At 67.5% G+C, this 56,108-nt stretch carries 53 protein-coding genes (2 of these 53 cut by a window edge); 31 read left to right on the plus strand and 22 right to left on the minus strand.

From position 1 onward, the window contains the following. The 7 genes from NWE53_RS25595 to NWE53_RS25625 form a co-directional block, all read left to right on the plus strand. Window positions 1–335, plus strand: partial view of an ABC transporter permease gene (locus NWE53_RS25595; protein WP_265052107.1) — the final stretch only. 439 nt of this gene lie to the left of the window's left edge; the window shows 335 of its 774 coding nt (coding positions 440–774); the start codon falls outside the window, past its left edge; its stop codon occupies window positions 333–335. Next, window positions 332–1,111, plus strand: a complete 780-nt coding sequence (locus NWE53_RS25600) for an ABC transporter ATP-binding protein (protein WP_265052108.1) — start codon at window positions 332–334, stop codon at window positions 1,109–1,111. The genes NWE53_RS25595 and NWE53_RS25600 overlap by 4 nt, the downstream gene beginning before the upstream one ends. 114 nt (window positions 1,112–1,225) lie before the next feature. Beyond that, the gene (locus NWE53_RS25605) at window positions 1,226–2,023 is read left to right on the plus strand and encodes a FadR/GntR family transcriptional regulator (protein ID WP_265052109.1); all 798 of its coding nucleotides are present in this window, start codon (window positions 1,226–1,228) and stop codon (window positions 2,021–2,023) included. After that, on the plus strand, window positions 2,020–2,991 hold the full coding sequence (locus NWE53_RS25610; RefSeq protein WP_265052110.1) for a sialic acid TRAP transporter substrate-binding protein SiaP: 972 nt from the start codon (window positions 2,020–2,022) through the stop codon (window positions 2,989–2,991). The genes NWE53_RS25605 and NWE53_RS25610 overlap by 4 nt, the downstream gene beginning before the upstream one ends. A gap of 96 nt (window positions 2,992–3,087) precedes the next feature. Then, window positions 3,088–3,672 carry a TRAP transporter small permease gene (locus NWE53_RS25615; protein ID WP_265052111.1) on the plus strand — a complete coding sequence of 195 codons (585 nt, stop codon included), beginning with the start codon at window positions 3,088–3,090 and terminating at the stop codon, window positions 3,670–3,672. A 3-nt stretch (window positions 3,673–3,675) separates the two neighbouring features. Next, window positions 3,676–5,082: a TRAP transporter large permease gene (locus tag NWE53_RS25620; RefSeq protein WP_265052112.1), complete on the plus strand. Its 1,407-nt coding sequence runs from the start codon at window positions 3,676–3,678 to the stop codon at window positions 5,080–5,082. Window positions 5,083–5,343: 261 nt separating this feature from the next. Beyond that, window positions 5,344–6,558 (plus strand): SAM-dependent methyltransferase, encoded by a 1,215-nt coding sequence (locus NWE53_RS25625; RefSeq protein ID WP_265052113.1) that lies wholly within the window; start codon window positions 5,344–5,346, stop codon window positions 6,556–6,558. 153 nt (window positions 6,559–6,711) lie between these two features. Here NWE53_RS25625 and NWE53_RS25630 read toward each other — a convergent pair whose 3' ends face one another. Further along, the gene (locus NWE53_RS25630) at window positions 6,712–7,851 is read right to left on the minus strand and encodes a citrate/2-methylcitrate synthase (protein WP_265052114.1); all 1,140 of its coding nucleotides are present in this window, start codon (window positions 7,849–7,851) and stop codon (window positions 6,712–6,714) included. Window positions 7,852–7,937: 86 nt separating this feature from the next. Here NWE53_RS25630 and NWE53_RS25635 point away from each other — a divergent pair, with 86 nt between their 5' ends. After that, window positions 7,938–9,017, plus strand: coding sequence for a citrate synthase/methylcitrate synthase (locus NWE53_RS25635; protein ID WP_265052115.1), 1,080 nt, complete (start codon window positions 7,938–7,940; stop codon window positions 9,015–9,017). A gap of 115 nt (window positions 9,018–9,132) precedes the next feature. Here NWE53_RS25635 and NWE53_RS25640 read toward each other — a convergent pair whose 3' ends face one another. From NWE53_RS25640 to hutI, 5 genes are all read right to left on the minus strand, one after another. Then, on the minus strand, window positions 9,133–9,693 hold the full coding sequence (locus NWE53_RS25640; protein ID WP_265052116.1) for a HutD/Ves family protein: 561 nt from the start codon (window positions 9,691–9,693) through the stop codon (window positions 9,133–9,135). A 187-nt stretch (window positions 9,694–9,880) separates the two neighbouring features. After that, window positions 9,881–11,548 carry a urocanate hydratase gene (gene hutU, locus NWE53_RS25645; protein WP_265052117.1) on the minus strand — a complete coding sequence of 556 codons (1,668 nt, stop codon included), beginning with the start codon at window positions 11,546–11,548 and terminating at the stop codon, window positions 9,881–9,883. Beyond that, window positions 11,545–12,354 carry an N-formylglutamate deformylase gene (gene hutG, locus NWE53_RS25650; protein WP_265052118.1) on the minus strand — a complete coding sequence of 270 codons (810 nt, stop codon included), beginning with the start codon at window positions 12,352–12,354 and terminating at the stop codon, window positions 11,545–11,547. Before hutG ends, hutU begins: the two co-directional genes overlap by 4 nt. After that, complete coding sequence (hutH, locus tag NWE53_RS25655; RefSeq protein ID WP_265052119.1) at window positions 12,351–13,883, minus strand: histidine ammonia-lyase; 1,533 nt, start codon at window positions 13,881–13,883, stop codon at window positions 12,351–12,353. Before hutH ends, hutG begins: the two co-directional genes overlap by 4 nt. Beyond that, entirely contained in the window at window positions 13,880–15,046 is a 1,167-nt protein-coding gene (hutI, locus tag NWE53_RS25660; RefSeq protein ID WP_265055025.1) for an imidazolonepropionase, read from the minus strand. Before hutI ends, hutH begins: the two co-directional genes overlap by 4 nt. Window positions 15,047–15,216: 170 nt before the next feature. Between hutI and NWE53_RS25665 the strand changes: the two genes are divergently transcribed. Further along, window positions 15,217–16,584, plus strand: coding sequence for a formimidoylglutamate deiminase (locus NWE53_RS25665; protein WP_265052120.1), 1,368 nt, complete (start codon window positions 15,217–15,219; stop codon window positions 16,582–16,584). Window positions 16,585–16,592: 8 nt separating this feature from the next. Further along, complete coding sequence (hutC, locus tag NWE53_RS25670; protein ID WP_265052121.1) at window positions 16,593–17,342, plus strand: histidine utilization repressor; 750 nt, start codon at window positions 16,593–16,595, stop codon at window positions 17,340–17,342. Between the two features lie 84 nt (window positions 17,343–17,426). Here the strand turns inward: hutC and NWE53_RS25675 are convergent, their stop codons facing one another. Next, window positions 17,427–17,687, minus strand: a complete 261-nt coding sequence (locus tag NWE53_RS25675) for a glycine zipper domain-containing protein (protein WP_265052122.1) — start codon at window positions 17,685–17,687, stop codon at window positions 17,427–17,429. A 245-nt stretch (window positions 17,688–17,932) separates the two neighbouring features. Between NWE53_RS25675 and NWE53_RS25680 the strand changes: the two genes are divergently transcribed. The 4 genes from NWE53_RS25680 to NWE53_RS25695 all read left to right on the plus strand — a co-directional run bounded on the left by NWE53_RS25680 (window position 17,933) and on the right by NWE53_RS25695 (window position 21,116). Continuing rightward, the gene (locus NWE53_RS25680) at window positions 17,933–18,313 is read left to right on the plus strand and encodes a PRC-barrel domain-containing protein (RefSeq protein ID WP_320109537.1); all 381 of its coding nucleotides are present in this window, start codon (window positions 17,933–17,935) and stop codon (window positions 18,311–18,313) included. A 263-nt stretch (window positions 18,314–18,576) separates the two neighbouring features. Further along, window positions 18,577–19,464, plus strand: a complete 888-nt coding sequence (locus NWE53_RS25685; protein WP_265052123.1) for a transglutaminase-like domain-containing protein — start codon at window positions 18,577–18,579, stop codon at window positions 19,462–19,464. Between the two features lie 46 nt (window positions 19,465–19,510). Then, complete coding sequence (locus NWE53_RS25690; protein ID WP_265052124.1) at window positions 19,511–20,431, plus strand: diacylglycerol/lipid kinase family protein; 921 nt, start codon at window positions 19,511–19,513, stop codon at window positions 20,429–20,431. Next, complete coding sequence (locus tag NWE53_RS25695) at window positions 20,424–21,116, plus strand: phosphatase PAP2 family protein (RefSeq protein WP_265052125.1); 693 nt, start codon at window positions 20,424–20,426, stop codon at window positions 21,114–21,116. The genes NWE53_RS25690 and NWE53_RS25695 overlap by 8 nt, the downstream gene beginning before the upstream one ends. A gap of 18 nt (window positions 21,117–21,134) precedes the next feature. On the opposite strand, the gene NWE53_RS25700 is transcribed toward NWE53_RS25695, so the two are convergent. Continuing rightward, window positions 21,135–21,623 (minus strand): pyridoxamine 5'-phosphate oxidase family protein, encoded by a 489-nt coding sequence (locus NWE53_RS25700; protein WP_265052126.1) that lies wholly within the window; start codon window positions 21,621–21,623, stop codon window positions 21,135–21,137. Window positions 21,624–21,766: 143 nt separating this feature from the next. Between NWE53_RS25700 and NWE53_RS25705 the strand changes: the two genes are divergently transcribed. From NWE53_RS25705 to NWE53_RS25715, 3 genes are all read left to right on the plus strand, one after another. Beyond that, window positions 21,767–21,919, plus strand: coding sequence for a hypothetical protein (locus NWE53_RS25705; RefSeq protein ID WP_265052127.1), 153 nt, complete (start codon window positions 21,767–21,769; stop codon window positions 21,917–21,919). A gap of 126 nt (window positions 21,920–22,045) precedes the next feature. Then, window positions 22,046–23,491, plus strand: coding sequence for an aldehyde dehydrogenase family protein (locus NWE53_RS25710; protein ID WP_265052128.1), 1,446 nt, complete (start codon window positions 22,046–22,048; stop codon window positions 23,489–23,491). A 62-nt stretch (window positions 23,492–23,553) separates the two neighbouring features. Beyond that, window positions 23,554–23,886: a four-helix bundle copper-binding protein gene (locus NWE53_RS25715; protein ID WP_265052129.1), complete on the plus strand. Its 333-nt coding sequence runs from the start codon at window positions 23,554–23,556 to the stop codon at window positions 23,884–23,886. A gap of 24 nt (window positions 23,887–23,910) precedes the next feature. Here the strand turns inward: NWE53_RS25715 and NWE53_RS25720 are convergent, their stop codons facing one another. After that, window positions 23,911–24,924, minus strand: a complete 1,014-nt coding sequence (locus NWE53_RS25720; protein ID WP_265052130.1) for a zinc-binding alcohol dehydrogenase family protein — start codon at window positions 24,922–24,924, stop codon at window positions 23,911–23,913. A gap of 99 nt (window positions 24,925–25,023) precedes the next feature. On the opposite strand from NWE53_RS25720, the gene NWE53_RS25725 reads away from it, so the two are divergent. Continuing rightward, window positions 25,024–25,386: a winged helix-turn-helix transcriptional regulator gene (locus tag NWE53_RS25725; protein WP_265052131.1), complete on the plus strand. Its 363-nt coding sequence runs from the start codon at window positions 25,024–25,026 to the stop codon at window positions 25,384–25,386. A 4-nt stretch (window positions 25,387–25,390) separates the two neighbouring features. Here the strand turns inward: NWE53_RS25725 and NWE53_RS25730 are convergent, their stop codons facing one another. From NWE53_RS25730 to NWE53_RS25740, 3 genes are all read right to left on the minus strand, one after another. After that, entirely contained in the window at window positions 25,391–26,269 is an 879-nt protein-coding gene (locus tag NWE53_RS25730; RefSeq protein WP_265052132.1) for a transglutaminase family protein, read from the minus strand. Further along, window positions 26,266–28,791, minus strand: coding sequence for a circularly permuted type 2 ATP-grasp protein (locus tag NWE53_RS25735; RefSeq protein WP_265052133.1), 2,526 nt, complete (start codon window positions 28,789–28,791; stop codon window positions 26,266–26,268). Before NWE53_RS25735 ends, NWE53_RS25730 begins: the two co-directional genes overlap by 4 nt. Before the next feature lie 86 nt (window positions 28,792–28,877). Beyond that, window positions 28,878–32,264, minus strand: a complete 3,387-nt coding sequence (locus NWE53_RS25740; protein WP_265052134.1) for a transglutaminase family protein — start codon at window positions 32,262–32,264, stop codon at window positions 28,878–28,880. A 245-nt stretch (window positions 32,265–32,509) separates the two neighbouring features. Here NWE53_RS25740 and NWE53_RS25745 point away from each other — a divergent pair, with 245 nt between their 5' ends. The 8 genes from NWE53_RS25745 (at window position 32,510) to eda (ending at window position 41,074) form a co-directional block, all read left to right on the plus strand. Continuing rightward, window positions 32,510–34,102 carry an ABC transporter substrate-binding protein gene (locus NWE53_RS25745; RefSeq protein ID WP_265052135.1) on the plus strand — a complete coding sequence of 531 codons (1,593 nt, stop codon included), beginning with the start codon at window positions 32,510–32,512 and terminating at the stop codon, window positions 34,100–34,102. A gap of 140 nt (window positions 34,103–34,242) precedes the next feature. Beyond that, a complete protein-coding gene (locus NWE53_RS25750) occupies window positions 34,243–35,307 on the plus strand; it encodes an ABC transporter permease (protein WP_265052136.1) in 1,065 nt (354 codons plus the stop codon). Window positions 35,308–35,317: 10 nt separating this feature from the next. Next, a complete protein-coding gene (nikC, locus tag NWE53_RS25755) occupies window positions 35,318–36,226 on the plus strand; it encodes a nickel transporter permease (protein ID WP_265052137.1) in 909 nt (302 codons plus the stop codon). A gap of 4 nt (window positions 36,227–36,230) precedes the next feature. Then, on the plus strand, window positions 36,231–37,103 hold the full coding sequence (locus tag NWE53_RS25760) for an ABC transporter ATP-binding protein (RefSeq protein WP_442864908.1): 873 nt from the start codon (window positions 36,231–36,233) through the stop codon (window positions 37,101–37,103). 172 nt (window positions 37,104–37,275) lie between these two features. Next, window positions 37,276–38,031, plus strand: coding sequence for an ABC transporter ATP-binding protein (locus NWE53_RS25765; protein WP_265052138.1), 756 nt, complete (start codon window positions 37,276–37,278; stop codon window positions 38,029–38,031). A 170-nt stretch (window positions 38,032–38,201) separates the two neighbouring features. Further along, complete coding sequence (gene zwf / locus NWE53_RS25770) at window positions 38,202–39,704, plus strand: glucose-6-phosphate dehydrogenase (RefSeq protein ID WP_265052139.1); 1,503 nt, start codon at window positions 38,202–38,204, stop codon at window positions 39,702–39,704. Then, entirely contained in the window at window positions 39,704–40,390 is a 687-nt protein-coding gene (gene pgl / locus NWE53_RS25775; protein WP_265052140.1) for a 6-phosphogluconolactonase, read from the plus strand. Before zwf ends, pgl begins: the two co-directional genes overlap by 1 nt. 39 nt (window positions 40,391–40,429) lie before the next feature. Beyond that, complete coding sequence (eda, locus tag NWE53_RS25780) at window positions 40,430–41,074, plus strand: bifunctional 4-hydroxy-2-oxoglutarate aldolase/2-dehydro-3-deoxy-phosphogluconate aldolase (RefSeq protein WP_265052141.1); 645 nt, start codon at window positions 40,430–40,432, stop codon at window positions 41,072–41,074. A 134-nt stretch (window positions 41,075–41,208) separates the two neighbouring features. Here eda and NWE53_RS25785 read toward each other — a convergent pair whose 3' ends face one another. Both NWE53_RS25785 and NWE53_RS25790 read right to left on the minus strand, forming a co-directional pair. After that, complete coding sequence (locus tag NWE53_RS25785) at window positions 41,209–42,315, minus strand: NAD(P)/FAD-dependent oxidoreductase (RefSeq protein WP_265052142.1); 1,107 nt, start codon at window positions 42,313–42,315, stop codon at window positions 41,209–41,211. 9 nt (window positions 42,316–42,324) lie between these two features. Continuing rightward, window positions 42,325–43,497, minus strand: a complete 1,173-nt coding sequence (locus tag NWE53_RS25790) for a M20 aminoacylase family protein (RefSeq protein WP_265052143.1) — start codon at window positions 43,495–43,497, stop codon at window positions 42,325–42,327. Between the two features lie 354 nt (window positions 43,498–43,851). Here NWE53_RS25790 and NWE53_RS25795 point away from each other — a divergent pair, with 354 nt between their 5' ends. Continuing rightward, entirely contained in the window at window positions 43,852–44,259 is a 408-nt protein-coding gene (locus NWE53_RS25795) for a peptidoglycan L,D-endopeptidase MepK (RefSeq protein ID WP_331489861.1), read from the plus strand. A 9-nt stretch (window positions 44,260–44,268) separates the two neighbouring features. Here the strand turns inward: NWE53_RS25795 and NWE53_RS25800 are convergent, their stop codons facing one another. Beyond that, on the minus strand, window positions 44,269–45,237 hold the full coding sequence (locus NWE53_RS25800) for a threonine ammonia-lyase (RefSeq protein ID WP_265052144.1): 969 nt from the start codon (window positions 45,235–45,237) through the stop codon (window positions 44,269–44,271). Window positions 45,238–45,418: 181 nt separating this feature from the next. On the opposite strand from NWE53_RS25800, the gene argE reads away from it, so the two are divergent. Next, window positions 45,419–46,561 (plus strand): acetylornithine deacetylase, encoded by a 1,143-nt coding sequence (gene argE / locus NWE53_RS25805; RefSeq protein ID WP_320109538.1) that lies wholly within the window; start codon window positions 45,419–45,421, stop codon window positions 46,559–46,561. 8 nt (window positions 46,562–46,569) lie between these two features. Here the strand turns inward: argE and NWE53_RS25810 are convergent, their stop codons facing one another. After that, a complete protein-coding gene (locus NWE53_RS25810) occupies window positions 46,570–47,826 on the minus strand; it encodes a peptide ABC transporter permease (protein ID WP_265052146.1) in 1,257 nt (418 codons plus the stop codon). A gap of 188 nt (window positions 47,827–48,014) precedes the next feature. On the opposite strand from NWE53_RS25810, the gene NWE53_RS25815 reads away from it, so the two are divergent. Together NWE53_RS25815 and mobA are read left to right on the plus strand one after the other, a co-directional pair. Then, complete coding sequence (locus NWE53_RS25815) at window positions 48,015–48,530, plus strand: DUF2478 domain-containing protein (RefSeq protein WP_265052147.1); 516 nt, start codon at window positions 48,015–48,017, stop codon at window positions 48,528–48,530. 34 nt (window positions 48,531–48,564) lie between these two features. Continuing rightward, the gene (gene mobA / locus NWE53_RS25820; RefSeq protein ID WP_265052148.1) at window positions 48,565–49,191 is read left to right on the plus strand and encodes a molybdenum cofactor guanylyltransferase MobA; all 627 of its coding nucleotides are present in this window, start codon (window positions 48,565–48,567) and stop codon (window positions 49,189–49,191) included. Window positions 49,192–49,206: 15 nt separating this feature from the next. Here the strand turns inward: mobA and NWE53_RS25825 are convergent, their stop codons facing one another. From NWE53_RS25825 to NWE53_RS25835, 3 genes are all read right to left on the minus strand, one after another. Beyond that, window positions 49,207–49,608 (minus strand): SRPBCC family protein, encoded by a 402-nt coding sequence (locus NWE53_RS25825; protein WP_265052149.1) that lies wholly within the window; start codon window positions 49,606–49,608, stop codon window positions 49,207–49,209. Between the two features lie 245 nt (window positions 49,609–49,853). Continuing rightward, on the minus strand, window positions 49,854–50,969 hold the full coding sequence (locus NWE53_RS25830; protein ID WP_265052150.1) for an Mrp/NBP35 family ATP-binding protein: 1,116 nt from the start codon (window positions 50,967–50,969) through the stop codon (window positions 49,854–49,856). 109 nt (window positions 50,970–51,078) lie between these two features. After that, the gene (locus NWE53_RS25835; protein WP_265052151.1) at window positions 51,079–51,306 is read right to left on the minus strand and encodes a sulfurtransferase TusA family protein; all 228 of its coding nucleotides are present in this window, start codon (window positions 51,304–51,306) and stop codon (window positions 51,079–51,081) included. A 182-nt stretch (window positions 51,307–51,488) separates the two neighbouring features. On the opposite strand from NWE53_RS25835, the gene NWE53_RS25840 reads away from it, so the two are divergent. Continuing rightward, window positions 51,489–52,733, plus strand: coding sequence for a molybdopterin molybdotransferase MoeA (locus tag NWE53_RS25840; RefSeq protein ID WP_265052152.1), 1,245 nt, complete (start codon window positions 51,489–51,491; stop codon window positions 52,731–52,733). Window positions 52,734–52,902: 169 nt separating this feature from the next. Here NWE53_RS25840 and NWE53_RS25845 read toward each other — a convergent pair whose 3' ends face one another. The 3 genes from NWE53_RS25845 to NWE53_RS25855 form a co-directional block, all read right to left on the minus strand. Next, entirely contained in the window at window positions 52,903–53,673 is a 771-nt protein-coding gene (locus tag NWE53_RS25845) for a TIGR02186 family protein (RefSeq protein ID WP_265052153.1), read from the minus strand. Beyond that, the gene (locus tag NWE53_RS25850; RefSeq protein ID WP_265052154.1) at window positions 53,670–54,599 is read right to left on the minus strand and encodes a sulfite exporter TauE/SafE family protein; all 930 of its coding nucleotides are present in this window, start codon (window positions 54,597–54,599) and stop codon (window positions 53,670–53,672) included. The genes NWE53_RS25845 and NWE53_RS25850 overlap by 4 nt, the downstream gene beginning before the upstream one ends. A gap of 178 nt (window positions 54,600–54,777) precedes the next feature. Further along, on the minus strand, window positions 54,778–56,108 hold the 3' end of the coding sequence (locus NWE53_RS25855) for a hypothetical protein (protein WP_265052155.1). 2,047 nt of this gene lie beyond the right edge of the window; the window shows 1,331 of its 3,378 coding nt (coding positions 2,048–3,378); the start codon falls outside the window, past its right edge; the stop codon is at window positions 54,778–54,780.

Raw genomic sequence — 56,108 nt, forward strand, 5'->3', positions numbered from 1 at the left:
TCTCGGTCGGCTCGATCCGGCGCGATCTCGTAGATGCCGCCTATACGCTGGGCGCGACCGACAGCTCGGTGGTGCGCCGCGTGATGTTGCCGAAGGCGGCGCCCGAGATCGCCGAAATCTTCCGCCTCGTGCTCGGCTGGGCCTGGACCTATGTCATCGTCGCCGAGCTGATCGGCTCCTCGTCGGGCATCGGCCACATGATCACCGACAGCCAGGCGCTGCTGAACACCGGGCAGATCATCTTCGGCATCATCGTGATCGGCCTGATCGGGCTGGTCTCGGATTTCCTCTTCAAGGCGGTCAACCAGCGCCTCTTTCCATGGGCGCGCGCATGAGCAAGCTAGTCATCGAGAACGTCGGCAAGGTCTTCCCGGGCCAGCGCGGCGGCGAGCCGACGCGCGCGCTGATGCCGACCTCGCTCACCGTCGCGGACAACGATTTCATCACCATCCTCGGCCCCTCCGGCTGCGGCAAGTCGACCTTACTGCGCATCATCGGCGGGCTGGAGACGGCGAGCGAGGGGCGCATCATGCTGGACGGCGCCCCGGTCTTGGGGCCCGGCGCCGATCGCGGCTTCGTCTTCCAAAGCTACACGCTCTTCCCCTGGCTCACCGTGCAGCAGAACATCGCCTTCGGCCTGCGCGAGAAGGGCGTTTCCGAAACGCAGCGGCTGAAGATCGCTCGCGACTGGGCGGCGCGCGTCGGGCTTTCCGGCTTCGTCGACCATTTCCCGAAGCAGCTTTCGGGCGGCATGCAGCAGCGCACGGCGATTGCCCGTGCGCTCGCCAACGACCCCAAGATCCTGCTGCTCGACGAGCCCTTCGGCGCGCTCGACAACCAGACGCGTGCGCTGATGCAGGAGATGCTGCTCGGCATCTGGGAACGCGAGCAGAAGACGGTGCTCTTCGTCACCCATGACATCGAGGAGGCGATCTTCGTCGGCTCCCGCGTCGTGGTGATGAGCGCGCGTCCGGGGCGGATCAAGGCCGACATCCCGGTCAACCTGCCGCATCCGCGGCCCTACACGATCAAGACCACGCCGGAATTCGTCTCCCTCAAGGAACGGCTGGTCGAGGAAATCCGGGCCGAGGTCATCGCCGCCGACCACTAAGCCGGTTGACAGATTGTCGCACCTTTGTTTCCCTCGCCTGAATTGGCCTGACCACATGGCCAAAACGACCCCGGCACGAACCGGGGTCATCGAGAGGGAACCGGGGAGCCGTCCGTGCCGATCGAGGCCGTCGAGACGTCACGCCTGTATCGTCAGATAGCCGACCAGCTTCGCCATCTCATCGAGAGCGGCGAGTTCCCGGTCGGTAGCCGGTTGCCGTCCGAGCGCGAGCTTGCCGACAAGCTCGGCGTCTCGCGCCCGTCGGTCCGCGAGGCGCTGATCGCGCTGGAGGTCGAGGGCCGCGTCCGCATTCGCATGGGCTCGGGCGTCTATGTCGTCGATCCGCCGGTTCAGGCCATCGCCCGGCTCTGGAGCGACCGGGCTCCCGAAGGCCCGTTCGAGGTTCTGAAGGCGCGCGAGCTGATCGAGAGCGCGATCTGCTCGGACGCCGTGGGCCTTGTCGAGCCCGCCGATATCGCGGCTCTCGACATGGTCCTGGAGCAGATGGCCGCATCGGGACTAAGCAGCGACGATCTCGTCGCACTCGACCGCTCCTTCCACGTCGCGCTGGCCGGCATTCTCCGCAACGGCGTGCTGGTCCGTTGCGTCGGCGATCTCTTCGACCAGCGCATCAGCCCGTACTTCCGGCAGCTTGCCCGCTATTTCGAAGGCCCCGACTCGTGGCGCCGCGCGGTGGCCGAGCACCGGGCGATCCGCGATGCTTTGGCGCGCGGCGACGGGGCGGCGGCGCGCGAGGCGATGCGCCGGCATCTGCAGAACTCACAGGAACGCTTTTCGCAGAGCTTCGGCGATGCAGGAAAGAGCAACGGGCCGGCCGGCGCCAAGGCCGGCCCGAACCAGAAGAACGGGCGCATGACGGGATCGAAACGCAAACAGGGAGAAGCCCGATGAAGACCTATCTCACCGTTGCCGCGCTCGCCGCCGGCCTCGGCCTGCTGGGCGCGCCCGCGCAAGCGCAGACCAAACTGAAATGGGCCCATGTCTACGAGACGTCGGAGCCGTTCCACACCGAGTCCGTCTGGGCGGCCGACGAGTTCAAGAAGCGCACCAACGGCAAATACGAGATCACGGTCTATCCCGCCTCGCAGCTCGGCAAGGAGACCGACATCAACCAGGGCCTGACGCTCGGCACCGTCGACATCATCATTTCCGGATCGAGCTTCGCGGCACGCGCCTATCCGCCGATCGGCGTGACCTACTACCCCTTCACCTTCCGCAATCCCGAGCATCTCCTCGCCTACACCAAGACCGACATCTTCAAGGAGATGGCGAAGGGCTATCAGGAGAAGAGCGGGCACCAGATCGTCGCTGTCAGCTATTACGGCACGCGCCACACCACCTCGAACAAGCCGATCAAGGCCTGCGCCGACATGAAGGGGCTCAAGATCCGCGTGCCCGACGTGCCGGCCTATCTCGCCATGCCGCGCGCCTGCGGCGCCAACACCGCGCCGATCGCATTCGCCGAGGTCTATCTCGCGCTCCAGAACGGCACGGTCGAGGCGCAGGAGAACCCGCTGACGACCATCGAGGCCAAGAAGTTCTACGAGGTGCAGAAGCACATCGTCCTGACCGGCCACATCGTCGACCACCTCAACACGGTCGTCGCCAAGCAGCTCTGGGACAAGCTCTCGCCGGAGGATCGCAAGATCTTCACGGACGTCGCGCAGGAGGCGGCCGAGCGCACGACCAAGAAGATCCAGGCCGATGAGGTGAAGCTGGTCCAGCTCTTCAAGGACAAGGGCCTGACGGTGACAGAGATCGACAAGGCCGACTTCCTCGCCAACGTCCAGAAGAACGTCACCTTCGAGCAGTTCGGCTACCGCAAGGCCGATTGGGATCGCATCCAGGCGATCAAGTAAGGCGGCTGCCGCCCAGCTCCGCGGCTCGGCTGGCGACTGCCGGGCCGTCTCTCACCCTTGTCGATCCGACGCGCCTGACGTGCCGAGAGGTTCCCCGTGACAAGCGCCAGCCAGCCGGAAGTCCATACTCAGGTGACGATCGAGGAGATCGCTCACGTCTTCGACGAGCCGCCTCCGCCGGCCGATCTTTCGGGCTACGGGGTTGAGGATTGGGCGACGCTCGCCGTCTTCTGGCTGATGGTCACTTGCGTCGTGGCGCAGTTTTTCACGCGCTACGTCCTCAACAACAGCCTGGCCTGGACGGAGGAGATCGCGATCTACGCCCTGATCGTCGTCGTCTTCCTCGGCTCCTCGCTCTGCGTACGCGCTTCGCGCCATATCCAGGTCGATTTCCTCTATCGCTACGTGCCGAAACCGGTTGGCCGTGCCTTGGCGACGGCGGTCGATGCCATCCGCATCGGCTTCCTCGGCTACGCCACCTGGCTGGTCTGGAAATACGCCTCCCTCATCCCGGACGAGATGATGACCACGGTCGATCTGCCGAAATCGATCGTCTTCTATTCCGTGCTCGCCGCCTTCGCGCTGATGACGCTGCGAGCCCTGCAGGTCGCCTGGCAGAACTGGCGCCGCGGCTACTCCGTCCTCGAAAACCCCGCCGCTTTCGACGGATCGGAGGCCTGATCCATGCTGATCCTCGTCGGAACCTTCCTCACCCTGATGATCTTCGGCGTTCCCGTCGCCATCTCGATGGCGGTCGCCTCGCTCACCTACATCATCGCGACCGGCACCGTGCCGGACGTCATCATGGCCCAGCGCATGATCGCCGGTGTCGAGAGCTTCCCGTTGCTGGCGGTGCCGTTCTTCATCCTCGCCGGCAACCTGATGAACATCGCCGGCGTGACCGGCCGGATCTACGCCTTCGCCGTGGCGCTGGTCGGCTGGATGCGCGGCGGCCTCGCCCAGGTGAACATCATCGGCTCGGTGATCTTCTCCGGCATGTCGGGCACCGCGATCGCCGATGCGGCCGGCATCGGCACCATCGAGATCAAGGCGATGAAGGACCACGGCTATCCGATGGACGTCGCGGTCGGCGTCACCGCCGCTTCCGCGACGCTGGGTCCGATCATCCCGCCTTCGCTGCCCTTCGTCATCTACGGCATGATGGCCAATACCTCGATCGGCGCGCTCTTCCTCGGCGGCGTGATCCCCGGCGGGGTGATGACGCTGTTCATGATGGCGACGGTCACGATCTTCGCCCGACTGCGCAACTGGGGCTCGGATTCGCCGTTTTCGCTGAAGCAGATCGGCAATGCCGGGCTCGAAGTGCTCGTCGTTATGGGCTTCCCGATCCTCGCCTATCTCCTCGTCTGGGCGGGGCTCTCGGAGAACGTCGCGATCGGGCTCGCGCTCGCCGCCCTGCTCGCGCTCGACTACTACTTCGACTTCTCGGCGGTGATGGCGCTGATGACGCCGGTGATCCTGATCGGCGGCATGACCCTGGGCTGGTTCACGCCGACGGAGGCCGCCGCCGCAGCCGTGATCTGGTCGCTCTTCCTTGGCCTCGTGCGCTATCGCTCGATGACCATGCGCTCGCTCGCCAAGGCGACCTTCGACACCATCGAGACGACCGCCTCGGTGCTCTTCATCGTCACGGCCGCCTCGATTTTCGCCTGGCTGCTCACGGTCTCGAACACGGCACAGATCCTCTCCGACGCGATCCTCGGCCTGACCCAGAACAAATGGGTCTTCCTGATCCTGGTGAATCTGCTGCTGCTCTTCATCGGCTGCTTCCTCGACACCATCGCGGCGATCACCATCGTCGTGCCGATCCTGCTGCCGATCGCGCTCAAGCTCGGCGTCGATCCGATCCATTTCGGGCTGATCATGACGCTGAACCTGATGATCGGCCTGCTCCACCCGCCGCTCGGCATGGTGCTGTTCGTGCTCTCGCGGGTGGCCAAGCTATCCGTCGAGCAGACGACGATGGCGATCTTGCCATGGCTGATACCGCTGTTTGCGGCCCTCATAGCAATCACCTTCATCCCGGAGCTGACGCTCTGGCTGCCGCGGACGATGGGCATGCTTCGCTAGCGCATTTTCGAGCGAAGTGACCATCGGTTGCGTGAAGAAAATGTGATAAAACAATAGGATAGGGCGTTTCCGTCAGAGAAGTGCGGAAATGCTCTAGGATCGGGAAACGCATGGCGTCGACCTGACGCCGATGCAGAACTGATATACCTCGCCTGTGCGGTCATGCCGCAGGCGAGGGGCTGCCTTGCACGAAGGCCTCGTTACGAACACATAGAGGCTTGCCATCTTTTGGCGAAAGGGGCGCTGCCGAAGGTGGGGCCAATGCATTCGCTGATTGCCAGGATGTTGTCTCGGCTCGCGATCGAGCCACGTATCGATGTTGTTTTTCCCGATGGCACGCTGCAGTCGATCGGGCAGGGCGCCGCACCACGATTGCGCATGCGGATCGTGGATGCGCCGACTGAACTGAAACTTGCGCTCAATCCCGAACTCGCTTTGGGCGAGGCCGTGATGGACGGGCGCGTCGTGGTCGAGCAAGGCTCGCTCTACGATCTGCTCGACGCGTTGGTTGCGGCCATGCACAAGGCCCGCCCGCAGGGCTGGGGCAAGGTGCTGACGGGCTTGCGCACCGCGGTGCGGCGCTTCCATCAGCACAACACGCCCGCGCTGGCGAAGCGCAACGTCGCGCATCACTACGACCTGAAGAGCGATTTCTTCCGGCTCTTCCTCGACCAGGACATGCAGTATTCCTGCGCCTATTTCGAGCGGCCCGGCGTCACGCTGGCCGAGGCGCAGCTCGCCAAGAAGCGCCACATCATAGCGAAGCTCGATGTGCAGCCGGGCCAGCGCGTGCTCGACATCGGCTGCGGCTGGGGCGGCATGGCCTTGTCGGTCGCCGGCGAGACCGGCGCCGCGGTCACTGGCATCACTCTGTCCGAAGAACAGCTCGCCATCGCCAAGCAGCGGGGCGCGGATTCCGGCCTGCCGGTGGAATTCCGTCTGCAGGATTATCGCCACTTGGCCGAGCCCTTCGACCGTATCGTCTCGGTCGGCATGTTCGAGCATGTCGGCGTCGGCTATTATCGCGACTACTTCCGCAAGATCCGCGAATTGCTGAGCGATGACGGCGTGGCGCTGATCCACACCATCGGCCGCTCGTCGCCGCCCGGCGCCACCAACCCCTTCATCGCCAAATATATTTTCCCCGGAGGCTACATCCCCGCCATGTCGGAGGTTTCGGCGGCGATCGAGAAGGAAGGGCTTGTGATCACCGATGTCGAGGTGCTGCGCATCCATTACGCCGAAACGCTGAAGGCCTGGCGCGAGAACTTCCTCGCCCGGCGCAATGAGGCGGTGGCGATGTATGACGAGCGCTTTGCCCGCATGTGGGAGTTCTATCTCGCTGCTTGCGAGGCGAGCTTCCGGCATGACGATCTCGTCGTCTTCCAGTTCCAGCTGGCGAAGAAGCTCGACGGCTTGCCGATCACGCGCGGATATATCGCGGAGCGAGAGGGCGCGCTCGGCAGGGTGGCGTAGAGCGCACGGTACTCGTGTTGAAACGCGGGTCATCCCGGACGCAGCGAAGCGGAGATCCGGGATCCATGCCTGAACCTTCCTCGGAAGCGTTCCGGAATGGATCCCGGGTCAAGCTCGGGATGACCCCGTAGCTGCGCAGAAAATGAATGGGCTTCAAGCCGGCTCCGGACCGACATAACGGGCGCGGGGGCGGATCAGCCGCCCCGTCTCGTTCTGCTCCAATGCATGGGCGATCCAGCCCGTGCAGCGCGCGGCGGCGAAGATCTGGAAGGGAACGTCGGCCGAGAGCCTCAACGTGGTGGCGATCGCCGTCAGCACGAAGTCGATATTGGGCTCCTCGCCGGTGAGTGCGGTAACGGCGCGGCGAGCCTCTTCATAGGCCGGAGGCAGCGTGAACACGGCGAGCAACCCTCGCGCTCGCGGGTCGCCGTCCGGATAGAGCGGATGGCCGAAACCGGGCAGCGGCATGCCGGCCGCGAGGCGGGCGGAAATCGCGGGCTCGGCGCCCTCGCTCGCGATCTCCCGCATCAGCCCGAGCACGCGCGGCGTCATGCCGCCATGCAGCGGTCCCGACAGCGTCGCGAGCCCGGCCAGAACGCAGGCTGCGAGGGATGCGCGGGTCGAGGCGGCGACGCGCACCGCGAAGGTCGAGGCGTTGAGTTCGTGGTCGGCGAGCAGCACCAGCGCCCGGCGGATCAGGTCGGCGCCAGCCGCATCGCATCCCCAGGCCTGCGCCAACCGGTGATGGATGGGACCCTGTCCAGGCCGTCCGGCGATGGCATCGACCAGCGCGTCGAGCACCGAGGCCGCTTCGAGATAAAGCGCCTTCTTCGCGCGCCCCGCCATGGCGGTGTCACCTGCGGCCCGCGCCGCGATCACGCCGAAGATCCGCTGCAGGGCAGGGGCCTCCGGGACGAGCGTGAACAGCGGTGGAAAGCGCTGCGAGCCGCAATCCCACAGCAGCCGCGCGACATCCTCCAGCTTAGCCGTCTGCGCGAGCTGTTCGGCATCCTGCCCGCGATACCAGAGCTTGCCGCGCTGGATCGTGGCGATGGAGGACGCCAGGATCGGCTCGCCGAAGGCGATCGCATCCTCCGCGATCGCGGCAGGCTTGCGCCCGCGCGCCTTGCGGTGCTCCAGCCGCGCCACATCCTCGGCCCGGTAGAGCCGGCGGCGCGAATCGTCCGCGTCGCCGCGCGCCTCGATCAGCCCGCGGCTGACATAGGCATAGAGCGTCTGCGGCTTCAGCCCGAGCCGCGCCATCACCTGTTGCGCCGTCAACCAGTCGGTCATCGAAATACATTGATTATATTGTTCAAGATTGATCCTAGCGATGAAGCTCCCAATCCTCAAGCCATCGTTTTGTAGGAGAGATCGCCATGTCCGATGGCCTTGAAGACGTCGTTGCCGCCCACACCGTGCTCTCGGAGGTCGATGGAGCAGCGGGCCGGCTGGTGGTGCGCGGCCACAGCCTGGATGAGCTGGCGAGCCACACCTCCTTCGAGGATATGGCCGCGCTGATGCTCGACGGCTTCGTGCCGGACCTGCCCGCCATGAAGGACCTGCCGGCGGCGCTGGGCGCGGCCCGGCAGGAATTGTTCGAGATGGTGGTCCGGAAGGCGGCCGTGCCCGTTACGCTCGGCCCGGTCGAGATGATCCGGGCGATGACTGCGCTGATTCCCGATGGCGAGGATGCCGGCACGGTGCTGCGGCTTCTGGCTGCGCCCGCCGTCTTCACCGCCGCGTCCCTGCGCCTACGGCAGGGGCTCGTGCCAGTCGCGCCCGATCCGTCCCTGTCGCAGGCGGCCGATACGCTGCGCATGCTGACGGGCACGGCGCCGACGAAGCAGCAGGCCGCCGCGCTCGATACCTATCTTGTCACGGTCGCTGATCACGGCCTCAACGCCTCGACCTTCGCCGCTCGCGTCGTTGCCTCGACCCGCGCGGGGCTCGTCTCGGCCGTGCTCGCTGGCGTGAGTGCGCTGAAGGGCCCGCTCCATGGCGGCGCGCCCGGCCCGGTGATCGAGATGCTCGATGCGATCGGCACGCCCGCCAATGCTCGGACCTGGCTGGAAACGGCGCTCGATCGCGGTGACCGGCTGATGGGCTTCGGCCACCGCATCTACCGTGTGCGCGATCCGCGCGCCGATGCGCTGAAGGGCGCGATCCGCCGGCTCGGTGCCGATAGCGGGCGTCTCGCGCTGGCCGAGGCCGTCGAGCAGGCGGCGCTCGCCATCCTGCGCGAGCGCAAACCGAACCGGACGCTCGAGACCAATGTCGAGTTCTACACGGCGCTGCTGCTGGAAGCGCTCGGCTTCACGCCGGACTCCTTCACCTGCGTCTTCGCGCTCGGTCGCACGATGGGCTGGCTCGCCCATGCCAAGGAGCAGATCGCCGGCGGTAAGCTGATCCGCCCGCAATCGGTCTATGTCGGCCCGCAGCCGCGGCAGGCGGCGTGAGGTGAGGGAAGGGCGTCATGCTCGGGCTTGACCTGAGTATCTCTTGAACCAGTGCCTTCTCCGGCAAGAGGTTCTCGGGTCGGAGCCGCGCTCCGCCCGAGAATGACGGCATAGGTCAGGCCCGCGAAAGGCGGATGGCGAAGAGTTCGCCGCCGCTTTCGGCGCGCAACGAGACGGTTGTGGGTGCCGGGAGGACCGCGCTGTCCCCGGCAGCCAAAGCCGAGCCGTTCACTTGCCAAACGTCGCGGCGCGCGACCAGAACCAGCAATCCACGCTCGTTCGCGATCTCGTGCGATCCGCCGGGCAGGCGCTCGACTTTGTGGCTCCACGCCCCGCGCCGGCTCATCACGTTGAGATCGTCGATCGGCCCATCGACCAGCACGCCATCGACGGCTCGGTCGGCAGCGAAGAAGAAGGGCTCGGTCCCCTTGTCGAGCGCGACCGTCTCGCCATCGCCGAAGGCGAGATGGATGCCGTTGCCGGTCAGCAGCGACAAGGTCCGGTCGATACCGGGGAAGGACGAGAACGGCCCGTCTGTGCCCACATGCGCCATCGAGATGCGCCAGTCGAAATCGCTGAGGGGGGCTCCCTCGGGAAAAACCGCGATTTCTGTGGTGGTGCCGCCGCCGTTCTTCCACGGCATGACCTTGCAGTCGGCGGCGCGGATGATGCGCATGTTGCTTGTTCTCCGCTCGGAACCACAGCGTCATTCCGGGGATGGCGAAGCCATGAGCCTGGAACCCAGAACCGATACCCTACCCGAAAAAGCCGGTAGGTAGGCCGAGCTCACGGGAAAACCGGTCTCGGTTCTGGGTTCCGGGTTCGGCGCTGATGCGCCGCCCCTGAATGACAGCGAGGCTGGCTCAGCCCAGAATCCCCGGCAGGTTCAGCCCCTTCTCGCGGGCGCAATCCAGCGCGATGTCGTAGCCGGCATCGGCATGGCGCATCACGCCGGTCGCGGGGTCGTTCCACAGCACACGCCCGAGGCGGGCGGCGGCATCGTCCGTGCCATCCGCGCAGATGACGACGCCCGAATGCTGCGAGAAGCCCATGCCGACGCCGCCGCCATGGTGCAGCGAGACCCAGGTCGCGCCCGACGCCGTGTTGAGCAGGGCGTTGAGCAGCGGCCAATCGGAGACGGCATCCGAACCGTCCTTCATCGCTTCCGTCTCGCGGTTCGGCGAGGCGACCGAGCCGGAGTCGAGATGGTCGCGGCCGATCACGACCGGGGCCTTGAGCTCGCCGTTCCGGACCATCTCGTTGAAGGCGAGACCCAGCCGGTGGCGGTCGCCGAGGCCGACCCAGCAGATGCGCGCCGGCACACCCTGGAAGGCGATGCGCTCGCGCGCCATGTCGAGCCAGTTGTGCAGATGCGTGTTGCCGGGGGTCAGCTCCTTCACCTTGGCGTCGGTCTTGTAGATGTCCTCCGGATCGCCCGACAGCGCGGCCCAGCGGAAGGGGCCGACGCCACGGCAGAACAGCGGGCGGATATAGGCCGGCACGAAGCCGGGGAAGGCGAAGGCGTTCTCCAGCCCCTCCTCCTTGGCGACCTGGCGGATATTGTTGCCATAGTCGAAGGTCGGGATGCCCATGTCCTGGAAGGCGATCATCGCCTCGACATGCTCACGCATCGAGGCGCGCGCCGCCTTCTCGACCGCCTTGGGGTTGCCCTCGCGCCGCTGCTTCCACTCGCCCATGGTCCAGCCCTTCGGCAGGTAGCCGTTGACGGGGTCGTGGGCCGATGTCTGGTCGGTGACCATGTCGGGCCGGATGCCGCGGCGAACCATCTCGGGCAGGATCTCGGCGCAGTTGCCGAGCAGTCCGACTGACTTCGCCTCGCCGGCCTTGGTCCAACGGGCGATCATCTCGAGCGCCTCGTCGAGCGTCCCAGCCTTTTCGTCGAGGTAGCGGGTGCGCAGGCGGAAATCGATCGAGTCCGGGTTGCACTCGACGGCGAGGCAGGAGGCGCCGGCCATCACCGCCGCCAGCGGCTGCGCGCCGCCCATGCCGCCGAGCCCGCCGGTCAGCACCCATTTGCCCTTGAGGCTGCCATTGTAGTGCTGGCGCCCCGCCTCGACGAAGGTCTCGTAGGTGCCCTGCACGATGCCCTGCGTCCCGATATAGATCCAGGAACCGGCCGTCATCTGGCCGTACATCGCGAGCCCCTTCTTATCGAGCTCGTTGAAATGGTCCCAGTTCGCCCAATGCGGCACGAGGTTGGAATTGGCGATCAGCACGCGCGGCGCATCCTTGTGCGTGCGGAAGACGCCGACCGGCTTGCCGGACTGGACGAGCAGCGTCTCGTCCGCTTCGAGCTGGCGCAGCGTCGCGACGATGCGGTCGAAATCCTCCCAGCTGCGCGCGGCCCGGCCGATACCGCCATAAACGACGAGCTCATGCGGGTTCTCGGCGACGTCGGGGTCGAGATTGTTCATCAGCATGCGCAGCGGCGCTTCGGTCAGCCAGCTCTTGGCAGTGAGGTCGGTGCCGGTCGCGGCGCGGATGGTGCGGGTGTTGTCGAGGCGGGTCATGAGCGGCTCCGTTCGAGGGCAGCGGCCGCGCCGAGGGCGGCTTCGATGGTGGCGGATAAGGCGGTCTGAAGCAGGGCGGCCTTCGGCGCGTCGAAGGTCCAGGGAGCGGCCTCTTCGGTGAGATAGGCCGAGAGCGCGATTTCCATCTGCAGCGCGTGCACGCGGCTATGCGGGCGCCCGTAATGGCGCGTGATCCAGCCGCCCTTGAAGCGGCCGTTGACGATCTGCGTGAAGGGGTGGCCCGCCATGGCGGCGACGGCTGCCGCCTCGACCGAATGGGCGGCGCTCTCGCCGGAATTGGTGCCGAGGTTCAGCGTCGGCAGCGTGCCCTCGAACAGGCGCGAAATCTCCGACTTGATCGAGTGGCAGTCCCAGAGCAGGCAGTACCCGTGCTCGGCCTTCACCCGGTCGATCTCGGCAGCGAGCGCCTGATGATAGGGCTGGAAATAGGCAGCCTTGCGCCGCTCGATCTCGGCGGCGTCCGGTGTCATCAGCCAGATCGGCGCGCCGTCGAAGGTCGTGCCCGGCACGAGCTCGGTCGTCGCCTGCCCCGGATAGAGCGAGACGCCGGCGGGGTCGCGGTTGAGGTCGATCACGAAGCGCGAGAGCTGCGCTTCGACGACGGTGGGCGCGAAACGATCTGCGAAGCCGTAGAGCTGGCGCATATGCCAGTCAGTGTCCTCGACCTGCCGGCCGCGCTCGTTCAGCGCCGCTCCGACCTCCGGCGGCAGCGCCGTGCCGGGATGCGGCATGGAGAGGATGAGCGGGGAGGAGCCTCGCGTGACCGCGACAACGTCCGCACTCACGCCCCGAACTCCGCGAAGCTGTCGAGGCCGGCCGCCTTGCCGACGGCGCCTGAGAGAACGAACTCGGTTGCCGCAGCGAGGTCTGGCGCAAGGTAGCGATCCTCGGTCAGCGGGGCGATCTTCTCGCGTAGCAGCGTCAGCACCGGCTCCAGTCGTGCGCTGGTCTTGAGCGGCCGGTGGTGTTCGATCGCTTCCGCAGCCGCCATCAGCTCGACGCCGATGATGCTCGCGGCATTGCGAGCCATGTCGATCAGGCGGAAGGCGCCATGCGTTGCCATCGAGACGTGGTCTTCCTGGTTGGCGGAGGTCGGGATGGTGTCGACCGAAGCCGGATAGGCCTTCTGCTTGTTCTCGGAGGCTAGGGCCGCGGCCGTGACCTGCGCGATCATGAAGCCGGAATTCAATCCGGCGTCGCGGGCGAGGAAGGGCGGCAGCCCGCTCATGACGGGGTCGACCAGCAGCGCCATGCGCCGCTCGGAGAGGTTGCCGATTTCGCAGACGCCCATCGCCAACATGTCGGCGGCGAAGGCGACAGGCTCGGCGTGGAAATTGCCGCCCGAGACGATTTCTCCCGGCCCGAGCACCAGCGGGTTGTCGGTGACGGCGTTGGCCTCGATCCCGAGCGTCGCCGCGACGCTCCCCAGCAGGCCGTGAACCGCGCCCATCACCTGTGGCTGGCAGCGCAGCGAGTAGGGATCCTGCACCTTGCTGTCGCCATGGCGGTGGCTCTCGCGGATCGCGCTGCCGGCAATGAGCTCGAGCAGGATCCTGGCGACCTTGATCTGGCCCGGCTGGCCGCGCAGGCTCTGGATGCGCGGATCGAACGGTGTGTCCGAGCCCTTCAGCGCATCGACCGAAAGTGCGCCGGCCACCAGCGCCGCGTCGAAGACGCGGGTGATGGCGGCAAGGCCGGTCAGCGCGAGTGTCGTCGAAACCTGCGTGCCGTTGATGAGCGCGAGCCCTTCCTTGGCGCCGAGCGTCAGCGGCGCCAGGCCGGCGCGCTTCAGCGCCTCGGCGGCGGGCAGCGTCTCGCCCTTCAGCCTGACCTCGCCGACGCCCATCAGGGCTGCGGTCATATGGGCGAGCGGGGCGAGGTCGCCGGAGGCGCCGACCGAGCCCTTGGCGGGGATGACCGGCAGGGCATCGGCCTTGAGCGCGGCGACCAGCGCCTCGACCACGACCGGCCGCACGCCGGAGGCGCCGCGCGCCAGGCTCGCCGCCTTCATTGCCAGCAGCAGGCGCACGACGCCGTCGGGCAAGGCGGGGCCGGTGCCGACTGCGTGCGAGAGAATGAGGTTGCGCTGGAGCGTGGCGAGGTCGGCATCTGCGATGCGAACGCTGGCGAGCTTGCCGAAGCCGGTGTTGACGCCATAGGTCACGGTGCCGGCCGCGACGATCTCCTCGACGATCTTCTGTCCCGACGCGATGGAGGCGGCGCTGTCTCCGGCGAGCGAAGCGACGGCGCCGTCGAGGATGGCACGCCAGTCGGTGAGGCCGGCGGCGCCGGGGATCAGGGAAAGCGTCGTCATTGTCCGTTCCAGATGCGGGTGTGAAGCGGGTTGAAACCGATGCGGTAGGCGAGCTCGGCCGGGCGTTCGATGTCCCAGATCGCGAGGTCGCAGCGCTTGCCGGCCTCCAGCGTGCCGATTTCGTCCTGCAGGCCGAGCGCCTTGGCGGCGTGGCGGGTCAGGCCGGCTAGCGCTTCCTCCGGCGTCATGCGGAAGAGGGTGCAGGCCATGTTCAGCACGAGCAGCGGCGAGGTCAGCGGCGAGGAACCGGGATTGGCATCGGTCGCGAGCGCGATGGCGACGCCGTGCTTCCGCAGCAGCGCGATCGGCGGCACTTGCGTCTCGCGCAGGAAATAGAAGGCGCCGGGCAACACGACCGCGACCGTGCCGGCCTTGGCCATCGCTTCGACCCCGGCCTCGTCGAGATATTCGAGATGGTCGGCGGAGAGCGCACCCATCTCGGCGGCGAGCTTGGCGCCGTTGAGGTTGGAGAGCTGCTCGGCATGGACCTTGATCGCGAGGCCCTTGGCCTTGGCGGCGGCGAAGACCTGGCGGGTTTCGTCGGGCGAGAAGGCGATGCCCTCGCAGAAGGCGTCGACCGCATCGGCCAGCCCCTCGGCTGCGACGGCATCGAGCATCGGCCCGGCAACGAGCGCGGTGTAGTTGCCCGAGCGGCCTTTGTACTCCGGCGGCACGGCGTGGGCGCCGAGGAATGTCGTGCGCACCGTCACCGGCCGCTCGCGGCCGATCCGGCGTGCGACACGAAGCTGCTTCAGCTCGGCGGCCTGCTCCAGCCCGTAACCGGATTTGATCTCGACGGTGGTGATGCCCTCGGCGATCAGCGCGGCAAGGCGCCGGTCGGCCGATGCGAAAAGCTCGTCCTCGCTCGCATTGCGGGTCGCGGTGACCGTGGAGAGGATGCCGCCGCCGGCGCGTGCGATCTCCTCATAGGTCGCGCCCTGCAGGCGCAGTTCGAACTCATGCGCGCGGTCGCCGCCATAGACGAGATGGGTGTGGCAATCGATCAGCCCGGGCGTGATCCAGCGTCCCGCGCAATCGATCGTCTCGGCCGCCGCGAAGGCCGGCGCCTCCGAGCGCGGGCCGGCATGGACGATGCGCCCGTCGCTGGCTGCGATCACGCCATCCTCGATGGCGCCGTAGGGTGCGCCGGCCGTGGGTGACATCGTCGCCAGCCACGCATTCGTCCAGAGCTTGTCGCAAGCCAGCGTTTCGCCCGGCGCCTTCGCCACGTCGCATCCTCCCCGCTATCCTTCGATTTCGAATATGCTATCTAATTGCATATGCAAATGGCAAGTGCTTAATTGCATATGCAATTAATCCATGGAGCGATGGCGTGACCAAAACCCTGCATCTGGCCGAGGCGCTTCTGCCACAAGGCTTTGCCAGCAATGTGAAAATCACCATCGAAGGCGGCGTCATCACGGCCGTCGAGCCTGGCGCCGCGCCGGTGGATGCAGGGCATAGCTTCGCCGCAATGGCGCTGCCGGGCATGCCGAACCTCCACAGCCACGCCTTCCAGCGCGGCATGGCGGGCCTGTCCGAGCAGCGCGGCGCGCCGGAGGATTCCTTCTGGACCTGGCGCGAGGTGATGTATCGCTTCCTCGACCGGCTCGATCCCGATGACGTGCAGGCCATCGCCGCGCAGGCTTTCGTCGAGATGCTCGAAGGCGGCTTCACGGCACTCGCCGAATTCCACTACCTCCACCACGACAAGGATGGGCGCCCTTACGCTAACATCGCGGCGATGGGGCAGGCGGTCGCCGCAGCCGCCGCTGAAACCGGGCTCGGCCTTACCCTGCTGCCGGTGCTCTATCGCTTCGGCAATTTCGGTGAGGCGCCTTCGGTCCACGGCCAGCGCCGCTTCGTCAACGATCGCGAGTCTTACCAGCGCCTGCTGGAGGGCAGCGCGGCGGCTATTCGGGATCTGCCGGATGCGCGGCTCGGCGTCGCGCCGCATTCGCTGCGCGCGGTCGCGCTCGACGATCTCGGCTGGGTTTCCTCGCTCCGGCCAGGCGAGCCGGTGCATATCCACATCGCCGAGCAGATGCGCGAGGTCGACGACAGCGTGAAGATCATGGGCAAGCGCCCAGTCGAACTGCTGATCGACACGATCCCGCTCGACCGCCGCTGGTGCCTGATCCACGCCACCCATCTGACCGATGCCGAGCGCGACGGCATTGCTCGCAGCGGTGCGGTGGCCGGCCTGTGCCCGATCACCGAATCGAGCCTCGGCGACGGAATCTTTGACGGTGTCCGCTACCGCGATGCGGGCGGTGCGTTCGGGGTCGGCAGCGATTCCAACATCCAGATCGATGCCGGTGCGGAATTGCGGCAGCTCGAATATTCGCAGCGCCTGCGTGATCGCCGCCGCGCGCTCTACGCCGAGGAGGGCGCCTCGACGGGTGTCGCGCTCTGGCAGGCGGCGTGCGCCGGCGGCGCGCAGGCCTGCGGCCGCGCGATCGGCGCGATCGCACAGGGCTGCCGTGCCGACTTCATCACGCTCGATGTCGATCACCCCGCCATCGTCGGGAAGTCTGGCGCGGAGGCGCTCGACAGCGCGATCTTCGCCGCCAACGCCCTGCCTTTGCGCGATGTCGTCGTCGGTGGCAGGAGGGTAGTGACCGAGGGTCGGCATACCGCCCGCGATTCGGTGCGTGCGCGCTTTGCCGGCGTGATGCGGCGCCTGCTCGCGGCAGCTTAGGAAGCACGATGACCGAGACCCGGCTCGACGCGGTGAAACTGGACGGCGCCGGGCCGGTCTACGACCAGATCCGGCGCGCGATCCGCGATCTCGTGCTCAGCGGGGAATGGCCACCCGGCACCAGCGTGCCGCCCGAACATGCCCTGATGGAACAGCTCGGCGCCTCGCGGATGACCGTGCACCGCGCTTTGGTGCAGCTGGCGCGCGAGGGGCTCATCGTGCGTCGGCGCCGCTCGGGAACCATCGTCGCGAGCCCTCCGGCGAGCCACGCCATGCTCGACATCCTCTCGATCCCGGAGGAGGTGAGCCAGCTTGGCCAGGCCTATGCCTACGACGTGCTCTCGCGTGAAGATGGGCGTCCTTCGTCCGAGGTCGCGGAGCGGTTCGGGTTGAAGCGTTCCGACAAGGTAGCTCACCTCGTCGTGCTGCATCGCGCCGGCGGAAAACCGCATGTGCTGGAGGAGCGCATCATCCACGCCGCCGGCATCCCGGGAGTGGCCGAGGAAGACTTCGCCGAAACGCCGCCCGGCGACTGGCTGCTCCGGCACAGCCTCTGGTCGCAGGCGGAGCATGCGATCAGCGCCGTCGGAGCGGGGCCCGAGGAGGCGGCCTTGCTGGATGTCACGGTCGGCGAACCCTGCCTGCTGGTCGAGCGTCGCACCTGGAACCAGGCGCAGCCGGTCACCGCCGTGCGCCTGCTCTATCCGGGCTTCCGCCATCGTTTCGTCGGGCGTTTCGGCCCCTATGGACAGGTCTGAGACGCTCGCAGCAGCAGACCCTCCTCGAAAGAAAAAAGGCCCGCCGGATTGGCGAGCCTTCCCTTCAGGCGATCGGGAAATAGTTCAGCACTCGTAAGCGAAGCGCCGGCCCCACTCGTCGCGGCCGTAGCAGGTCTGACGCGTCGCCGCGCCGCCAATGAGCGCACCGCTCGCGCCGCCGATGGCCGCGCCTGCCAGGGCGCCGCCCGCCCGGCCCGTCGCTGCGCCGCCGATGATGGCGCCTGCGCCTGCGCCGATCAGAGCACCAGTGCCCGCATTCTGTTCACGCGGGGTGCAGGCGCCGATGGCGGCGGCGAGACCCACGATGACCATGAACTTTTTCATGCTGCCTGTTCCTCTTCTTCACAAAACGGCGATCGAACTTCGGAACCCCAAACCCGTCACGCGGGCAAAGGTTCCCGGCGCGCGCGGGGACCGCGCCCGTAAGAGCTAAGAGCAGGACGTTCGCTGCAGGAGGATTGCACAGAAACTCGCCGAAAAATGCCGGAACCTTTCGCATCGGCGAGACGTTGAGAAGGCAAGTTTCAGCGCTGCAGCGATGTGCGCTCCGACCACTTGGAGGAACCGACATGACGATGTCCACCACGTCCACCACGACGTCCAATCCGCTGATTGCCGGCGCCCGCGTCGCAGGCACCGACGTCTACAATGCGGGTGGCGACCATCTCGGCGAAATCTACGACGTGATGCTCGACAAGCAGACCGGCAAGGTCGCCTACGCCATCATGTCCTTTGGCGGCTTTCTCGGGCTTGGCGAAAAGTACCATCCGATCCCGTGGAGCGTTCTCGACTATGACCCGCAGCGCGGCGGCTACGTCGTGCCTCTCACCAAGGAAAAGCTCGAAGCCGCCCCGATGTACGACAGCGAGGGCGAGCCCGACTGGGAGGACAAGGCTTACGGCAAGCGTGTCCACGACTATTACGGCACGATGCCCTACTGGATGATGTAGCGGCTGCCAGACGCAGGTCGCGGCGGTTGCTATCCCCCCAGCCGAACCGCCGTGGCGGCGGGATGCGGGCCGAAAGGCCCGCATCTTCTTTTTTGACGGGGCCTTTTATCGGCCGTGAAGGCGACCCGGCGTCGCGTTTTTTCGCCTGAACCTGGGAACCCGAGCCCGCCCCAGCGCGTCTTTTGCGTGGGGGAATTCGAGACCCGATGAGCTGCTGTGACGCTGTCGCGATGTAGCCGTCCCTCACATCAGGAGAGACCGAGATGCGCATCCGTTATGGCTATCGGATCGAGTTGGTTTGCGCTCATGAGATGCCGTTGGTGACGCTGCTGGACGTTCATCCGTCGCGGCGCCACGATCTGACCATGCCCGACGAGATGCGGGTGAGCGCGCTCGCCGATCAGTCGCTTCCGATCACTGTCACTCAGCATCTCGACGCCTTCGGCAATATCTGCCGGCGCATGGTCGCGCCGCCCGGCGGCATCCGCTTGGAGTCGGAAGGCGTCATGCATGATTCCGGCGAGGTGGATCCCGTCAATCCGGCCGCGCGCGAAGTGCAGCCCTCGCGCCTGCCCGATGATGTGCTCGTCTATCTGCTTGGCAGCCGCTACTGCGAAACCGACAAGCTCTTCGGGCAGGCCTGGTCCCTGTTCGGCCAGGTCCAGCCGGGCTGGCAGCGCGTGCAGGCGATCGTGGACTTCGTCCATAATCACCTGACTTTCGGCTATCATTTCGCCCGCAACACGCGCACGGCGGCCGAGGCGTTCGAGGAGCGGATCGGCGTCTGCCGAGATTTCGCCCATCTTGCGGTCGCGCTCTGCCGCTGCATGAACATCCCGGCGCGCTACTGCAACGGCTATCTCGGCGATATCGGCGTGCCGCCCGATCCGGCGCCGATGGACTTCAACGCCTGGTTCGAGGTCTTCCTTGGCGGGCGCTGGTACACCTTCGACGCCCGCCACAACGAGCCGCGCATCGGCCGCATCGTCATCGCGCGCGGCCGCGACGCGACAGACGTGGCGATGATCAGCTCCTTCGGCAGCCACACGCTGCAGCGTTTCGAGGTGATCACCGAAGAGGTCCAGGAAACGCCGATGCCGTTGAGGCGTCCAATGCCGGCGCAGTTCGACGCCCACCCGGCGGCGGCATAGGGCTGCCCTTGTGTCCGCGGGGCAGGCGCCTATCTTCGCCTGCACCATGCGTCACACCGTTGTCGTCAACGCTCGCGCCGGAGCGGTCCTGGAGGCCGGGGCGGATGCTTTTGCGGCGCGTCTTCAGGCGGCCTTCGCCGCTCATAGCTGCCATGCGGAGGTCAAGCTGGTCTCGCCGCGCGAGATCGGTAGCGCACTGTCCCTCGCGATCGAGAAGGACCAGTCGATACCGGTCCTCGCCGGTGGCGACGGCACGATCAACGGTGCCTTGCCCATTCTGATTCAGGCGGATCGCCCTGTCGGCATTCTTCCGATGGGGACCGTCAACGTGCTCGGCCGCGATCTCGGCCTGTTCGGCTCGCTGGAGCAGCAGGTCGAGGCGCTCTGCCATGGCGAGCCCGTGGCGATGGATGTGGGCCGGGTCAACGACCGGCTCTTCCATTCGATCTCCGGCATGGGGTTCTTCAGTCTCATGGCCCGCGAGCGCGAATATGCGCGCCGCCGCTTCCCGTTCAGCCGGGCCGCCGCCTTCGGTGTGGCCGCGACACGCTCGATCCTGTTCACCCGCCCGATCACGGTCGAGATCGCCGTCGGCGAGGAGAGCCACGTCGTCGAGGCCGATGCGGTGCTGGTCACCGTCAACCGCTTCGACGGGTCCGAGTGGCGGCGCGATAAGCTCGATGGCGGTATCTTCGAGGTTCATGTACTGAATGCCGGTGGCCTCTATTCGCGCAGCAAGGCGGCTTTGTCCGTCGCCTCCGGTCGCTGGCGCTCCTCGCAGAATCTGAGCTCGTTCACGGGCAACGCCGTGACGCTCGCCCGCCGCGACAAGCGGCGCGGGCACATCACCTTCGACGGCGAAGTGGAGCGCAAGGTCGGCCCGTTGGCCTATGGCTTGCTACCCCGGGCGTTGACCGTCATTGCTGCGCGGCCGACCAGCCTCCGGAGTGAAAGCCACTATGTCTGAGCCTGCGCACGCCTTGTCCTGGGCATCGTCGTCCTGGTGGCAGCCGCGCGTCCTCGTGCCGGTCGCGGCGGCGTTGGCGTTTCTCGGTCTCGCCGCCTTCATCGCGTCGGACCGCAGCTTCGCCTTCGACACCAGGTTGATCATGCTGTTCCGCGATCCGGCCAATCCGGCAATGCCGATCGGCCCGGCCTGGTTCCAGGAAGCTGTACGGGACATGACCGCGCTCGGCAGCTTCGTCGGCCTGTTCTTCATGGCGACGACGGCGACGCTGGCGCTCTGGCTGTGCGGCTTCCGCCACCTCGCTATCGGCCTTGTCGTCAGCCTGCTCGCGGCCCTGCTGGCCAGCAACGGCCTGAAGATCGCGATCGGGCGCGAGCGCCCCGATGTCGTCACCCACGCTGCGCTGACCTTCACCGCCAGCTTCCCGAGCGGGCACGCCTTTCTTTCGGCGGTGACGCTGCTCAGCATCGCAGGCTTCGTCGGCCTCGCCTCGCGCCGCGAGGACATCAAGCGCCTGTGCATCGTTTTGGCGTGGGTGATGATCGTGCTGATCGGCCTGAGCCGGATCTATCTCGGCGTTCACTGGCCGACAGATGTCATCGGCGGCTGGTGCCTCGGCATCGCCTGGTCGAGCATCGCGATCGCCTGGCTCGGCCGCAAGATGGCGGCCTCCGACCCGGCCTGACCCCCCCCGCGGTCGGGTTCAGCGCATGTCGATGGTTGCGTTGACGCCGAGATCGGGCGTACGGCCCAGGATTTTCGCCGTCGCCAGCTTGAAGGCGACCAGCACGCTGCTCGAAGGGCCGTCCCAGATCTCGGCCGAGATCGGCGTCAGCGCCAGCAGCGTAGCGTCGGGGTCGTCCGGGCCGTTGGGGAACCAGGCGCTGGCCATCGGCGTCCAGAGCTGGCGCAGCGTCTCCCGGCTGGGCACCTCGGAGGCCGAGCACGAGATCGCGGCATAGAAGTTCCGGTCCTCGTGGCTGATCGCGATCGAGACGGAGGGCGAGCGGAGCGCTGCCCCGACGATGCCGGTGTGGCGGTGGCTGATGAAGAGCAGCCGATGGTGATCGCGGTCGAGATGCCCCGACATCGGCCGCGTCTTGATGTCGTTCTCGGCCAGCAGCGAGACCATGTAGACGGGATGCGCGGCCAGCGCCGTCCAGATTCTCTCTTGCAGTTCGGTCTCGGCCATCGCTCCCTCCAGCGCGCGATTATTCCACGGCCCGCGCCGAATGGGAACGCCGGCGGCGTAGCAACGTTCCCCTTCGCGGAACATTGTCCTGCGGCCGACGTTTGGAGGGCGCTGCCGCTCGGCCGCTTCTTCAAGGAAACTTCATGCTCGCTTCGCGCAATCTGCTGGTCGTCCTCGTCGTCGTCCTTGTCGCCGCCCTCGCCGTGACCGGCTATTCGCTCTACCAGGAAAAGAAGCAGCCTGACGGCGTGGAGATCTCGGTCGGCAAGAACGGGTTGTCGATCAAGGAGAAGTAGGGCGCACAGCCTTTTTGCCCGCCCCGGCGATGCGGCCAGCGGGTGGGCGCTTGACGGGGCGGCATTGGCCTTCACGGCTCAAAGGCGCTAACACCCTGCCACGAGCCAGTTTCGTGGGAGAACGAGATGAACGCGCCCTTCAAGAACCTCATCGCCGGCGAATGGGCCGGTGCATCCAACGCCTCGCGCAACATCAACCCCTCCGACACCAACGACGTCGTCGGCGAGTATGCCCAGGGCTCGGTCGAGGACCTGAACAATGCGGTGGCCGCTGCAAAGGCAGCTTTCCCGTCCTGGAGCCGCACGACCCCGCAGGAACGCTACGAGATCCTGAAGAAGGCCTCGGACGAGATACTCGCCCGCAAGGACGAGCTCGGCCGCCTGCTCTCGCGCGAGGAGGGCAAGACCCTTGCCGAGGGCATCGGTGAAGCCACCCGCGCCGGCCAGGTCTTCGCCTTCTTCGCCGGCGAATGCCTGCGGCTCGGCGGCGAGGCCGTGCCCTCGGTGCGTCCCGGCGTCGGCGTCGAAATTACGCGTGAGCCGGTCGGCATCGTCGGCATGATCACGCCCTGGAACTTCCCGATCGCGATCCCGGCCTGGAAGATCGCGCCGGCTCTCGCCTGGGGCAACTGCGTCGTCATCAAGCCGGCCGATCTGGTGCCGGGCTCGGCCTGGGCGCTGGTCGACATCATCCAGCGTGCCGGCCTGCCGAAGGGCGCGCTCAACCTCGTCATGGGGCGCGGCTCGGTCGTCGGCCAGGCGCTGCTCGAGCACAAGGACGTGCAGGCGATCTCCTTCACCGGCTCTGTCGCGACCGGCCGCAAGGTCGCCGCTGCCTGCATCGCCGGAAACCCGATGAAGAAAGTCCAGCTCGAGATGGGCGGCAAGAACCCGCTTGTCGTGCTCGATGACGCCGATCTCAAGACGGCGGTGGAAGTCGCGGTCAACGGCGCCTTCTTCTCCACCGGCCAGCGCTGCACCGCCTCCTCGCGCCTGATCGTGCAGGCTGGCATCCATGACAAGTTCGTCGAGGCCTGCATCGAGCGGCTGAAGGGCGTCGTCGTCGACGATGCGTTGAAGAGCGGCACCCATATCGGCCCGGTCGTCGACCAGAGCCAGCTCGACCAGGACCTGAAATACATCCAGATCGCCAAGGACGAGGGCGGCAAGCTGGTCTTCGGCGGCGAACTCCTGAAGCGCGACACCCCCGGCTTCTATCTGCAGCCGGCGCTGTTCACCGAGACCACCAACGCCATGCGCATCTCGCGCGAGGAGGTCTTCGGCCCTGTCGCCAACATCGTTCGCGTCAAGGATTACGAGGAAGCGCTCAGCCTCGCCAACGACACCGAGTTCGGCCTTTCCTCGGGCATCTGCACGACCTCGTTGAAGTATGCGACACACTTCAAGCGCAACAGCGAGGCGGGCATGGTGATGGTCAACCTGCCGACCGCGGGCGTCGATTACCATGTGCCGTTCGGCGGCCGGAAGGGCTCCAGCTACGGCTCGCGCGAGCAGGGCGCCTACGCCAAGGAGTTCTACACCACGGTCAAGACGGCCTACACGCTGGCCTGAGCGCCGGAACAGGGGGCTGTCGCGGCAGTTGATCGGGAACCCTTCCCGATCGGAGCCGCGACATGCACCACCTCGACCCGAAGACGCGCAACGCCGCCGACCTCGCGCTCGACTGCTACAAGCACTGCCACAGCATGGCGACGACGCATTGTCTCGCCGTCGGCGGCGCCCATGCCGAGCGCGGGCATCTCACATTGATGCTGGCCTGCGTCGAAATCTGCCGCACCACGGCGCATCTGCTGCTGATGGACTCGGTCCATGGCCGCCATCTGGCGAGCGAATGCGTGGAGGTCTGCGGGGCCTGCGCCGCCGACTGCGAGCGCGTCGGCGGCATGGACTCCTGTGTCGCGGCCTGCCGGTCTTGTGCCAGTGCCTGCGCTGCCCTGATCGCGTGACGGTCGGTCGCGCGGCCGGCTCTCTCAGAAACCTTCCAGCACGATCTTGCCCTTGGCGCGATTGCTCTCGATCAGCGCGTGCGCCCGCTTGAGATTGGCGGCGTTGATCGGGCCGAAATGCTCGGCGAGCGTGGTCCGGATCGTGCCGTCATCGACGAGGCGCGACACCTCTGCCAGCAGCTTGCCCTGCTCGTCCATATCCGCAGTCTTGAACAGCGAGCGGGTGAACATCAGCTCCCAGTGCAGTGACAGGCTCTTGCGCTTCAGCGAGTTGGCGTCGAGCGCCTTCGGATCGTCGATCAGGCCGAGCCGTCCCTGCGGTGCCAGCAGTTCGACGATTCCGGCGAGATGCGCGTCGGTATGCGTCGTCGAGAAGACGAAAGCCGGCGCCCCGATGCCGAGCGCTGCGATCTGCGCCGGCAGCGGCTTCGTGTGGTCGATCACATGATGCGCGCCGAGCTGCTGTGCCCAGCTCTGTGTCTCAGGACGTGACGCGGTCGCGATCACCGTGACGTCGGTGAGCTTGCGCGCGAGCTGGATCGCGGCCGAGCCGACGCCACCGGCTCCGCCGATGATCAGGAGCGCATGGCCCGCGCCCGGCACCGGCTTGCGGATGTCGAGCCGGTCGAACAGCATTTCCCAGGCGGTGATGGCGGTGAGCGGCAGCGCCGCGGCCTCCGCGAAGCTCAGTGTCTTCGGCTTGGGGCCGACGATGCGTTCGTCGACGAGGTGGAATTCGGCATTCGAGCCGGGCCGGTCGATCGCGCCGGCATAGAACACGGCGTCGCCCGGCTTGAAACCGGTCACCTGCGGGCCTAATGCCTTGACGATACCAGCCGCATCCCAGCCGAGCACATTCACCGCTCCCTCTGCCGGCTGGCTGCGGACCCGCATCTTGGTGTCGACCGGATTGACCGAGACCGCCTTGACCTCGACCAGCAGGTCGCGCCCGCCGGCCACCGGCTCGGGCAGGTCGAGATCGATCAGGCTGGTCTCGGCGATGATGGGCTGCGATTGGCGGTATCCGACGGCGCGCATGGCGTCTCTCCTGCGTTGCGATAGCGGCGAAATGCGCATAACCATCGACGGGCGCAAGAACGCACAATTTCAGCCTATAGTGTCGAAAAGGATACCGTCATGCCGCCCCGTTTCCAGGAGCCTTATCGCTCCGCCGGCTGCCCGGTCGAGGCGGCGCTCGGCCTGATTGGCGGCAAATGGAAGGGCATCGCGCTCTATCACCTGATGGGCGGAACACTTCGCTTCAACGAGATACGGCGGCGCATTCCCGGCGTGACACAGCGCATGCTGACGACGCAATTGCGCGAGCTCGAAGCGGACGGGCTGATCGTACGGGTCGTCTATCCCGAGGTGCCGCCGCGCGTCGAATACAGCCTTTTCGCCAAAGGGCGCACGCTAGAGCCGGTCATCATGGGGTTGAAGATCTGGGGCGAGGCTCATGCCCGGACGCCGCAGGCGGCCTCGGCGGACAAGGCCGCCTGAGCGCTCAGCCGACCGGGATCACATCCACTGCGATGCCGATCTTCTGCGAACCGGGGCCGATCACGACGCCGTCGAGCGGAGCCACATCGGCATAGTCCCGGCCGATGGCGGTGACGATATGGTCGTCCGCGACGATCAGGTCGTTGGTCGGGTCGAGTCCGATCCAGCCGGTTTCCGGGCCGCACCAGAGCATCACCCAGGCATGGCTGGCATCGGAGCCTTCCAGCCGCTTTTCCCCGGGCGGCGGGATGGTGCGGATATAGCCGCTGACATAGGCGGCAGGCAGGCCCAGACCCCGCAGGCCGCCGATCATGATATGGGCGAAGTCCTGGCAGACGCCGTGCCGCTGGGCGAAGGCCTCGGCGATGGGCGTGGTGACCTCGGTCGCCTCCGGATCATAGGTGAAGTCGCGCCGGATCCGCGCCATCAGCTCGCAGGCGGCTTCGAGCACCGGCCGCTTTCCGCCGAAGCTTTCATCGGCATAGGCGATCACCGCCTGAACCTGGGGTACGAGCCGGCTCGGATAAAGATGATGGGCCGGCGAAACCGGAGCGAGGCTGCTAGACGCCAGCGCCAGCCTGGCGACCTCTTCCCAGCCGCGCGTCAGGCCGGCATGCGGTGGTGTCGGCCGCTGAACCTCGATCCGGGCACGCATCTCCACCTTCAATTCCCGGTGGGGCTTGGTGATGGTGACAGCCGTCATCCGGTTGCCGAAGAAGCAGATGCCGTCGTTGCGCTCCGCCGGCCTGGGCGAGATCGAGAGCTCGGCCTTGCGCACGATCTGGCCGCCGCCGTCATGCGGCAGCAGCCGCATGATGCAGCGAGCGAAGGGCACCTGCCGGCTGTAGCCATAGGTGGTGACGTGGCGGAGATCGTAGATCACGCGATGCCCGTCATCCGCGAGCCCTCGGGCCCGCTGTTCTGCAGGAAATAGCGGTCGGCGATGGCGCTGGAGAGACCCATCAGCAGTTGCTCGAACAGCAGGATGCTGGTCCGGTCGAGGCGCCCCGCCTCGGTGGTGCGGCAATCGGCGGCGAGGCGCAGCACCAGCCGGCGCGGCGCTTCCAGCATGCCGTCATCGGCGAGCGTCGGCAGGTCGGCGATCTCGGCGTCGAGCCGCTCGACCTGGAACGCGACAGAGCGCGGATTATAGGGGTCGAGCATCACCAGATCGAGCACCGGCTGCAGGCTGGCGCCGAGCAGGTAGCGCGAGCGGTAGGTGATCTGCGAATCCGTCAGGTCGAGCAGGGCGTCGAGGCTGTCGCCCGACGCATGGCTGTCGGCGAACTGCCGGGCGAAGCGGCAGGTCGCGACGCCGCGCTCCAGACGCCGGCCGATGTCGAGGAAGCGCCAGCCGGGACCGCGCACCATGTTCTCCTGGCTGAGGCCGGAGAAGGCGGCGAGCGTCTTCAGCGCCCGATCGGCGATCTCGTAGGTCTCGCCTTCGCTCGGCTTGCGCCCTTCCTCGGGAAGGAGCTGGCGCTGCAGATCGCCGAACAGCCGCCAGGCATCGACCGAGAGCCGTTCCCGGATCACCGAGGCCGTGCGCCTCGCCTCGCGCACCGAGGCTGCGGCGGAACCATAGTCGTCGAGGCTGTAGAGCGCCGCATAGGCCTGGGCGGCCGGATTCCTCTGGCCCTGTCCGCCGGCTGCCGCGCCCCAGGCGACGAGCATGCTCCCGAGCTGCCGCACCGTATCGTTGCGCCCGGGCGCCGGGTCCGCGTCGATCAGCCTGCCGAGCAGCGCGCGCACCAGGCGCAGGACCGCTTCGCCGCGCTCCAGATAGCGCCCGAGCCAGAACAGATTGTCGGCGGCGCGGCTCGGCAGCGTGCCGGTGAAGCGGCGGATGCTGATGCGATCGGGCGTCGGCAGCAGGCTGATCTGCGCGACGGGCTCCTCCGAGGTGATCCAGACATCGCTGGAACGCACGCCGTTGCGCATGCTGACGGCGCGCGCATCGGGCTCGTCGGAGATGCGGCAGAAGCCGCCAGGCATCACCTTCCAGCCTTCCGGCGTCGCGGCGGCGAAGACGCGCAGCGTCATCGGGTGGGGTTCGAGCCGGCCGTTCTGGAAGACCGGCATGGTCGAGAGCCGCACCACCTCCTGCCCGACATAGTCCATGCCGCGCTCCTCGATGCGCTGGCGCAGCGCGTCGCGCTCGGCCGCCGCCAGATCGCCGGCCAGGATCGGGGCCGTGTCGAACCCGCCGCCGGCGCTGCGGAAGGCGGGCGCGACGCTCATTTCACCGAGCCGGTCGAGCACGGCCTGCCGCTCCTGCGGCTGGCCGCACCACCAGGTCGCGACATTCGGCAGGATCAGCTCCTCGCCGGTGAGCTGCTCGGCGATGGCCGGCATGAACCCCATCAGGGCGCGGGCCTCGACGACGCCGGAACCGAGCCCGTTGGCGACATGGACATGGCCCTGCCTGACAGCCTCGACGAGCCCGGCCACGCCGAGCGCCGAGCGGGCATTGAGTTCGAGTGGATCGGCGAAATCGCCGTCGATCCGCCGCCAGATCACGTCGGCCCGCTTCAGCCCCGCGATGGTGCGCACATGCACGCGCCCCTCGCGCATCAGCAGGTCGCCGCCCTCGACCAGCAGGAAACCGAGATAGCGCGCGAGATAGGCCTGCTCGAAATAGCTTTCGTTGAGCGGGCCGGGTGTGAGCAGGCAGATGCGCGGCTCGACCCGCTTCGAGCGCGCGACGAGCCCGGCCCGTAAACCCTGGAAGAAGGCCGCCAGCCGTTCGATGTTCATGCTGCGGAACATGTCAGGGAAGGCGCGGGCAAGCGCCAGCCGGTTCTCCAGCGCATAGCCGGCGCCCGAAGGCGCCTGCGTCCGGTCCTGCAGCACCCACCAGCGCCCGTCGGGGCCGCGTCCAAGATCGGCGGCGTAAATCTGAAGCGCGCCGCCCCCCGGCGCACCGTGGAGCGGGCGTAGGTAGTCGGGGCTGCCGGTGACGATGGCGGCAGGCAACAGGCCGTTCGCGATCAGCTCGCCCGGTCCGTAGATGTCGTCGAGCAGCGTCGACAGCAGTTGCGCGCGCTGCGTCACGCCCGCCGCGATCACCTGCCATTCCGCTTCGGGGATGACGAGCGGCACATGCGAAAGCGGCCATGAGCGCTCGCCGGAGCCCGGGTCGTTCGCGTCGATGTCGCCGTGGACGCGGTAGGAGACGCCGGTGTCGCGGACATGCCGGTCCGCCAGCCCGAAACGCTGCGAGAGCTCGGCCGGCGTCAGCGCGCACCATTCCGCCAGGAACGGCTCCCAATGCGGGCGAACGGTGCCGGCTGCATCGACGAACTCGTCAAAGGCGCCGGGGAAGGGGCGATAGCCGGCGAGCAGCGCGGCGCGCCGCTCGGCTCTGCTGCGTCCCCCCGACCGGGTGCGGCTCTGCACAGCCATCCGCTTGGTCTAACCCCCGCTAGCGCGCTTTCCGTCCGGCAGGAAACCGCCGAACGATAAAGCTCGCGCCAATGAAAAAGCCTGCTCTAGCGCCTCAGATCCAGCGTGAGCGGGAATTCGGCGCTGCTTTCCTCCGACGGAATCGCCAGAGCGCCGGGACTATGACCGATCGCCTCGAACCGTGCGAGCCGTCTCGCCTCCGCTTCGTAGGAATTCACAGGCGGTGTCTCGTAATTGCGACCGCCCGGATGGGCGACATGATAGACGCAGCCACCCAGCGAGCGGCCCACCCAGCTGTCGACGATGTCGAAGGTCAGCGGCGCGTGCACGGGGATCGTCGGATGCAGGCCCGAGGCCGGCTGCCAGGCCTTGAAGCGCACGGCCGCGATCGCTTCGCCCGACGAGCCGGTCTCGGTCATCGGCAGGCGCCGCCCGTTGCAGGTGATCAGATGGCGGCCGAGCACGAAGCCCTTTGCCTTGACCTGAAGGCGTTCCACCGAGCTATCGACATAGCGCACCGTGCCGCCGATCGCGCCCTCCTCGCCCATGACGTGCCAGGGCTCGAGCGCCTGCCGGATCTCGATCTCGACCCCGCCATGCGCGACCTTGCCGAAGAAGGGGAAGCGGAATTCGGCCTGTGCCTCGAACCAAACCGGATCGAAGGCGTAGCCGGCGCGCTTGAGATCGGCGAGCACATCCTGGAAATCCCGCCAGACCATCTCGGGCAGCATGAAGCGGTCGTGCAGGGCCGTGCCCCAGCGCACCAGCTTGCCCTCCTGCGGCTCGCGCCAGAACCAGGCGACCAGCGCCCGCAGCAGCAATTGCTGGGCGAGCGACATGCGCGAATCCGGCGGCATCTCGAAGCCGCGGAACTCGATCAGCCCGAGCCGCCCCGTCGGCCCGTCCGGCGAATAGAGCTTGTCGATGCAGATCTCGGTGCGGTGCGTGTTGCCGGAGACGTCGACGAGAAGATTGCGGAAGAGCCGGTCGACCAGCCAGAGCGGGATCGGCGTCTCGCCCGCCTTCGGAACCTGCGCCATCGCGAGCTCCAGCTCGTAGAGCTGGTCCTGCCGGGCCTCGTCGATGCGCGGAGCCTGGCTGGTCGGGCCGATGAACAGGCCCGAGAACAGATAGGACAGCGAGGGGTGCCGGTTCCAGTAGAGCACGATGCTCTTCAGGAGGTCCGGCCGGCGCAGGAAGGGCGAATCGGCAGGCGTCACGCCGCCGAGCACGACATGGTTGCCGCCGCCGGTGCCGGTATGGCGCCCGTCGACCATGAACTTCTCGGCGCAGAGCCGCGAAAGCCGCGCCTCCTCATAGACGCCCTGCGTGATCGCGACGGCGTCGCGCCAGTCCGTCGCCGGGTGGATGTTGACCTCGATCACGCCGGGGTCGGGCGTGACCTTGATGACATTGAGGCGCGGGTCGAAGGGCGGGGCATAGCCCTCGATATGGACGGGCTGGCCCAATTCCTCGGCAACCGCCTCCACCGAGGCGACGAGATCGAGATAATCCTCCAACTGCTCGACCGGCGGCAGGAAGACGCACACCACATTGTCGCGGATCTCGAGGCTGAGCGCGGTACGGACATGCTCGCCGCCGATCTCCTGCTCGCGCCGATCCTGCGCGGAGCCGTTTGCGGTCTCGACGGCGCGCACCATCTGCGGATGCGGGGCGAAGCTCGTCGGCGCGGCCGGCGCCGGCGGGCTTCCGGCGCCCGCGGCGGGTGCAGGCCCGGATGATCCCGCCGGGGCGAGGGGCTGCCGCGGCTCCATTGGGTCCTGCGGATGGATATGCGGATACTCGGCCTTGGGCACCACCGGAAGCGAGCCGAGCGGCAGCCGGTAGCCGACGGGGGAATCGCCCGGCACGAGGAACAGCTTGCCGCGGCGCAGCCGCCACTTCTCGGAGCGCCAGCGCCGGTCGCTCGCCGCCGCCTGCCAGCGCTGCACCGGGATGACATAGCCACGCGGATTGCCGAGGCCGAGCTGGAAGACCTGCGCCATCCGCGCCCGCTCCTCCGGATCGGCCAGGCGCGGATCGAGCGGGTCGACATTGTCCGGGAGCTGCGCCTCCTTCAGCAACCAGTGGCCGGTGTCCTCATAGGCCGGCAGCACATAGTCGGCGCCGAGGCCGAGCTTGTCCGATAGGCCCTTGGCCAAGGCCTCGGCGTCATGCGTGGTGGCTTTGGTCTCGAGTTCGCGATCGCCGCCCGTCTGTGCGCCCGGCTCGCGGGCGATGAGATCGGCATTGCGCCAGATCGGCTCACCATCGCGGCGCCAGTACAGGGCGAAGGCCCAGCGCGGCAGGCTCTCGCCCGGATACCACTTGCCCTGGCCGTAATGCAGCATGCCGCCCGGCGCGAAGCGCTGGCGCAGGCGCCGGATCAGCGTGTCCGCCCGCTGGCGCTTGGTCGGTCCGACGGCGTCGATGTTCCACTCTTCGCCGGTCTGGTCGTCGATCGAGACGAAGGTCGGTTCGCCGCCCATGGTGAGGCGGACATCCTGCGCCTGAAGATCGGCCTCGACCCGCTCGCCGAGCCGGTCGAGCTCGGTCCAGGATTCGTCCGAGAAGGGCAGGGTGATGCGCGGCACCTCGTGCACGCGCTCGACGCTCATGTGGAAGTCGAAGGTGGTCTCGGCATAGCTCGCCACGCCGCTGACAGGCGCGGCGCCGCGATAATGCGCGGTGGCCGCCAGCGGCAGATGGCCTTCGCCGGTGAGAAGCCCGGATGTCGGATCGAGCCCGACCCAGCCGGCACCGGGAATATAAACCTCCGCCCAGGCATGCAGGTCGGTGAAGTCCTTGTCTGTTCCGCGCGGCCCTTCCAGCGGATCGATGTCGGCCTTCATCTGGATCAGGTAGCCGGAGACGAAACGGGTGGCGAGGCCGAGATTCCTGAGCGCCTGCACCAGCAGCCAGCTCGTATCGCGGCAGGAGCCGGAGCGGATCGACAGCGTGTGCTCCGGTTCCTGCACGCCCGGCTCCATGCGGATGCCATAGGCGATCAGGCGCTGCAGCCGCGCATTGAGATCAACGACGAAGTTGACCGTGTTGACGGGCTCCGTCGGCAGTTCGGCCAGGAAAGCTTCGAGCAGCGGACCGACCGGCTCCGTGACGAGATAGGGGGCAAGCTCCTCGCGCAGTTCCTGCGTGTAGGTGAAGGGGAAGGTCTCGGCGTCGGTTTCGACGAAGAAATCGAACGGGTTGATGATCGACAGCTCGGTGACGACGTCGACCTCGATGCGGAACTCGTTGACCGGCTCGGGAAAGACGAAGCGCGCCAGCCAGTTGCCCGCGGGGTCCTGCTGCCAGTTCACGAAATGCTGCGCGGGCGACACCTTCAGCGAATAGCTCTGGATCGCGGCGCGGCAATGCGGCGCCGGCCGCAGGCGGATGATCTGCGGCCCCAGCGTGACCGGCCGGTCGTAGCGGTAATGCGTAACGTGGTTCAGCGCGGCGATGATGGCCAAGGCTCGGCTCTCCTGGACGCTGGCAAGGGCGGAAACCGCCGACGAAGACAGGTTAGCGAGCCGGCAGACGCGCGCAAAGCGCCGTTATGGAGATGGGGTCGGCGGCGCGGGCAGTACCTGCCCAAGAGATGTGCACAATGGCGTGCGCATGATCCGCCGATGGCTGGACAGTCGCGGCGGAGTGGTCCCAGATAGCGCGCAATGGGCTGTTTGGCAGCCCGCAGATACGAACAACGGGGAATTCGATGCGTCACGTAGCCAAGTTGATGGCCGTTTCGGCCTTTACCGCGCTGATGACGACGACGGCGGCCTTCGCGCAGACGCCGAAGGACACGGTCGTCATGGCCAAGCAGATCGACGACATCATCACGTTGGACCCGGCCGAGGCCTTCGAGTTCTCCGGCGTCGAGGTTGGTGCCAACGCCTATGACAAGCTCATCGGCGTCGATATCGCCAACAACAACGCGCTCGTCCCGGAACTGGCCGAGAGCTGGACCGTCACCCCCGACAACCTGACCTACACCTTCAAGCTGCGCAAAGGCGTCAAGTTTCACTCCGGGAACCCGCTGACCGCCGCCGATGTCGTCTATTCCTTCCAGCGCGCCGTAACCTTGAACAAGTCGCCAGGCTTCATCCTGCGCCAGTTCGGTTTCGTTGCCGAAAACGTGCTCGACAAGGTCAAGGCGCTCGACGAGAACACCGTCCAGATCACCGTCTCCAAGCCTTTCGCTCCGACCTTCTTCTACAACTGCCTGACCTCGGGCGTCGCCTCGATCGTCGATACCAAGCTGGTCAAGGCCAACGAGAAGGACGGCGACTGGGGCAATGGCTGGCTGAAGCTCAATTCGGCCGGCTCCGGCGCCTACAAGGTCCGCAGTTACCGGCCGAACGAGCAATACACGCTCGACGCCAATGAGAGCTGGTACAAGGGCGCGCCGAAGAGCAAGCGCGTCGTCGTCCGCCATGTCGCCGAGCCCGCATCGCAGCGCCTGCTGCTGGAGAAGGGTGACATCGACATTGCCCGCAACCTCTCCAAGGACCAGCTCGCGGCGGTCAAGAGCAATGACGCCATCAAGATCGTCCAGGGCGACAAGGGCTACATCCTCTATCTCGGCCTTAACCAGAAGAACCCGAACCTCGCCAAGCCCGAGGTGCGCGAGGCGCTGAAGCTGCTGGTCGATTACGGCTCGATCGAGAAGAACATCGTCGAGGGCACCTATAAGGGCCACGAATCCTTCCTGCCGCAGGGCTTCCTCGGGGCGATCTCGGACAAGCCGTACAAGCTCGACGTCGCCAAGGCGAAGGAACTCCTGGCCAAGGCCGGTCTCGCCAACGGCTTCACCGTCACCATGGATACCCGCTCCGTGGCGCCGATCACCGACATCGCCCAAGCGATCCAGGCGACCTGGGCCCAGGCTGGCGTCAAGCTCGAGATCATCCCGGGCGACGGCAAGCAGACCCTGACCAAGTACCGCGCGCGCACCCATGACATCTATATCGGCCAGTGGGGTCCGGACTATCTCGACCCGCACACCAATGCCGAGACCTTCGCCATCAACGAGGACAACGGCGAGGAGGCGAAGTCGAAGACGCTGGCCTGGCGCAATGCCTGGGACATCCCGGACATGACCAAGGTCACGCAGGGCGCGGTGCTGGAATCCGACGCCGCCAAGCGCACGACCACCTATGAGGCGCTGCAGCGCGACCACCAGAAGGTCTCGCCCTTCGTCATCATGTTCCAGCAGATCGAGGTCTCGGCCGAGCGCAAGAACGTGAACGGCTGGGTCATCGGACCGAGCTCGGACACCAACTTCTACGCGACCATCGTCAAGAACTGAGTCCTGTCAGGGGTGGGAGACCCGCTGCGGCGCCAAAGCCGCGGCGGGCGCCTTCGCCATGCCCTGTCCCGGCCCGCTCCTGCTTCGCGCCCCGTCGCTGCCCGAAGCGCCCTGGCAACCACAAGAAACGGAGGCGGGTCATGACGGCCGTGACGCAAACTCCCGTCCGCAAATCATCGGCCGCCGGCGCGCTGCGCCGTTGGGCTCGTGTGCTCTCCCGCGAGCTGACGACCGTGGCCATCACCATGTTCGGCCTGCTGCTCGTCACCTTCTTCATCGCCCGCGTCATCCCGATCGACCCGGTGCTCGCCGTCGTCGGCGACAATGCCCGCCCCGAGACCTATGAGGCGGCACGCATCGATCTCGGCCTCGACAAGCCGCTCTGGCAGCAATTCGCCATCTATATCGGCAAGGTCTTCACCGGGAACCTCGGCACCTCCGTGCTGACCTCGAATCCGGTCACCGAGGACATCAGGCGCGTCTTCCCGGCGACGCTGGAGCTCGCCACGCTGGGGACGGTGATCGGCGTGCTGATCGGCGTGCCGCTCGGCATCCTCGCGGCGGTCAATCAGGGGCGCTGGCAGGATCAGGTGGCCCGCGTCGTCGGCCTCGTCGGCTATTCCGTGCCGGTCTTCTGGATCGGCCTGATGGCGCTCCTGCTGTTCTACGCCAAGCTCGGCTGGGTCGCGGGGCCCGGCCGCATCTCCGTGGTCTGGCAGGACATCGTCACCACCCGCACCGGCGTGATCCTCATCGACGCGGCACTGGAAGGCGAATGGGAAGCCTTCTGGGATGCCTTCTCGCATCTGATCTTGCCGGCGCTCGTCCTCGGCCTGCTCTCCGTCGCCTATATCAGCCGCATGACCCGCAGCTTCATGATCAGCGAGCTGCAGCAGCAATATGTCGTCGCCGCCCGCGTGAAGGGCGTCTCCGAAACGGCGGTGATCTGGCGCCACGCCCTGCGCAACGCCGCCGTGCCGCTCTTCACCGTGATCGCGCTGTCCTACATGCACCTGCTCGAAGGCTCGGTGCTGACCGAGACGATCTTCGCTTGGCCGGGGCTCGGCCGCTATCTCACCAACGCCCTGCTCAATGCCGACATGAACGCGGTGCTCGGCGGCACGCTGGTGGTCGGCGTCGTCTTCATCGCGGTCAATCTGCTGACCGACATCATCGGCCGGCTGGCCGATCCGCGCGTGCGCTGAGGAGGCGGATATGAGCGACACCTCCCCCTCCGCCGGCTTGCATGCCTGGCTTATCAGCGATTCACCGGAGTCGCGCCGACAGGCCCGGCTCGGCCAGCTCTATCGGCAATGGCTCGCCTTCCGGCGCAACCCGATGGCGGTGGCAGGCCTCGCCATCATCGTCCTGTTGCTGCTGGTCGCCGCCTTCGCGCCGCTGATCGCGCCTTTCGACCCGCTCGCCCAGGCACTCGACAAGCGGCTGCTGCCGCCCTCCATGACCAACTGGTTCGGCACCGACGCGCTCGGGCGCGACATCTTCAGCCGTATCGTCTACGGCACGCGTATCACGCTGGTCATCGTGCTGCTGGTCGTCGTCACGGTCGGGCCCTTCGGCCTGCTGATCGGCGCCGTTTCCGGCTATTTCGGCGGCTGGGTCGACCGGCTGCTGATGCGCATCACCGACGTCTTCCTGGCCTTCCCGCGTCTCGTGCTGGCGCTGGCCTTCGTCGCGGCGCTCGGGCCGGGCATCGTCAACGCCATCATCGCCATCGCGATCACGACCTGGCCGCCCTACGCCCGCGTCGCCCGCGCCGAGACCATGGTGATCCGCAACCAGGATTACATCGAGGCGATGCGCCTGCAGGGCGCCTCACGCGCCCGCATCATCTGGAAGCATGTCGTGCCGATGTGCATGCCCTCGCTGATCGTGCGCACCACTTTTGACATGGCCGGCATCATCCTCACCGCCGCGGGCCTCGGCTTCCTCGGCCTCGGCGCGCAGCCGCCCATGCCGGAATGGGGCGCGATGATCTCGGCCGGGCGCGAGCAGATCTTCGACCAGTGGTGGGTCGCGACCTTCCCCGGCCTCGCCATCTGCGTCGTCGCGCTCGGCTTCAACCTGCTCGGCGATGGCTTGCGCGACGTCATGGATGCCAGGTGAAGCCATGACGCGCGAGGCCATGACGAGCGAACAGCCGCTTCTCGAAGTCGACAATCTCAAGGTCGATTTCCACACCGCGACCGGCATCGTCCATGCCGTGCGCGGGCTCTCTTTCACGCTCGGGCGCGAGCGCCTCGGCATCGTCGGCGAGTCCGGTTCCGGCAAGTCGATGACCGGCCGGGCCATCCTCGACCTGATCCCGCAGCCCGGCGTCGTCAGCGCCGACGCCATGAGCTTCCGCGGCCAGGACCTGATGACGATGGACAAGGGCGCACGGCGCAAGCTGCGTGGCCGGCACATCTCCATGGTCATGCAGGACCCGAAATTCTCGCTGAACCCGGTCCAGACTGTCGGCAGCCAGATCGCCGAGGCCTATCGCATCCACCGCAAGGCCGGCGGCCGCGAGGCGCGCGAGCGCAGCCTCGCCATGCTGGAGCAGGTGCAGATCCGCGAGCCCGCGCGCGTCTACGACCTCTACCCGCACGAGGTTTCAGGCGGCATGGGCCAGCGCGTCATGATCGCGATGATGCTGATCGCCGAGCCCGAGATCCTGATCGCCGACGAGCCGACCTCGGCGCTCGACGTCACCGTCCAGCTCCAGATCCTCAAGATCCTCGACGATCTCGTGACCGAGCGCGGCATGGGGCTGATCTTCATCAGCCACGACCTGCATCTGGTGCAATCCTTCTGCGACCGCGTCATCGTCATGTATGGCGGCAAGGTCATGGAGACGCTGCCGGCGGTCGAGCTCGCCGACCCTTCCGCGCGCAGCCGGCGCCATCCCTACACGCTCGGCCTGCTCGAATGCCTGCCGGATCTCGACGATCCCCGCGCAAAGCTCGCCACCCTCAACCGCGACCCGGCCTGGCTGGCGTGACGAACATCCAACACCGTCATTCCGGGGCTTCGCGTAGCGAAGAGCCCGGAATCCATAACCGCTTTGGCGGCCGGACAAGGCTCGACCGTCGCGCCATCCCTTCCAACGCCAGTGTTCATGGATTCCGGGCTCGCCGCTGCGCAGCGCCCCGGAATGACGAAGAGGTCGCGGGATGACCACGCAACCCGCGATCTCCGTCGACAAGCTCAACGTCTCCTTCGGCGATTCCCATGTCGTGAAGGATCTCTCCTTCACCGTGAACCATGGCGAGAGCTACGGCCTCGTCGGCGAGTCCGGCTCCGGCAAGTCGACCGTGCTGCGCGTGCTCTCCGGCCTCAACCGCGACTGGGGCGGCGCGGTCGCGATCGAAGGCGCGGCGCAGCCCAAGGTCCGGGACAAGGCCTTCTACCGCCATGTCCAGATGGTCTTTCAGGACCCCTATGGCTCGCTCCATCCCAAGAAGACCGTGGACGACACCCTGGCCGAGCCGCTCGCCATCCACGGTGTCCGCGATGCCGAGGCGCGCATCGGCAAGGCGCTCTCCGATGTCGGCCTTCCCGCTTCCTTCCGCTTCCGCTATCCGCACCAGCTCTCGGGCGGCCAGCGCCAGCGCGTCGCCATCGCTCGTGCCCTCGTGCTCGAACCGTCGATCCTGCTGCTCGACGAGCCGACCTCGGCGCTCGACGTCTCGATCCAGGCCGAGGTGCTGAACCTGCTCGCGGCGCTCAGGCAGGAGCGCAAGCTGACCTATATCCTCGTCAGCCATGATCTCGCGGTCGTCGGCCATATGTGCGAGCGGCTGCTGGTCATGCAGTTCGGCCGCGCCGTCGAGGAGATGACCGTCGAGACGCTGGCCGCGCGCCAGCCTCAGACGGCCTATGCGCAGCAGCTTCTGGCGGCGAGCGCGGGGTTCAGCCGCGCAGGCTGAACGGGACGCGCAACGGCCGAGCGCCATTGCCTCTTTGCAGCGGGGCCAAATCGTCTCACTCTGGTCGCAGCCTTGCGCTATGCGCTTCCCGTTCGACACAGGCCGGTCGAGCGGCAAGGCTTTGCGCCGGCATTACGAAACCGGCACCGCCTTACGGAGTTGTGAGTTCCATGGACGCCATCGTCGACAATGCGCTTCGGCCCGAGAGCATTCCCGAGAGGACGCCGGTCCCGCCCTTCGATCTGGTGATCTTCGGCGCCGGCGGGGATCTCGCCTTGCGCAAGCTCTTTCCGGCTCTTGGCCAGCGCAATCGCGAAGGGGTTCTGCCCGAGGAGAGCCGCATTTTCGCGATCGTCCGCAAGGAGGAGGATGTCGAGGGCCTGCCGAAGCAGATCGCCCAGCGGCTCCATGAGGAAGGCATCCCGAAGGATCAGGTCGAGTCCTTCCTGCGCAGGCTCACCATGGTGCTGCTCGATGCGGTCCAGCCGGCGACCTACAAGGCGCTGAAGAAGGCGCTGGGCGACAGCGAGCGCGTCCGCTCCTTCTATCTCTCGACCCCGCCCGATCTCTTCATCCCGATCTGCGAGAACCTCGCCAAGGCCGATATCCTGACGCCGACCTCGCGCGTCATCCTCGAGAAGCCGCTCGGCCGCGATCTCGCCTCGGCGCGCCAGATCAATGACGCCGTGGGGCGTATCCTGCCCGAAAGCCGCACCTACCGGATCGATCACTATCTCGGCAAGGAGACGGTGCAGAACCTGCTCGTCCTGCGCTTCGCCAACACGCTGTTCGAGCGGTCCTGGTCGAGCCGCGACATCGATCATGTCCAGATCACCGTGGCCGAGACGGTCGGTCTCGAAAGCCGCGCCGGCTACTACGATAAGGCCGGGCATATGCGCGACATGGTGCAGAACCATCTCATGCAACTGCTCACTCTCTTCGCCATCGAGCCGCCGAACATGCTGGAAGCCGGCGCCGTCCGCGACGAGAAGATCAAGGTGCTGAAGGCGCTGCGTCCCATCGTCGGACCTGACGTCCAGCGCTTCACCGTGCGCGGCCAGTACGGCCCTGGCCAGATCGACGGCCAGCGCGTGCGTGGCTATGCCGATGAGCTCGGCCACGGCAGCAACACCGAGACCTTCGTCGCGGTGCGCTGCGAGATCGACAACTGGCGCTGGGCCGGCGTGCCGATCTATCTGCGCACCGGCAAGCGCATGGCGCAGCGCTACTCCGAGATCGCGGTCACCTTCAAGCCGGTGCCGCACTCGATCTTCGGCAATGGCACCTGCGACAGGCTCGATGCCAACCGCCTCTTCATCCGCCTGCAGCCGAACGACGGCGTCCAGCTCCAGCTGATGATGAAGGTGCCGGGCTCCGGGCGCCTCAAGATCGTGCCGCGCCAGCTCGACCTGCGCTATTCCACCGCCTTCGACGAACGCACGCCGGATGCCTATGAGCGCCTCCTGACGGATGTGATCCGCGGCGACCAGACCCTGTTCATGCATCGCGACGAGGTCGAGCAGGCCTGGACCTGGGTCGATCCGATCATCGCCGGCTGGCAGGATTACAGCCCGCATCCGCATCGCTACGCCGCCGGCTCCTGGGGGCCGTCGCAGGCGATCGGCCTGATCGAGCGCGACGGCCGTTCCTGGGCCGATCCGGATTTCGTCTGATGACGGCCGGCCCGCTTGCCTGGCAGCGTTTCGCCACCCTTGCCGACGCCTCCGAGGCGCTGGCCGAGGCCGTCGCGGTGCGGTTGCGGGAGGTCGTCGCCGAGAAGGGCAAGGCGCTGCTCGCAGTCCCCGGCGGCACGACGCCGGCGCGCTTTCTCGCCGCTCTCGGGCAGAAAGATCTCGCCTGGGACAAGGTCACGCTGCTGCCGACCGACGAGCGCTTCGTCGCGTCCGACGACGAGGCCTCGAACGAGCGCATGATCCGAGAGCAGTTCGCGCCGCTGGCCGAGGGACGCGCCGGTTTCATCTCCTTCCACGGCCACGGCAGCGATATCGAGGCTGCGGCAGCCCTGCTTGGCGCGCGACTTGCCGAACTTCCGCCGCTCGACCTGCTTGTCAGCGGCATGGGCGCGGATGGTCACGTCGCCTCGCTCTTTCCCGGCGCCGAGGCCACGTTCAGCGCGGTGCCTGATAGCGGCATCGTCGTCGCGCGCCCGCCCGGCCTGCCGCCACGACTGTCGCTCTCGCCGGCGCGCCTCGTCCATGCCGGCTGGGCGGGCCTGCTCGTCTCCGGCGGCGCCAAGGAAGCCGTCCTCAAGGAGGCCTCCAACCGCAAGGCACCGCTGCCGGTCGACATGCTGATCGGCCGCGAGCAGGGGCTCGACGTCTACTGGGCGAAGGAGTAGAGCCCGCTCACCCGCTCAAATCGATTGAAAGACGAGGCCATGGAAGAAACTGCCGCGATTGCCCGGTTGAAGAGCTGCGGCGTGATCCCTGTCGTCGTGATCGAGGACGCCTCGCGTGCTGTGGATCTCGCCCATGCGCTGGTCGCCGGCGGCATCGACGTCGTCGAGGTCACGCTGCGCCGTCCCGGGGCGATGGAGGCGCTTGCCGCCATCGCGAAGTCGGTGCCGAAGGCATTGGCCGTGGCCGGCACGGTGGTGACTCCGGCCCAGGTGACGCAGGTCAAGGATGCCGGCGCGCAGGCCGTGGTCAGCCCCGGCTTCAGCGAAGGCGTCGATGCGGCTTTGCGCGAGGCGGGCTTGCCCTGGCTGCCGGGCGTCGCCACGGCGTCTGACTGCATGCGCGCGGTCGCGGCCGGCCGGACCACCGCCAAGTTCTTCCCGGCCGAGCAGGCCGGCGGCCCGCCGGCACTGAAGGCGCTCTCCGGCCCGTTCCCGCAGATGAGCTTCTGCCCGACCGGCGGCGTCGGCCTCAAGAACCTCGGTGATTACCTCGCTTTGCCGCAGGTGATCTGCGTCGGCGGCTCCTGGCTCGTCCCGGCCGATGCGATCGCCGCCGGCGACTGGAGCCGCATCACAACGCTGGCGCGCGAGGCGAAGGAAGCGTTTGTGAAGGCACGGAGCTGACTTCGCCGCATGCGCGTACGCCCTGCGTCATTCTCGGGCGGAGCGAAGCGCAGACCCGAGAATCTCTGGCAGGATGCGGCTCTGGAGTTTCTTTCGGCATGAGATGCTCGGGTCAAGCCCGAGCATGACGCGCTCTATGCCGCCAGCTTCTCCCGCACCATCTCCGCGATCGCCAGCGAACTCGTCAGCCCCGGGCTCTCGATGCCCAAGAGGTTGACCAGCTCCGCCACCCCATGCACCTCCGGTCCGTCGATGCGGAAATCCGGCATCGGCTCGGTCGGCCCGTGCAGCTTCGGTCGGATGCCGGCATAGTCGGCGACCAGCGCTCCATCCAGCAATGCCGGCCAGTAGGTCCGGATCGCCGCGTAGAACTTCTCCGCCCGCGCCGGGTCGACCACCAGATCCTGGTCACTCCCGACCCATTCGACATCGGGGCCGAACTTGACGCGCCCACCCATGTCGATCGTGGCGTGGATGCCCAGGCCGGCCGCTTCCGGCACCGGATAGACCAGATGGCTGAAGGGCTGCCGCCCGGTCAGCGCGAAGTAGTTGCCCTTCGCGTAGTGCTGGACCGGTACATGCTCGGCCGGGAAGCCTGGGAGCAGGCCCAGCAGCTTCGGCGCGCCGTGCCCCGCCGAATTGACGATCGTCCGCACGGAATAGGTCGCGGGCTCCGCGCCGCCGAAATCGACGCTGAAACCCTCCGCCTCGCGCCGCCAACCGGCGATCGGCGTGTTCAGCGCAAGCGAGCCGCCGGCCGCCTCGCACTCGCCGAGCAGCGAGAGCATCAGCGCATGGCTGTCGACGACGCCGGTCTCGGGTGAGAGCAGGGCGATCTCGCAGCGCACCTCCGGCTCCATCGCCTTGGCCTCGGCGCCCGAGAGCCAGCGCAGCGAATCGACGCCGGAGGCTTTCGCCCGCGCCATGATCGTCTCCAGCGCCGGCTTCTGGGTTTCGGAGGTGGCGACGATCAGCTTGCCGCAGGCCTTGTGCGGCAGGCCGCGCTCTTCGAGGTAGCGGTAGAGCTGCTTGCGGCCCTCGACGCAGACACGGGCCTTCAGCGAGCCGGGCGGATAGTAGATCCCGGCATGGATGACCTCGGAGTTGCGCGCCGAGGTCTGGGTGCCGATGCCGTCGGCAGCCTCGGCGATGACGACCTCGCGGCCGGCCAGCGCCAGCGCGCGGGCCACCGCGAGGCCGACGACGCCGGCCCCGATCACCAGGCAATCGATGTCGCTCATCGTGAGGCGTCAGGCCCGCTGCGGCATGGCGATCTCGATCAGGCTCGCCCAGTAGTTCACGCCGACGGGGATCGCCGCATCGTTGAACTCATAGGCCGGGTGGTGCAGCCCCGCCGAGTCGCCGTTGCCGATGTTGATGAAGGCGCCGGGGCGCTCCTCCAGCATGTAGGAGAAGTCCTCTGAGCCCATGGTCGGCGGGATGTCGGTGGTGATCGCATCCGACCCGAAGACTTCCTTCGCGACGCTGGTCACGAAATCGGTCTGGCCCGCATGGTTGAAGGTCACGGGATAACCGAGATGGTATTCGAGGTCGTACTTCATGCCGAAGGCCTTCATCACGCCCTCGACGATCTCGGTGATGCGCTTCTGCGCGAGTTCGCGCGTCTTCGGCGTCAGCGTGCGCACCGAACCCTTGATCTCCGCCGTCTGCGGAATGACGTTGAAGGCCTCGCCGGCATTGAGCGCGGTGACCGAGACGACGATGGATTCGAGCGGGTCGGCATTGCGCGAGGCGACCGTTTGCAGGGCGCTGACAAGAGCGCAGGAGGCGACGATCGGGTCGTTGACGTTGTGCGGTGCTGCCGCGTGTCCGCCCTTGCCCTCGATCTTGATGTGAATGCGGTCGGCTGCGGCCATCGCCGGCCCCTTGGCGATCTCGAAGCGGCCGAGCGCGAGCCCCGGCCGGTTGTGCATGCCGTAGACCTCCTGCACGCCGAAGCGGGTGATCAGCCCGTCGTCGATCATCGCCTTGGCGCCGGCACCGCCTTCCTCCGCAGGCTGGAAGATCAGCACGGCGGTGCCGTCGAAGTCGCGGGTCTCGGACAGGTACTTCGCGGCGCCGAGCAGCATGGCGGTGTGGCCGTCATGGCCGCAGGCATGCATCTTGCCAGGCACGGTCGAGCGGTGCTCGAGATTGGTCTCCTCATGGATCGGCAGGGCGTCCATGTCGGCGCGCATGCCGATGACCTTGCCGGAATTCTGGCCCTTGCCCTTGATGATCCCGACCACGCCGGTCTGGCCGATGCCGGTGACGACTTCGTCGACGCCCCATTCCTTGAGCTTGTCGGCGACGAGGCCGGCAGTCCGGTGAACGTCGTACATCAGCTCGGGGTGGCGGTGGATGTCGCGGCGGATCGCGGTGATTTCCGGAGTCAGCGCCGCGATGATGTCGGTCTTGGGCATCGTATCCTCTGAGATAGCATGGGGCGCCGCGCAGAAAGCGGGTGCCGTCCGCACGCTAGCCCAGGCCCGGCCCGCCTGTCCAAGCCGGCAGCGCGCAGGGGGCGGGCCTTTGCGGAATGGCGGTCAGTGATCTGACAAGATGATGTGCCGTTGATTCCGCTCCGAAGGCCTCTTGGATTGCATCTACGTAATAGATCGGAAAGCCGCCAGCCATGATTTGGCCTTCCTTTGCCAATAGCGGAGGCGGCGTTCGCTCGGGTCATCGAGAATCTCTGACCTGATCATTCCTTTCCCCCTTCTCATGTTTGGTAGATGATGCGTCGTTCGTTGTTGCTTGCGTTGATGTTCGGTTTCTTGCCTGCGGTGGCCCTGGCCAACATTCCCTCCGAGAAAATTTCCTTTCAGCCTCAGGTCAAGGGCCTGGGCTGCCTCAAGCCCGAGACGCTGGCGATGGTCGCCGAGCTCATCGCGAAAATCGGGCCGATCCAGATCACCTCGACCTGCGGCGGCCGCCACGCCCGCCATTCGCAGCACTATAGCGGCAAGGCGATCGATTTCCGGCCGCTGGGGACCTCGCCACGGAAAGCGGCTGCGATCGCCCGCGCGCTCGAAAATGTCGGCGGTGTGGGTACCTACTCCAACGGCCTCGTTCATGCCGATATCGGCGAGCGCGAGGTCTCCTGGCACGGCCAGAAGCGCAGCCGCTATGCCTCCGCCGGCAAGCGCAGCCGCTACGCGAAGCTGGCCCGCAACGGCGGTTGATCTAACCGTTCAGAGCCCGAATTCGGTCCGCCAGCGCGCGATATCCTCGATCGCGACGTTCGATCCGCAGAGCACGAGACAGACGCGCTCTCCGGGGCGGAACTTCTCCTTGCGCGCCAGCGCGGCGGCCACCACGCAGGCGGCCGCCGGCTCGACCAGCACGCGCTCGTTCTGCAGCACCCAGACCAGTTCCCGCGCCGCGTCCGCATCCGGCACCACGACGATCTCCTCGAGGAATTGCCGTGCAGCCGCCATGGTGCGCTCGGTGGCGAAGGGCGCTCCAAGCGTGCGTGCGATCGAGGTCGAGCGGATCGGGACGGGCTCACCGGCGGCGAGCGCCTGCGTCATCGTCGTCGCGCCCTCGGTCTCGACGCCGTGCAGCCGCACCGCAGGGTCGAGCCCCTTCAGAGCCGCGCCGACCCCGGCCGAGAAACCGCCGCCGCCGATCGAGATGAAGACATGGTCGATGCGCCCGCCGGCATCGGCGGCGAGTTCGAGCCCCAGCGTGCCATGGCCCGCGATGATCGCCGGGTCGTCATAGGAATGCACGTGGACCATGCCTGCTGCGGCATAGTCCTCGGCCTTGGCGAAGGCTGCGATCGAATCATCGCAGAGCTCGACCTCGCCGCCGGCCTCCTGGGTCAGCCGGATGTTGAGGGCCGGCGTCGCCTTCGGCATCAGCACCAGCGCCCGGGTGCCGACCGCCCGCGCGACGAGCGAGACGGCGATGGCATGGTTGCCGCCGGAGACGGTGACGACGCCGCGCGCGAGCTCGGCAGCGCTCAGCGCCGCTAGCTTGTTGAAGCAGCCGCGCACCTTGAAGGAGCCGCCGAGCTGCAGGCTTTCGAGCTTCACCCAGGTCTCGACCCCGAGCCGCTCCGACAGGCCGGCGCTGTGATAGGTCGGCGTGCGGCGGACCTTGCCGGCGATACGAACGGCGGCAGCCTGGATATCGGCGAGGGTGACATCGAACGGCATGGCGGGTTTCGGTCCTGTTCTGGGCGCGGCGGCACCTGTTGCCGCACGAGAGCGCGTCCCGTGCAAGGCCGTCAAGCGCGAGCGAGACGGGTTTCGCCTTGTCCCTGCTCCCTGGCAGGTCCTAGCTTGCTGTCACGAAACCTGCGCGCGGCAGGGCCTTTGGAAGAGGGATGCGATGACGATGACGCCGAAAGAGATGCTTGCGAAGCTGGTTTCGTTCAACACGGAATCGCAGCGCAGCAATCTCGACCTGATCCATTTCTGCCGCGACTATCTCGCCTTGCTCGGCGTCGAGAGCAGGCTCGCGCCGAGCGAGGACGGCCAGAAGGCCAATCTCTATGCGACGATCGGGCCGAAGGGCGATGGCGGCGTCGTGCTCTCCGGCCATACCGACGTCGTGCCGGTAGCCGGGCAGGCCTGGACGTCCGACCCCTGGACCCTGACCGAGCGCGGCGGCAGGCTCTATGGCCGCGGTGCCTGCGACATGAAGGGCTTTGACGCGATCGCGCTGGCGCTCGTGCCGGAGATGCTGGCGGCGCCGCTGAAGCGGCCGATCCATATCGCGCTCTCCTATGACGAGGAGGTCGGCTGCCGGGGCGCGAGGGTGATGATCGAGGCGATGCAGGCTGATGGGATGAATCCCGCGGCCGTGATCGTCGGCGAGCCCTCCATGATGCAGGTCGTGACCGGCCACAAGGGCGCCATGCGGATGCGCACGACCGTGCGCGGTCACGCCGTGCATTCAAGCCGCGTCGATATCGGTGTGCCCGCCGTGATGGTCGCGGGCGAGCTGATCCACTGGCACAACGAGGTGATGGCGCAGAACAAGGCCGCGGCGCCCGATAACGGCTTCGAGCCGCCCTACAGCACGCTGCATGTCGGCGTCGTCCAGGGCGGCACGGCGGTGAACATCACGGCGGAGCACTGCACCTTCGCCCATGAGGTGCGCTGCGTCCCCGGCGACAGCCATGAGGACTACGCCGCCCGCTATCGCGCCAGGCTCGCCGAGATCGAGGCGCGGATGCAGGCGATCGCGCCCAAAAGCGGCATCGGCTTCGAGATCACCTCGAACACACCCGCCATGGGCCCCGAGACGGACGGTGCGGCCGAGGCGCTCTGCCGGCGGCTCACCGGCGACAATGGCAGCCATGTCGTCGCCTACGGAACCGAAGGCGGGCTGTTCCAGCGCGCCGGCTGGTCGACCGTGGTCTGCGGTCCCGGCGACATCGCCCAGGCGCATCAACCGGACGAGTTCATCGCCGTCTCGCAGCTCGAAGCCGGCGCTGCCTTCCAGCGCGCGCTTATCGCCGAGCTCTCCCGCTGAGGCAGCCGTCAGGCTGCGGGCGGTTCGCCCGCTTTTGGCCGCTTATGGCTGGCGGGGCGCATCGGCAGCGGCACCGCCGGCCGGTCGGTCCGGTACTGGCCGCGGGCGATGGCGCCGAACAGCAGCACGACGGAGGTCAGCGTCATCAGCCACCACGGCAGCAATGGCGCGAAGCCGAAGACGCTGAGCGCAAAGGCAGTGGTGAAGGCCGCGACGCCGCCGGCAGCCAGCGCTCCCGGCATCCGGCCGGCGGCGCGGATCGCGAAATAGAGACAAGCGGCGGCGGCTGCGGCGCCGACCAGCCCGAGCTCATACCAGGTCTCGAACAGCAGCGTGGCTGGCGCCGGCTGCGGCAGCGTCCCGTTCATCTGGCCGCGGACGACCGTGTCGAGCCCGTGCCCGGTGATGAGCTCGATCGGCGACTGGCGGATCACATCCGCCCAGATCGAGAGCATCTGCGCGAAACCATCGGCGCTGTCGGGCAGCGCCGAAACCAGCGGCGCGAGCAGGAAGGGCAGGATCGGCGCGAACAGCATCAGCCCGGCGATGATCGTGGCGATCACCTGCGCGGCCCGCTCGCGGCTGGCCGTCACGGCTCCGAAGGCCACGGCCCCGAAGATCATCGCGACGGTCTCGCCATCCTCGAAGCGCGTCAGCGCCAGCAGAGCCACGACGAGTGCGAGGCCGAGCGCACTCATCCCCCTTTCGCGTGACAGCAGCCAGGCGAGCGCCGGCCAGGCCGTGATGAGAACGACCGAGACGCCGCGCTCGACCGCGCCGGGCGGCGTTTCGGCATGCCTGAGCGCCGCGATGATGATCAGCCCGAGCGCGAAGATGCCGGCGCTGCCGGTGCCGAGCGGCGAGAGGTTCAGGTTCGAGGAGCGCATCCGCTCGGGCAGGGCGGAAAGCCCGGCAAAGCCGAGCACGACGGCGAGCATCAGATTACCGGCCTTCTCGGCCGCGGCAGCCGGGAAGGGGCTCCACACCAGCGAGAGGAACGCCCAGGCCACGAGGCCTAGCAGGATCAGGCCCGGGCGGCTGAGCACGGCTTCCTTGAACGCGCCGGCGAACCTGCCGGGCTCTTCGACCAGTGCCGCGATAATCAGCAGCGCGATTCCGATCGGCACGAGCACCACGGCGGCGCGGCGCGAGACCAGCGCCGCCAGCGGCAGGACAAGCGCAAGCGTGCCGAAGCCGATGCGCCGCAGCAGCAGGGCGGCGTCGGTCGCCGGGTCGAGCGGGGTTTGGGCGTTGTTGCGGATCATGCGTTCCGACGGCGTGATGGGCAGCGGCCGGCCCGGTTGCCCGAGACAAACCTTCGCCACCCTAGCGAGACTGTAAGCGCACGACTGTAGGTGCGGCGCAACACTGCGCCGGCATCTCTCGGTCGCGTGACAAAGTCTTGCGGCCACCGCCTCTGGCGTCGCGCGGCCGTTCGTGAGAGGAATCCGGCATGACGATGCTGGCTGCCATTCCTTATGCGAGCGGTTCCGCGATCGACGCCTTCATGCAGGGACTGGCGGCGCAGCTGAGACAGCGCGGTCTGCGTCTCGGCGGGGTCGTCCAGCACAATGATGATGCCTGCGACGATCGCTGCATGGCGATGTCGCTTGAGGATCTCGGCAGCGGCCGGCGCTTCCCGATCAGCCAGAATCTCGGCGATGCCGCCGCAGGCTGTCATCTGGATGCGGCCGGGCTTGCCGCTGCCTCGGCCGCTTTTGCCGGCGCGCTGGCCGAGCGGGTCGATCTCGTCATCGTCAACAAGTTCGGCAAGCAGGAGGCCCTGGGCGAGGGGCTGCGTCAGGAGATCGCCGATGCGGTGATGGCCGGCTTGCCCGTGCTGATCGCGGTACGGCACGATTTCCTGCCGGCCTGGCGTGATTTCGCCGGAGACGACTGGGTCGAGCTGGCGGCCGACGCTGTGGCGGTCGAACGCTGGGTCGCGGCTGCGATCCGGCTCGCTGCCTGACCGGCGCCGTGATGCGGCGCCGGGATTGTCTGGCATGACGGGAGCCACGCTGCCGCCCACGGTCGGCCTTATCCTCGCGGGCGGCCTCGCACGCCGCATGGGCGGCGGCGACAAGGCCCTGAAGATCCTCGCCGGCCGGACGATCCTCGCCCATGTCGTCGGGCGGCTCGGTGAGCAGTGCGACAGCCTTCTCCTCAATGCCAATGGCGATCCAGCCCGGTTCGCGGCATGCGGCCTGCTGGTCGTCGCCGATACGGTGCCGGATTTCGCAGGCCCGCTTGCTGGCATCCTGGCCGGCCTCGACTGGCTCGCGGGCCACCGGCCGGATACGGCGTGGCTGCTGAGTGTCGCAGCCGATACGCCGTTCATCCCGACCGATCTCGCCGCGCGTCTGCACCGGGCCCGCATCGCGGCGGGCGTGCCGCTCGCCTGCGCCGCCTCCGCCGGGCAGGCGCACCACGCCATCGGGCTCTGGCCCGTCTCGCTGCGAGAGGAGCTGCGCCAGGCCTTGGCGACCGGTGAACGCAAGATCAGCCGCTGGACGCAGGCGCAGGGCGTTGCCGTCGCCGAGTGGCCGGCCGAGCCGTTCGATCCCTTCTTCAACATCAATTCGCCGGAAGATCTGGTTGAAGCGGAGCGCCTCGCGGGGTTGCCGATCTAGCCACGGCGACGGGCATTACCGCTCCAGCAAGGCCTTCAACACCGCGAGGTCGCGGGACACCATGGCCGCGTCGCGCGCCATCTCATCGTCGGACACACCCTCGCGCTGGAACAGCGTGAACACCAGCTCGGCACCGTCGCCATTGGCGACGACCCGCATCGGGTTGTGCATGGCCGGCCCATGCTCGGGGATCACTGCATGGTCGAGCACGCCGTGATTGTTCGGCTCGCTGAACAGGACGCGCATCGGTCCCATCGGCGTCTCGGCGCGCCAGGTCATGCCTTCGACATGCACGAAACTATGACCGAGGCCTTCGGCCCATTGCGGGAAATTCGCCGGATCGGCCAGGAAGGCATAGACCTCCTCCACTGGGCGATCGATGCCGATGCCGATATGGCGGGCGTGCTGGACGGGCATGGCTCTGTCCTCCCAAACGCGGGTCATCCCGGCCGGAGCCCTCGGGTCCGGCCTTTTGGTCGGCCCAAGGGTGAACTCCGTGGAGAGCCGGGATCCATGCCCGAACCTCGATCGGAAGCGCTCCGGCATGGATCCCGGATCAAGTCCGGGATGACGGCGTGATTCCGTGTAAAGTCGGTCGATACTGAGAACAAAAGAAGAACATATTTACTTGCTTGTCAAGCCCCGACATCGGCCGGTCGGTGCTACTCGATGACGATCCGTGGTGCCGCCCGCATGGCGCCGCCGAGGCCGGCCTGCACCTGTCGCGCCACCGCGATATAGGCCTTGGCATGCGAGCTCTGCGGGTCGCTGGCGACGATGGGCCGGCCGCCGTCGGAGGTCTCGCGGATCGGCATGGCCAGCGGGATCTCGCCGAGGAAGGGAATATGGAGCCGCTCGGCCTCGTGCCGCGCCCCGCCATGGGCGAAGATATCGGACTGGTGCCCGCATTGCGGGCAGATAAAATAGCTCATGTTCTCGACGATGCCGAGGATCGGCACCGCGACCTTCCTGAACATCGCGACGCCACGGCGCGCGTCGAGCAGGGCCAGGTCCTGCGGCGTCGAGACGATGACGGCGCCGGCGAGCGGCACCTGCTGGGCCATGGTGAGCTGCGCATCGCCGGTGCCGGGCGGCATGTCCACGACGAGGATGTCGAGCTCTCCCCAGGCGACCTCGCGCAACATCTGCGTGATCGCCGAGATCACCATCGGCCCACGCCAGATCATCGGCGTCTCCTCGTCGACGAGGAAGCCGATCGACATCACCTTGAGCCCATAGGCCTCCATCGGCGCCAGAGTCCGGCCGGAGACGAGCTGGGGCTTGCCGGTGATGCCGAATATCTTCGGCATGGACGGCCCGTAGATGTCGGAATCGAGCACGCCGACCTTGAGGCCGAGCGTCGAGAGCGCGACGGCGAGATTGGCCGCGGTGGTCGACTTTCCGACGCCGCCCTTGCCGCTGGCGACGGCGATGATCTGCTTCACGCCGGGAACGCCGGTAGGCTTGGGCGCGCCGCCGGGGCCGGGGCGCTGCGCCTGTTGCCGGGCTTGCATGCCCGCCGAAGCCGCTGCCTTGTCCGCGGTCAGCCCGACAAGGACCTGGGTCACGCCCGGCAAGCCGCCGACCGCGCTTTCGGCCGCCTTGCGCACCGGCTCCATCGCGCCGGCCTCGGTCGCGTCGATGCCGATGGCGAAGATCACCTTGCCGCCATCGACCAGGATATCGCCGATGCGGCCGGAGGCGGCGAGCGATTGCCCGCTTGCCGGCAGCTCCACCAGTTCGAGCGCCCGCAGGACATCGGCTTGGGAGACGGTCACGTTGTCGAACTCCGTTTGTCGGAAGCGTCGTTCTCGGGCGGAGCGCAGCGCAGAGCCGAGAATCTCTTCGAGGAGATGCTCGGGTCAAGCCCGAGCATGACGCGGTTGTCTAGGCCGCCTTGCGAATATGGAAGACGAGGGCGCCGTCCGCATCCCCCTGCAACTCGATGGCATCGCCCGTTTCGCGCGCGAGATTAGGCAGGTCGATCACCGTCATCGGATCGGTGCATTGCACGACGAGCAGGCTGCCGGCCCGCGCGCCGCGAAGCGCCTTGCGCACGCGCAGCACCGGGAGCGGGCATTTCAGGCCGCGCAGATCGAGCGGAATGGTGTCCATGGTCTCGCGCCCGCCGGGCCGTTGTCGTCGCACTGCTTCATAGGACGGCTGTTCGGGTTGGAGCAACCGCCGCCATGCCGCATGCTTGACCCGCCTCGTCGCCGCGACGATGAAGGTCGGGCAGGATAACACGGAGTGCCGGCGGCGATGCTAGCGAAGAGCCGAAGCGGGCGAGGGCCGTGATGGCGCGGCTGAGCGGCGCCCGGACGGATTCCGAGCTCATCACTGTCGAGCAAGCCGGGGCTCGCGCGGCCGCGCTGGTCGCGCCGGTGGCCGATGCTCTCGCTCTGCCCCTGGGCGAAGCAGATGGCCGCACCCTGGCCGAGGCCGTGATCGCGCCGTTCGATCTGCCGCTTTTCTCCAATTCGGCGGTCGACGGTTATGCCGTCCGCTCTGCCGATCTCTCGCCCGGCGCTGAAACCCGTCTCCCGATCCTCGGCCGCAGCGCGGCGGGCGATACGGGCGGAATGCTCGGGCGGGGCGCCTGGCGCATCTTCACCGGCGCGCCGATTCCGGCCGGCGCCGACACTGTCGTCATGCAGGAGGATGTCACGCCGAACGGCGGGGAGGTCAGTCTGCCTCCCGGCCTGAAGCGCGGTGCTAATCTGCGCTTGGCAGGCGAGGATATCGCGCGCGGGCAGGTGGCCTTGCCGGCGGGGCGACGCCTGAGGCCGCAGGATCTCGGCCTGCTGGCGGCACTGGGGCTGGATCACGTCCGGGTGCGGCGTCGCCCGCGCGTGGCCGTGTTCTCGACCGGCGACGAGCTGACCGAGCCTGGGCAGCCCCTCGCGCTGGGGGCGATCTACGACGCAAACCGGGCGATGCTGCGCGCCCTGTTGGCGCGAGCGGGCGCCGATGTCGCCGATCTCGGCATCCTGCGTGACGAACCCGCCGAGCTGGAGCGGCATTTGCGCGAGGCGGCCGGCGCCTGCGACCTCGTCGTCACCTCCGGCGGCGTGTCCGTCGGAGAGGCCGATCACGTCAAGGATGCGGTGGCCGCCTGCGGGGCGCTCGATCTCTGGCGCGTCGCGATCAAGCCGGGCAAGCCGATCGCCGTCGGGTCGGTCGCCGGCACGCCCTTCATCGGCCTGCCCGGCAATCCGGTTGCCGTTTTCGTGGGCTTCATGTTCATCGCCCGGCCGGTGCTGGCCCGGCTTGCTGGCACGGCCTTCGAGGCATCAGTCGCCCTGCCGGTCACGGCGGGCTTCCGTCATCGCAAGAAGGGCGGGCGGCGCGAGTTCCTGCGCGTGAGCATCGAACGGCGTGACGATGGAGTCGTAATCGCGCGCAAGCATCCGGGCGAAGGCGCCGGCTCGCTCGCCTCGCTCGCGCAGTCGGACGGGCTTGTCGTGCTGGCCGAGCATGTCGAGCAACTGGAAGAGGGCGAGAGCGTCGCCTTCCTGCCTTATGGCGGTCTGCTCGACTAGCTCGCTGATTTTTCACGGAACCACGGCGTCATCCCGGGCCTGACCCGGGATCCATGCCGGAACGCCGCCGATAGAGGTTCAGGCTTGGATCCCGGCCCTCCGCTTCGCTCCGGCCGGGATGACCCGCATTCCCCTGAAAACGAAGCAGGCTCCAGCGCGGCCGCCCGCCTCAATCGCGTCGGAATACGACGCTCGCTCCCCAGCCGAGGAGCAGCGCCAGCAGCGCCGTCGCGAAACCATAGAGCAGCGGCCAGTCATAGGCTCCGGAAGCGAGGCGCTGCTCGATGCCGGTCTTGATCACCTCGAAGCTGGTCTGCTGGCGCGCCAGCGGAACCCCGCCGGAATACAGCACGATGTCGACGGTGTAGGAGCCGGTCGGCGCCGTGGCCGGGATGTCGATCGGCGCGCTGAACAAGGCGTTCGACAGGAAGGTGACGCCGCGTTCCTCGTAGCCGTACAGGTCCTTCGCCTGCATGATCCGGGTGAGGCTTTCGCGGAAGCGGATCGAACTGGGATCGAGATCGACCCAGTTTCCCTGCGGCAGTTCGGCATTGGCGAGGCCGATGCGGCCGCGACGTGCGGTCTCAGCGTTCATCATCTCGGCGATCGGCCGGTTGCTGGCGACGTGCAGGAAGACCGGGTTGTCAGGGAAGCGCCGCTGCGTCCGGTTGATCCAGATCGGGCCGAGCCGCTCCTTCTCGCGCACCAGCAGCATGCGCCGGGGCCCGCGGACCGTGACGATGATGTCGTAGGGATCGCCGCGCGAGACCGTGCGTCCGTCGCGCTCGACCAGTCCGAAGACCGTCAGCTGGCTGCCGGTGTAGTTCGAGGTGATCTGGATCTGGTGGCTCGACATCGCGGCGATCAGCGTCTCGGCCCGGGCCGCCACTGTCGCGAGACCGGCGCAGAGCGCGGCGAGGAGGCCGAGGACCCGCTTCATCGCGCGCTCTCCGGCACAACGACCGAGAAGGGCTCGTTCGGCGGAATGAAGAGCTCGATGGCGAAGCGCAGGCCGACCGAGAGGATCAGCAGCGCCAGCAGGAGCCGGAAGGACTCGACGTTGAGGTTGCGCGCCGCCCGTCCGCCGAACTGCGCGCCGATGACGCCGCCCAGAAGCAGGAGCGTCGCGAGGATGAGGTCGACCGACTGGTTGGTGACCGCATGCAGGATGGTCGCGCCCGTCATCGTCACCAGGATCTGGAAGAGCGAGGTGCCGACCACCACGGCCGGCGGAATCCGGAAGAAGTAGATCAGGCCGGGCACCAGGATGAACCCGCCACCGACGCCGAGCACGGCGCCGATGAAGCCGATGATGATGGCGAGCAGGGCGATAGGCAGGACGCTGCAATACAGGCCGGAGCGATAGAAGCGCTGGCGGAAGGGCAGGCCCATCCACCAGGGATGCATGCCGCCGCGCCGCTTCAGCCGCGCCGGCTTGCCGGCTCGGACGCGCAGCATGGCGCGCAGCGCATCGTAGAGCATCAGCCCGCCGATGATCGAGAACAGCGTGACATAGGACAGCGTGATGACGAGCTCGAGCTGGCCGAGCCGGCGCATCGTATTGAAGAACAGCACGCCGAGGACCGTTCCGACGATGCCGCCCGAGACCAGGACGCCCCCGAGCTTGAGGTCGAGCGCCTTGCGCCTGAGATAGGTCAGCACCCCGGTCATCGACGAGCCGGCGACCTGCGCCGCGACCGTCGCGACCGCGACGGCGGGGGGAATGTCGAGGAAGATCAGGAGGGGCGTGAGCAGGAAGCCGCCGCCGACGCCGAACAGGCCGGAGATGAAGCCGACCGCGCCGCTCAGGCCGAGCACCATCAGCACGCTGATCGGAAGCTCGGCGATCGGCAGGTAAATCTGCACTCTTACCCCTCGCAGGCGGGTGCATAGCCGCTGCTTGCACCGATTTGTCCCAGACTGAACCGCCCAGGTTAAAAGATGTTGCTGAAATGGAAGACGGGCCGCTACCGGCCCGCCTCAAGAGACTATCGTTCTGCTTGCCGCGTCAACACGTCGAAAGCATGACGCGCCGGCGCCGGGCTCAACTCCGCGCCGGCTTGTTCGGCTTGGCTGCCGCTGCGGTCGGGCCGGCGTCCCAGCCCTTGGCCGGCGGCGTCACGTCGTTGGCGACGGCATCGAGCGCCTTGGGCTTCCAGTTGCTGGCGGTCGCCTTGGCGGCGGCGAGCTCTTCCGGCTTCATGCGCTGGGCGACCTCGTCGCGCTTGCGGCCGGCATCCTCGTCGCCCTGCGTGGCGGCCACCGAGAACCAGACGAAGGATTGGGCGAGATCGGTCGGCGCCCCGAGGCCGCGGCCGAGCAGGACCGCGAGATTGTACTGGCTGTCGCGCACCCCGAGCTCGGCGGCGCGGCGGAACCACTCGGTCGCGACTGCATAGTCCGCCTTGCCGGAGACGCCCTCGGCGTGGAGCACCGCAAGGTTGTGCATCGCCTTGGCGTTGCCACGCTCGGCGGAGCGCTGGTACCAGATGCGGGCGAGCGCGAGATCGCGCTGCGTGCCGATGCCCTTCTCGAACATGTTGCCGACGCGGAACTGGGCAGGAGCGAGCCCCGCCACGGCCGCGCGCTCGAACAGCCGCAGCGCGAGCTTGGCATCGCGTTGGGCGGCGGGACCGTCGACGGCCTTGCTTGCCAGCTCGTAGACGGCGCGCGCATCGCCATCGAAGGCGGCCTTGCGCAGCCCGGCACTGCCGAAGCCCGCCGGCAGGTCGCCGAGGCCGGTCACCGCCTGCACATTCGATTCCGTCGCCGGGGCAGGAGCCGCCTGGCTGTCCATCGCGGCCGGACCGACAGGACCGGGGGGCAAGGCCGCAATCTGTTCCGGCGCAACGATGGCCGGCGCAACAATGGCCGGCGCCGGATTCGGGGGAGCCGACGACAGTGCCGAGGACTGGTCCTTAGCCGCAGCCTGATCCTTGACCGGCGCCTGCGACGGCTCGGCCGGCGCTTCCGGCTGGGCCACCGGCGGAGCGACGAGGCTGCGCGCTTCGCCGTTCGCGTTGGCGGTTTTGGTGCCGTCGCCGCGCAGCGCACCGGTGACGATGTGGGCCGTGCCCATCGCCAGGACGAGCGCGGCGAGACCGAGCAGCAGCGGCCGCTTGCGCTTCTCCAGGATTTCCTTGAGCCGGCCGGAGCTTTTCGTTGTCGGCTCAAGGCTGGCCGAGGGCGCGCTCGCTGCCGCCTCGCTGGCAGCTTTCGCCGAGCGCCGCGCGGCGGCGATCAGGCTCTGGCGGACCGATTGCTGGTCCTGACCTGTGGCGACATTGCTTTCGGGGCGGGGACGGCCGGAGCCCGGCTCCAGCGGCAGGTCGAAGGCCGTATTCGGCAGCGTCGGAGCGCTCTCGACGCGGGAGG

The organism is Bosea sp. NBC_00550, from assembly GCF_026020075.1.
Lineage (GTDB): Bacteria > Pseudomonadota > Alphaproteobacteria > Rhizobiales > Beijerinckiaceae > Allobosea.

Excerpts from the sequence above, each read along its gene's own strand:
- NWE53_RS25760 (WP_442864908.1), top strand. The coding sequence starts at position 36,231 with ATGACGCGCGAGGCCATGACGAGCGAACAGCCGCTTCTCGAAGTCGAC.
- NWE53_RS25720 (WP_265052130.1), bottom strand. The coding sequence starts at position 24,924 with ATGCGCGCCGTCGGATACCGCCAATCGCAGCCCATCATCGCCGAGACC.
- NWE53_RS25625 (WP_265052113.1), top strand. The coding sequence starts at position 5,344 with ATGCATTCGCTGATTGCCAGGATGTTGTCTCGGCTCGCGATCGAGCCA.
- argE (WP_320109538.1), top strand. The coding sequence starts at position 45,419 with ATGACGCCGAAAGAGATGCTTGCGAAGCTGGTTTCGTTCAACACGGAA.
- eda (WP_265052141.1), top strand. The coding sequence starts at position 40,430 with ATGGAAGAAACTGCCGCGATTGCCCGGTTGAAGAGCTGCGGCGTGATC.
- NWE53_RS25710 (WP_265052128.1), top strand. The coding sequence starts at position 22,046 with ATGAACGCGCCCTTCAAGAACCTCATCGCCGGCGAATGGGCCGGTGCA.
- NWE53_RS25765 (WP_265052138.1), top strand. The coding sequence starts at position 37,276 with ATGACCACGCAACCCGCGATCTCCGTCGACAAGCTCAACGTCTCCTTC.
- NWE53_RS25735 (WP_265052133.1), bottom strand. The coding sequence starts at position 28,791 with ATGGCTGTGCAGAGCCGCACCCGGTCGGGGGGACGCAGCAGAGCCGAG.
- NWE53_RS25680 (WP_320109537.1), top strand. The coding sequence starts at position 17,933 with ATGACGATGTCCACCACGTCCACCACGACGTCCAATCCGCTGATTGCC.
- NWE53_RS25835 (WP_265052151.1), bottom strand. The coding sequence starts at position 51,306 with ATGGACACCATTCCGCTCGATCTGCGCGGCCTGAAATGCCCGCTCCCG.
- hutI (WP_265055025.1), bottom strand. The coding sequence starts at position 15,046 with ATGTCACCCACGGCCGGCGCACCCTACGGCGCCATCGAGGATGGCGTG.
- hutU (WP_265052117.1), bottom strand. The coding sequence starts at position 11,548 with ATGACCCGCCTCGACAACACCCGCACCATCCGCGCCGCGACCGGCACC.
- NWE53_RS25620 (WP_265052112.1), top strand. The coding sequence starts at position 3,676 with ATGCTGATCCTCGTCGGAACCTTCCTCACCCTGATGATCTTCGGCGTT.
- NWE53_RS25750 (WP_265052136.1), top strand. The coding sequence starts at position 34,243 with ATGACGGCCGTGACGCAAACTCCCGTCCGCAAATCATCGGCCGCCGGC.
- NWE53_RS25785 (WP_265052142.1), bottom strand. The coding sequence starts at position 42,315 with ATGAGCGACATCGATTGCCTGGTGATCGGGGCCGGCGTCGTCGGCCTC.
- NWE53_RS25630 (WP_265052114.1), bottom strand. The coding sequence starts at position 7,851 with ATGACCGACTGGTTGACGGCGCAACAGGTGATGGCGCGGCTCGGGCTG.
- NWE53_RS25610 (WP_265052110.1), top strand. The coding sequence starts at position 2,020 with ATGAAGACCTATCTCACCGTTGCCGCGCTCGCCGCCGGCCTCGGCCTG.
- NWE53_RS25640 (WP_265052116.1), bottom strand. The coding sequence starts at position 9,693 with ATGCGCATCATCCGCGCCGCCGACTGCAAGGTCATGCCGTGGAAGAAC.
- NWE53_RS25715 (WP_265052129.1), top strand. The coding sequence starts at position 23,554 with ATGCACCACCTCGACCCGAAGACGCGCAACGCCGCCGACCTCGCGCTC.
- NWE53_RS25685 (WP_265052123.1), top strand. The coding sequence starts at position 18,577 with ATGCGCATCCGTTATGGCTATCGGATCGAGTTGGTTTGCGCTCATGAG.
- NWE53_RS25745 (WP_265052135.1), top strand. The coding sequence starts at position 32,510 with ATGCGTCACGTAGCCAAGTTGATGGCCGTTTCGGCCTTTACCGCGCTG.
- NWE53_RS25845 (WP_265052153.1), bottom strand. The coding sequence starts at position 53,673 with ATGAAGCGGGTCCTCGGCCTCCTCGCCGCGCTCTGCGCCGGTCTCGCG.
- NWE53_RS25825 (WP_265052149.1), bottom strand. The coding sequence starts at position 49,608 with ATGCCCGTCCAGCACGCCCGCCATATCGGCATCGGCATCGATCGCCCA.
- hutH (WP_265052119.1), bottom strand. The coding sequence starts at position 13,883 with ATGACGACGCTTTCCCTGATCCCCGGCGCCGCCGGCCTCACCGACTGG.
- NWE53_RS25790 (WP_265052143.1), bottom strand. The coding sequence starts at position 43,497 with ATGCCCAAGACCGACATCATCGCGGCGCTGACTCCGGAAATCACCGCG.
- NWE53_RS25600 (WP_265052108.1), top strand. The coding sequence starts at position 332 with ATGAGCAAGCTAGTCATCGAGAACGTCGGCAAGGTCTTCCCGGGCCAG.
- NWE53_RS25675 (WP_265052122.1), bottom strand. The coding sequence starts at position 17,687 with ATGAAAAAGTTCATGGTCATCGTGGGTCTCGCCGCCGCCATCGGCGCC.
- pgl (WP_265052140.1), top strand. The coding sequence starts at position 39,704 with ATGACGGCCGGCCCGCTTGCCTGGCAGCGTTTCGCCACCCTTGCCGAC.
- NWE53_RS25815 (WP_265052147.1), top strand. The coding sequence starts at position 48,015 with ATGACGATGCTGGCTGCCATTCCTTATGCGAGCGGTTCCGCGATCGAC.
- zwf (WP_265052139.1), top strand. The coding sequence starts at position 38,202 with ATGGACGCCATCGTCGACAATGCGCTTCGGCCCGAGAGCATTCCCGAG.
- NWE53_RS25800 (WP_265052144.1), bottom strand. The coding sequence starts at position 45,237 with ATGCCGTTCGATGTCACCCTCGCCGATATCCAGGCTGCCGCCGTTCGT.
- NWE53_RS25690 (WP_265052124.1), top strand. The coding sequence starts at position 19,511 with ATGCGTCACACCGTTGTCGTCAACGCTCGCGCCGGAGCGGTCCTGGAG.
- NWE53_RS25840 (WP_265052152.1), top strand. The coding sequence starts at position 51,489 with ATGGCGCGGCTGAGCGGCGCCCGGACGGATTCCGAGCTCATCACTGTC.
- nikC (WP_265052137.1), top strand. The coding sequence starts at position 35,318 with ATGAGCGACACCTCCCCCTCCGCCGGCTTGCATGCCTGGCTTATCAGC.
- NWE53_RS25635 (WP_265052115.1), top strand. The coding sequence starts at position 7,938 with ATGTCCGATGGCCTTGAAGACGTCGTTGCCGCCCACACCGTGCTCTCG.
- hutC (WP_265052121.1), top strand. The coding sequence starts at position 16,593 with ATGACCGAGACCCGGCTCGACGCGGTGAAACTGGACGGCGCCGGGCCG.
- NWE53_RS25695 (WP_265052125.1), top strand. The coding sequence starts at position 20,424 with ATGTCTGAGCCTGCGCACGCCTTGTCCTGGGCATCGTCGTCCTGGTGG.
- NWE53_RS25705 (WP_265052127.1), top strand. The coding sequence starts at position 21,767 with ATGCTCGCTTCGCGCAATCTGCTGGTCGTCCTCGTCGTCGTCCTTGTC.
- NWE53_RS25725 (WP_265052131.1), top strand. The coding sequence starts at position 25,024 with ATGCCGCCCCGTTTCCAGGAGCCTTATCGCTCCGCCGGCTGCCCGGTC.
- mobA (WP_265052148.1), top strand. The coding sequence starts at position 48,565 with ATGACGGGAGCCACGCTGCCGCCCACGGTCGGCCTTATCCTCGCGGGC.
- NWE53_RS25700 (WP_265052126.1), bottom strand. The coding sequence starts at position 21,623 with ATGGCCGAGACCGAACTGCAAGAGAGAATCTGGACGGCGCTGGCCGCG.
- NWE53_RS25810 (WP_265052146.1), bottom strand. The coding sequence starts at position 47,826 with ATGATCCGCAACAACGCCCAAACCCCGCTCGACCCGGCGACCGACGCC.